Annotated in this window: 45 protein-coding genes (1 of these 45 running past the window's edge); 17 read left to right on the forward strand and 28 right to left on the reverse strand. The window is 68.3% G+C overall.

The genetic code is table 11. The features are described from left to right. Window positions 1-389: 389 nt before the first annotated feature. The 12 genes from cuyA to FHS79_RS14400 all read right to left on the reverse strand — a co-directional run bounded on the left by cuyA (window position 390) and on the right by FHS79_RS14400 (window position 20789). Window positions 390-1385: a D-cysteate sulfo-lyase gene (gene cuyA, locus FHS79_RS14345; protein WP_184201553.1), complete on the reverse strand. Its 996-nt coding sequence runs from the start codon at window positions 1383-1385 to the stop codon at window positions 390-392. 100 nt (window positions 1386-1485) lie between these two features. After that, entirely contained in the window at window positions 1486-4248 is a 2763-nt protein-coding gene (locus FHS79_RS14350) for a M14 family metallopeptidase (RefSeq protein WP_243452913.1), read from the reverse strand. Window positions 4249-4288: 40 nt separating this feature from the next. Beyond that, window positions 4289-6016 (reverse strand): gamma-glutamyltransferase, encoded by a 1728-nt coding sequence (gene ggt / locus FHS79_RS14355; RefSeq protein WP_184201556.1) that lies wholly within the window; start codon window positions 6014-6016, stop codon window positions 4289-4291. Window positions 6017-6044: 28 nt separating this feature from the next. Then, on the reverse strand, window positions 6045-7826 hold the full coding sequence (locus tag FHS79_RS14360; protein WP_184201559.1) for a CIA30 family protein: 1782 nt from the start codon (window positions 7824-7826) through the stop codon (window positions 6045-6047). Between the two features lie 25 nt (window positions 7827-7851). After that, a complete protein-coding gene (locus FHS79_RS14365) occupies window positions 7852-10935 on the reverse strand; it encodes a TonB-dependent receptor domain-containing protein (protein WP_243452914.1) in 3084 nt (1027 codons plus the stop codon). A 242-nt stretch (window positions 10936-11177) separates the two neighbouring features. Next, a complete protein-coding gene (locus tag FHS79_RS14370; protein WP_184201562.1) occupies window positions 11178-12074 on the reverse strand; it encodes a LysR family transcriptional regulator in 897 nt (298 codons plus the stop codon). Window positions 12075-12329: 255 nt separating this feature from the next. Further along, a complete protein-coding gene (locus FHS79_RS14375; protein ID WP_184201565.1) occupies window positions 12330-14486 on the reverse strand; it encodes a penicillin acylase family protein in 2157 nt (718 codons plus the stop codon). An 8-nt stretch (window positions 14487-14494) separates the two neighbouring features. Then, window positions 14495-15748, reverse strand: a complete 1254-nt coding sequence (locus FHS79_RS14380) for an MFS transporter (RefSeq protein ID WP_184201567.1) — start codon at window positions 15746-15748, stop codon at window positions 14495-14497. 57 nt (window positions 15749-15805) lie between these two features. Beyond that, window positions 15806-16474, reverse strand: coding sequence for a ligase-associated DNA damage response endonuclease PdeM (gene pdeM, locus FHS79_RS14385; RefSeq protein WP_184201570.1), 669 nt, complete (start codon window positions 16472-16474; stop codon window positions 15806-15808). 36 nt (window positions 16475-16510) lie between these two features. Further along, complete coding sequence (locus FHS79_RS14390; protein ID WP_184201573.1) at window positions 16511-17830, reverse strand: peptide MFS transporter; 1320 nt, start codon at window positions 17828-17830, stop codon at window positions 16511-16513. Window positions 17831-17883: 53 nt separating this feature from the next. Next, complete coding sequence (locus FHS79_RS14395; protein WP_424022270.1) at window positions 17884-20328, reverse strand: ligase-associated DNA damage response DEXH box helicase; 2445 nt, start codon at window positions 20326-20328, stop codon at window positions 17884-17886. Between the two features lie 17 nt (window positions 20329-20345). Then, window positions 20346-20789, reverse strand: a complete 444-nt coding sequence (locus tag FHS79_RS14400; protein WP_184201576.1) for a DUF3617 domain-containing protein — start codon at window positions 20787-20789, stop codon at window positions 20346-20348. A gap of 91 nt (window positions 20790-20880) precedes the next feature. Here FHS79_RS14400 and FHS79_RS14405 point away from each other — a divergent pair, with 91 nt between their 5' ends. The 5 genes from FHS79_RS14405 to FHS79_RS14425 are packed head-to-tail and all read left to right on the forward strand — an operon-like array spanning window position 20881 to window position 27698. Further along, window positions 20881-21942, forward strand: a complete 1062-nt coding sequence (locus FHS79_RS14405) for a sensor domain-containing diguanylate cyclase (protein ID WP_184201579.1) — start codon at window positions 20881-20883, stop codon at window positions 21940-21942. Between the two features lie 45 nt (window positions 21943-21987). Beyond that, complete coding sequence (locus FHS79_RS14410) at window positions 21988-23004, forward strand: ligase-associated DNA damage response exonuclease (RefSeq protein WP_184201582.1); 1017 nt, start codon at window positions 21988-21990, stop codon at window positions 23002-23004. Next, window positions 23001-24032: a quinone-dependent dihydroorotate dehydrogenase gene (locus FHS79_RS14415; RefSeq protein WP_184201585.1), complete on the forward strand. Its 1032-nt coding sequence runs from the start codon at window positions 23001-23003 to the stop codon at window positions 24030-24032. The genes FHS79_RS14410 and FHS79_RS14415 overlap by 4 nt, the downstream gene beginning before the upstream one ends. A 43-nt stretch (window positions 24033-24075) precedes the next feature. Next, entirely contained in the window at window positions 24076-25806 is a 1731-nt protein-coding gene (ggt, locus tag FHS79_RS14420) for a gamma-glutamyltransferase (RefSeq protein ID WP_184201589.1), read from the forward strand. Window positions 25807-25847: 41 nt separating this feature from the next. Further along, window positions 25848-27698, forward strand: coding sequence for an AMP-dependent synthetase/ligase (locus FHS79_RS14425; protein WP_184201591.1), 1851 nt, complete (start codon window positions 25848-25850; stop codon window positions 27696-27698). Between the two features lie 17 nt (window positions 27699-27715). On the opposite strand, the gene FHS79_RS14430 is transcribed toward FHS79_RS14425, so the two are convergent. Next, window positions 27716-29173 (reverse strand): S41 family peptidase, encoded by a 1458-nt coding sequence (locus tag FHS79_RS14430; RefSeq protein WP_184201594.1) that lies wholly within the window; start codon window positions 29171-29173, stop codon window positions 27716-27718. Between the two features lie 117 nt (window positions 29174-29290). Here FHS79_RS14430 and FHS79_RS14435 point away from each other — a divergent pair, with 117 nt between their 5' ends. Next, complete coding sequence (locus FHS79_RS14435; RefSeq protein ID WP_184201597.1) at window positions 29291-30313, forward strand: NAD-dependent epimerase/dehydratase family protein; 1023 nt, start codon at window positions 29291-29293, stop codon at window positions 30311-30313. A 142-nt stretch (window positions 30314-30455) separates the two neighbouring features. Here FHS79_RS14435 and pgl read toward each other — a convergent pair whose 3' ends face one another. The 9 genes from pgl to rplU form a co-directional block, all read right to left on the reverse strand. After that, window positions 30456-31157: a 6-phosphogluconolactonase gene (pgl, locus tag FHS79_RS14440; protein ID WP_184201599.1), complete on the reverse strand. Its 702-nt coding sequence runs from the start codon at window positions 31155-31157 to the stop codon at window positions 30456-30458. Between the two features lie 39 nt (window positions 31158-31196). Continuing rightward, window positions 31197-31613: a 23S rRNA (pseudouridine(1915)-N(3))-methyltransferase RlmH gene (locus tag FHS79_RS14445; protein WP_184201602.1), complete on the reverse strand. Its 417-nt coding sequence runs from the start codon at window positions 31611-31613 to the stop codon at window positions 31197-31199. Then, window positions 31610-31966: a ribosome silencing factor gene (gene rsfS / locus FHS79_RS14450; RefSeq protein ID WP_184201682.1), complete on the reverse strand. Its 357-nt coding sequence runs from the start codon at window positions 31964-31966 to the stop codon at window positions 31610-31612. The genes FHS79_RS14445 and rsfS overlap by 4 nt, the downstream gene beginning before the upstream one ends. An 80-nt stretch (window positions 31967-32046) precedes the next feature. Further along, window positions 32047-32658, reverse strand: a complete 612-nt coding sequence (locus tag FHS79_RS14455) for a nicotinate-nucleotide adenylyltransferase (protein ID WP_184201688.1) — start codon at window positions 32656-32658, stop codon at window positions 32047-32049. Further along, window positions 32655-33908, reverse strand: a complete 1254-nt coding sequence (locus tag FHS79_RS14460) for a glutamate-5-semialdehyde dehydrogenase (RefSeq protein WP_274603698.1) — start codon at window positions 33906-33908, stop codon at window positions 32655-32657. The genes FHS79_RS14455 and FHS79_RS14460 overlap by 4 nt, the downstream gene beginning before the upstream one ends. Further along, on the reverse strand, window positions 33905-35041 hold the full coding sequence (proB, locus tag FHS79_RS14465) for a glutamate 5-kinase (RefSeq protein WP_184201605.1): 1137 nt from the start codon (window positions 35039-35041) through the stop codon (window positions 33905-33907). Before proB ends, FHS79_RS14460 begins: the two co-directional genes overlap by 4 nt. Then, complete coding sequence (gene obgE / locus FHS79_RS14470) at window positions 35041-36078, reverse strand: GTPase ObgE (protein WP_184201608.1); 1038 nt, start codon at window positions 36076-36078, stop codon at window positions 35041-35043. Before obgE ends, proB begins: the two co-directional genes overlap by 1 nt. An 88-nt stretch (window positions 36079-36166) precedes the next feature. Further along, window positions 36167-36442: a 50S ribosomal protein L27 gene (gene rpmA / locus FHS79_RS14475; RefSeq protein ID WP_184201611.1), complete on the reverse strand. Its 276-nt coding sequence runs from the start codon at window positions 36440-36442 to the stop codon at window positions 36167-36169. A 12-nt stretch (window positions 36443-36454) separates the two neighbouring features. Continuing rightward, complete coding sequence (rplU, locus tag FHS79_RS14480) at window positions 36455-36739, reverse strand: 50S ribosomal protein L21 (RefSeq protein ID WP_184201614.1); 285 nt, start codon at window positions 36737-36739, stop codon at window positions 36455-36457. A 172-nt stretch (window positions 36740-36911) separates the two neighbouring features. Between rplU and FHS79_RS14485 the strand changes: the two genes are divergently transcribed. Both FHS79_RS14485 and FHS79_RS14490 read left to right on the forward strand, forming a co-directional pair. Beyond that, window positions 36912-38333, forward strand: coding sequence for an aldehyde dehydrogenase family protein (locus FHS79_RS14485; protein WP_341534466.1), 1422 nt, complete (start codon window positions 36912-36914; stop codon window positions 38331-38333). A gap of 14 nt (window positions 38334-38347) precedes the next feature. Then, the gene (locus tag FHS79_RS14490; protein WP_184201620.1) at window positions 38348-38692 is read left to right on the forward strand and encodes a hypothetical protein; all 345 of its coding nucleotides are present in this window, start codon (window positions 38348-38350) and stop codon (window positions 38690-38692) included. Window positions 38693-38729: 37 nt separating this feature from the next. Here FHS79_RS14490 and FHS79_RS14495 read toward each other — a convergent pair whose 3' ends face one another. The 4 genes from FHS79_RS14495 to typA form a co-directional block, all read right to left on the reverse strand. Next, the gene (locus tag FHS79_RS14495; protein WP_184201622.1) at window positions 38730-39377 is read right to left on the reverse strand and encodes a 2-dehydro-3-deoxy-6-phosphogalactonate aldolase; all 648 of its coding nucleotides are present in this window, start codon (window positions 39375-39377) and stop codon (window positions 38730-38732) included. Then, window positions 39377-39958, reverse strand: coding sequence for a urate hydroxylase PuuD (locus FHS79_RS14500; RefSeq protein WP_184201625.1), 582 nt, complete (start codon window positions 39956-39958; stop codon window positions 39377-39379). The genes FHS79_RS14495 and FHS79_RS14500 overlap by 1 nt, the downstream gene beginning before the upstream one ends. A gap of 70 nt (window positions 39959-40028) precedes the next feature. Beyond that, window positions 40029-40646, reverse strand: coding sequence for a GTP cyclohydrolase I FolE (gene folE, locus FHS79_RS14505; RefSeq protein ID WP_184201628.1), 618 nt, complete (start codon window positions 40644-40646; stop codon window positions 40029-40031). 147 nt (window positions 40647-40793) lie between these two features. Then, window positions 40794-42632 carry a translational GTPase TypA gene (gene typA / locus FHS79_RS14510; RefSeq protein WP_184201631.1) on the reverse strand — a complete coding sequence of 613 codons (1839 nt, stop codon included), beginning with the start codon at window positions 42630-42632 and terminating at the stop codon, window positions 40794-40796. A gap of 262 nt (window positions 42633-42894) precedes the next feature. Between typA and FHS79_RS14515 the strand changes: the two genes are divergently transcribed. From FHS79_RS14515 to ftsH, 4 genes are all read left to right on the forward strand, one after another. Continuing rightward, window positions 42895-43818 (forward strand): helix-turn-helix domain-containing protein, encoded by a 924-nt coding sequence (locus tag FHS79_RS14515; protein ID WP_184201634.1) that lies wholly within the window; start codon window positions 42895-42897, stop codon window positions 43816-43818. Continuing rightward, a complete protein-coding gene (locus tag FHS79_RS14520) occupies window positions 43815-44867 on the forward strand; it encodes a tetratricopeptide repeat protein (protein WP_184201637.1) in 1053 nt (350 codons plus the stop codon). The genes FHS79_RS14515 and FHS79_RS14520 overlap by 4 nt, the downstream gene beginning before the upstream one ends. A gap of 98 nt (window positions 44868-44965) precedes the next feature. Further along, on the forward strand, window positions 44966-45841 hold the full coding sequence (gene tilS, locus FHS79_RS14525) for a tRNA lysidine(34) synthetase TilS (protein ID WP_184201640.1): 876 nt from the start codon (window positions 44966-44968) through the stop codon (window positions 45839-45841). A 104-nt stretch (window positions 45842-45945) separates the two neighbouring features. Next, window positions 45946-47898, forward strand: coding sequence for an ATP-dependent zinc metalloprotease FtsH (gene ftsH / locus FHS79_RS14530; RefSeq protein WP_184201643.1), 1953 nt, complete (start codon window positions 45946-45948; stop codon window positions 47896-47898). Between the two features lie 260 nt (window positions 47899-48158). On the opposite strand, the gene FHS79_RS14535 is transcribed toward ftsH, so the two are convergent. Continuing rightward, on the reverse strand, window positions 48159-49481 hold the full coding sequence (locus tag FHS79_RS14535) for an MFS transporter (protein ID WP_184201646.1): 1323 nt from the start codon (window positions 49479-49481) through the stop codon (window positions 48159-48161). 67 nt (window positions 49482-49548) lie between these two features. Then, entirely contained in the window at window positions 49549-50040 is a 492-nt protein-coding gene (locus FHS79_RS14540; RefSeq protein WP_184201649.1) for a MarR family winged helix-turn-helix transcriptional regulator, read from the reverse strand. A 185-nt stretch (window positions 50041-50225) separates the two neighbouring features. Between FHS79_RS14540 and FHS79_RS14545 the strand changes: the two genes are divergently transcribed. From FHS79_RS14545 to FHS79_RS14565, 5 genes are all read left to right on the forward strand, one after another. Next, entirely contained in the window at window positions 50226-51458 is a 1233-nt protein-coding gene (locus tag FHS79_RS14545; RefSeq protein ID WP_243452916.1) for an efflux RND transporter periplasmic adaptor subunit, read from the forward strand. Window position 51459: 1 nt separating this feature from the next. Beyond that, window positions 51460-54645: an efflux RND transporter permease subunit gene (locus FHS79_RS14550; RefSeq protein ID WP_184201652.1), complete on the forward strand. Its 3186-nt coding sequence runs from the start codon at window positions 51460-51462 to the stop codon at window positions 54643-54645. Next, window positions 54642-56045, forward strand: coding sequence for an efflux transporter outer membrane subunit (locus FHS79_RS14555; protein WP_184201655.1), 1404 nt, complete (start codon window positions 54642-54644; stop codon window positions 56043-56045). Before FHS79_RS14550 ends, FHS79_RS14555 begins: the two co-directional genes overlap by 4 nt. Before the next feature lie 70 nt (window positions 56046-56115). Then, window positions 56116-56862 carry a hypothetical protein gene (locus tag FHS79_RS14560; RefSeq protein ID WP_184201658.1) on the forward strand — a complete coding sequence of 249 codons (747 nt, stop codon included), beginning with the start codon at window positions 56116-56118 and terminating at the stop codon, window positions 56860-56862. Then, window positions 56765-57671, forward strand: the 5' portion of a protein-coding gene (locus FHS79_RS14565; protein WP_184201661.1) for a Y-family DNA polymerase. It continues 701 nt past the right edge of the window; the window shows 907 of its 1608 coding nt (coding positions 1-907); the start codon lies at window positions 56765-56767; its stop codon lies beyond the right edge, outside the window. Before FHS79_RS14560 ends, FHS79_RS14565 begins: the two co-directional genes overlap by 98 nt.

A 57671-nucleotide genomic window follows, 5' to 3' on the forward strand; every position in this document is an offset into this window, starting at 1 on the left:
AAAGGGACAAGCCTAACCAATGGCCGGGTTTTACACCGCCCTCATCGACACGCCGCCGACGATCCAATGGCCTGGTTTGTCACCGCCGTGCACACGCTTCCGAAACCTGCCGGTCGGCTTGAGGCCCAGATCTTGTCACTCCGCTGTTTATACGTTGAAAATCGATTCCCTTGTTGGGAGGCTGGCGTAGATTTCCCAACAATTTGAGTGCCCAGTTTTGTCACGTCCGGGGCACCATTATTCAGTTGTAATTTGTACACCTTGGCCTCCGCGCCTTAAAGGCGCGGAGAACGGTGTTTGCTTGAGCGGGTTTCGAGCGCCAAGGTCGCGCGAACTCTTTGTCTCCAGCGGTTTTGCAATCCTGGCGTGCGACGGCGCTGCAGCGCGGCTCAGTGGCGCAGGATCTCTGCGAACGCCGGCAGGCTGGGCGCGCCGCCGGTGTGCAGGAAGAGGACGCGCTCCTTCCGGTCGATGCGGCCGTCGCGGACCGCCGCAATCAGCCCCGCCATTGCCTTGCCGGAATACACGGCATCGAGGAGCACCCCCTCGCAGCGCGCCAGCAGCTGCACCGCCTCGATCATCGCGTCGGTGGGAAGCGAATAGCCCGGGCCGACCTGGGCGTCATCGACCTGCACAGCTTCTGCGTCGGGGGCCGGGGTGCCGAGCAGGGCCGCCGTGGCCACCGCGAGCGTATGGACATTGCCCTCCTGCGTCGTCCGGTCCCGTCGCACACTCACGCCGTGCACCGGCAGCCGCGAATTGAGCGCGGTCAGCCCCGCCAGGATGCCGGCATGGGTGCCGGCGCTGCCGCTCGCCACCACGAACCGATCGAAGCTCATCCCCATCTCGAAGCTCTGCGCCACCACCTCGGCGGCACAGGCTGCATAGCCGAGCGCGCCCAGCGGGTTGGAGCCGCCGCCGGGGATGGAATGGGGCACGCCGCCCGCCGCACGAACGGCCGCCGCTTCGGTGGACATTTCGGCTGCAAGATCGGTGCCGAGCGGCACCACGCGCAGGCTTTCCGCCCCCATCAGCTGGAACAGGAAATTGTTGCCCACGGCCTCGGGCGAATAGCTTCCGGGCACGCGCTCCTCGATGATGAGCCGGCACTTCAGCCCCTCCCTGGCGGCGGCGGCGAGGGTGAGGCGGCAATGGTTGCTCTGCGGGGCACCGACAGTGATGAGCGTGTCCGCCCCTTCGGCAAGCGCTGCGGCGACCAGGAATTCGAGCTTGCGGGTCTTGTTGCCGCCGCCTGCCAGCCCGAGCAGATCATCGCGCTTGATCCAGATGTCGGCGCCCCCCAACGCCTTCGAAAGCCGCGGAAGCGGCTCGATCGGCGTGAAGCCCTGTGTGTAGCGGCGACGGGGAAAGCGGGCGAGGTCCATGGCAATCAATTCCTGAAAATGGGGATGCAGGGGTTTACGAGCATGCGGGATGCGCCGCCAGCGCTGCCGGCGGCGGTTCGGGTCGGGCAGGTGCGGTGTCCTAGCGCTCGGCGCCACCATATTGCAGCGCGTTGAACAGGAACTTAAAGGTGCCATAGGATTGTGCGCGCTGCACGACCTCGGGCCCCATCACGAACAGCTTGCCGCGGCCGACATCGATGTCGGCCACCGCGATCGTGCCCGCCAGCTGCTCCTGGCCCACCGCCCAGCCGCTGCGCAGCAGATCGCGGCCCTGGAACCATGAGACCGGCGTTGCGGTTCCCTGGCCGGCTGTCGGGGTGAAGCTGGGGGAGCGGTTGAAGAAGATGTCGATCTCCGCCGGCAGGCCATAGGCAAGCGGCTGGCGATTATCGACCTGCGCGCGCAGGATCGAGCCGGGGATGAAGAAGGCCTTTGTGTCCAGCCCTCGCGTCTCGCCATTCTCGGTGCGGCTGAGTGCATGCGTCAGGGGAGCATGGAACAGCTCGGCCAGGCGGGCGGAACCGCCGATCGCCACCACTGAACCGCCATTGCGCAGGAAGTCGGTGAGCGCTGGCAGCGTCTTTGCGTCCGAAAGATTGCCGGTGGTCGCCTTGAGGTCCGCGGGCGTGTCCTCGGGGCTCGGCTGGCGCGCCGGGCGGTCGTTGCCCCAGGCGCCCTTGCCGGGCATCGCGCCATCGGAAAACAGCAGCACATCGAAGTTGCGCTGCAGTCCGCCGGCCTCGACGCGCTGGGGATAGACGACCTCGAACGGGAATTCGAACTGCTCGAGCACCCAGCGGGTCCAGCCCGCGGTCATCAGCCCGCCATAGCGGTCGACGAGCCCGACCCGCACCGGCTTGAGCTTCACGACCTCGCCGGCGGGAGCGGTTGCGGCGGCATGGGCGACGAGCCCGAGCTCGCGCACCGCGGTGGTGATGATGGCCTGTGCCGCAGGCGACGCCGGCACCCAGATGGCGCCGGGCGCCAGGCTGGTGCTGCCCGCCATGGTGGCGGCCTTGAGCCACGCCGGCTTCAACCCTGCCTTGAGCAGCCGGTTGGTGAGGATGAAGCTGTTGTTGGTCTCATGGCCGATCAGCCAGCCGGCATTGCCGCTGCCTTCGATCCGTCCGGCGGGTGGGGTCATCAAGTCAGCCACGGGGGTGAAACTGCCGTCGAAGCCGTCGAGCACCCGGTCGAAGCCCACGCCCATCTGATAGGCGAGGGTGTAGCCGGCCACGTCATAGGGCGGGGTGGGCGCGCCGCCGGGGAAAGGAATGTCGTTGGGGTGATCCTGCGGTTCGAACATGTCGAGCACATGCGGGCGATAGGCCTGGGCGGTGCGCACGATGTAGCTGCCCGCCGGATAGGATTTGCCGCCCGCCGTGAAGCCCGCGGTGGCGCGCTCGACCTCGACCCCGGCCTTGATGAGCGCGTTGAGGAAGGTGATCGCGGTGGGCATGTCGCGCTGGTCGGCGGAGATCACATAGGCGCGGGCGTCGCGGTCCTCGGGCGCTTGCAGCACGCTGGCATACAGTGCCGGATCAACCTTCTTCGGCCCGCCGGCGCGGGGCCGCTCATATTCGTCGCTGCCGTCCACCTTGAGCGGTGCTGCATTGGCGAGGCGCTCGACCTTGGACGGGGTGATCGTCCAGCTGTCCTTGCTGCCCTTGGCGATGCTGTTGGCACCCATGCGGTAGATGTTGAACAGCAGCCGCTCGCGGTTGCGCGAGGCATAGTCGAGCACCGCGCGGTTGAGCGTCCATTGATAGTCGAGCGTGTCCTGCAGCTTCCATTCGCGCGGGCCGATCGGCATCAGCTCGTCGCCGCGCGGCAGCTGGGTGGCCGGCACCAGCGGGATGGTGGTTGGCGTGGGGCCGCCGATGATCTCGGTGAGCAGCCCGATGCTGTTGTGGAAATAGGCGACCGAGCGTTCCATGCCGTTGTGCCAGGTCGAGTAGCGCGCCGCACTGCGCATCCCCGAGCCGGCCTTGCCCTCGGCAATGAGGCGCGAGTGCATCGACGAGCCGATTTCGTTGAGCTGCGTCATCACAATCGGATCATAGTTGAAGTTGAACGGATCGCGGAACGGCGGCACGAACACCACCATGCCTTCCGGCCCGGTCTGGTGCTGGTTGTAGACGATCTGCGGATACCATTGGCGGAACAGCACCCGGTTGACGTTCTCGGTCTCGGGCATCTGCGCCATGTAGCTGTCGCGGTTGTTATCGTGGCCGACATACTTCTGGTAGAGGCGTGGCAGCGTCGAGAACTCGCGCTTTTTCGGGTCGGCGTGGCGCATGTACCAGTTGCTCACCAGCTCCATGCCATCGGGATTGTCGTGGCCGAACAGGATGATGCAATCCTCGAGCATCCGCATCGTCTCGGGGTCGGTCTGGGTGAGCATCCGGTGCAGCACCTGGATCTGGCCCTGCGAGGTGACCGTCTCGGTGGCGTGCATGCCGGCATCGATCCAGACGATTGCCTTGCCTTCGGCGGCCAGGCGCTGCGCAGCGACATCGTCGAGGCCGCGGGCGCGCGCCAGCTTTTCGGCGATGGCGCGATACTCTTCCAGTCGCGCCAGATTGGCCGGCGTCGAGACGATGGCCACCCATTGCGTGCGGCCCTCGGCGGTCTTGCCGATGTCGACCAGCTTCATCCGGTCGGATTCGCCGGCCAGCTTCTTCAGATAGGCCTCATACTCGGTGTAGTTGGCGAGGTAATAGTCGGTGCCGGGCGGCTGCTTGAAGAATTGCGCGGGCGCCGTCTGCGCGCTCGCCGCAAGCGGCATGGCCAGCATTGCGGCCGACAGGAAAAGCCATTGCGGGCTCAGGGGCATCTTCATGGGCGAAGCACTCCGAAAAACAGGAAAGCAGATGGAACGGTCATCGCACCCCGAGCGCCAGCGCATCGGGGCGGCGGGTGTCGGCAGCGCCCATGAAGCGACCGCCCTCGATCATGATCGATTGCGTGCTGCCCATGGTGTTGGAGGGGCGAACCTTGTGGCCGCGCGCCTGCAGCAGCCCGACAAGATCGGGCGAAAAGCCTTCCTCGAGCTCGAGCGGCGCATTGCCGGCCCCCTGGTTGAGACGGGGGCGCTGGGCGGCCTCGGCAATGTTGAGCTTGTAGTCGATCGCATTGACCAGCAGCTGCGCCATGGTGCCGATGATATAGCCGCCGCCGGGCGTGCCGGTGACAAGCCAGGGCTTGTCGTGTTTGAACACGATGAGCGGCGTGATCGTCGATCCCAGCCGCTTGCGCGGCGCCGGCCAGGTGGCTTCGCGGCGCGGGTCCGTGCTCCCCCAGGCGAAGTTGCCGAGCGAGTTGTTGAGGAGGAAGCCGGTGCCGGGGGCCACCACATGCGCGCCATAGGAGGCGGTGAGGGTGTAGGTGTTGGCCACCGCATTGCCGTGGCTGTCCGCCACCGAGAAATGCGTCGTGTCGGCACTTTCGTGCGGATAGGGGTTGCCATCGGGAAGCGTGTCGGCGCCCAGCGAGGCCTGCATGGTGATGAGCTTGGCGCGCTCGGCGGCATAGGCCTTGCTGGCCAGGCCCTTGGCCGGCGTCTGCCACTGCGGGCCGCCGCCCACCAGCCGCCGGTCCGACGCAGCGATTTTCAGCGCCTCGGCGATCACGTGCAGGCTGTCGGTGCTGCCCCAGCCATAGCTGGCGAGCGGAAAATGCTCGAGGATGTTCATCGCCTGCGCGAGCGTCACCCCGGCCGACGTCGGCGGCATGAAGGCGATCGGCAGGTCGCGGTAGCTCGACCAGACCGGCTCCAGCACATCGGCCTGATAGTCGGCGAGGTCAGCCGCCGTCATCACGCCGCCGCCGGCCTGCACGCCCTTGACCAGCCTCTCGGCGACCTTGCCCTTGTAAAAGGCATCGCGGCCACCATTGGCGATCTGGGTCAGGGTCCAGGCGAGGTCGGGCTGCTTGAAGAGGTCGCCCGGCGCATAGGGATTGCCGTCCTTCTTCATGAAGGCCGCGCGGGCACCGGGGTCGTTGCCCAGCATCGTCTTGCGCCCGGCGGTGGCCTCGGCCTCGCCATCGGTCAACACAACGCCGTCGCGCGCCAGCTTGATGGCGGGGGCGAGCAGCGCCTTCCAGGTCATGCTGCCGAAGCGGCGGTGCGCCTCCCACATGCCCGCGACCGTGCCCGGCACCGAGACGCCCTTGAACGACATCACCTTGTCGCGGTCCTGCTTGCCCTTGGCGTCGAGCAGCAGATCGGGCGTGGTGGCGATGGGGGCAAGGCCATAATAGTTGATCGCGATGGTGGTCGCCGGCCGCTCCTTCCTCGCGGCCATGTGCGCCACCATATAGCCGCCGCCGCCGATGTTGCCGGCGCGCGGCAGCGTCACCGCCTCGGCAAAGGCCATGGCGATGGCGGCGTCCACGGCGTTGCCGCCCTTGCGCAAGATGGCCACGCCGACGTCGCTCGCCGGCGCGCTCTGGCTCACCACCATGCCGCCGCGGCCGATGGTGGCGCCGTTGATGGTGCTGTAGCTGACGATGTCGCCACCGCTGACGCGCGGTTCGCCTTCGGCGTCCTGTGCCATCGCGGGCCCGCACAGCAGCAGTCCCATTGCGGCGCCGAATATCGTCTTCATGCCATTTCCTTCCCCGGCTGGCGCGGCATCAATAGAAGCTGATATTGTCCACCTGCAGCCACATGCGCTGGCCCCCCGGCCGCGTGCCGCCGAGCTCCACCTGCGTCACATCCTGGCCGGTCCAGCTTGCGCCCCCCTGGCGCCCGCGCGCCACCGGCTTGAATGCCGAGAAGGGTATCTCCTTCGACGCCCATTGCTCCGCCCCCGTCACCGCAGCTTCCCAAGCGCCGTCGAGGCCATTGATCCGGATCCGGTAATCGCCATCGCCCTTCAAGTCGAAGCGCACGCCCTTGAACGACGACACATCGACCGGCACCACCGAGCCGCGTGTGAGCGGCACTGCGAAGCCGGCATAAGGCGCTTCCTTCACCGCCATGCGGGCGGACAGCGCCAGCGCCTTGCCGCCGCCATCGCGCGGCACGACCTGGGTGATCTCCACCGTCCGGTCATGGCCGCCATCGGGGGTTTCCAGTCGCAGCGTGTCGAGCGCCGAGCGCCGGTCGGTCCGCTCGAAGTCGTCGATCAGCGCCGTCACGGTCACGGCCGGCAGCCGGTTGGCGCTGTTGGCGGCGGGCATCGGCGCAGCACCGGCACCGCTCACCAGCCGGCCATCGATGAAGACATGGCTGATCTTGTGGACATCGGCGATCTGGTCCCAGGGCTTCCCGTCGATCAGCACGATGTCGGCGCGCTTGCCGGGGCTGATGGTGCCGCGGTCTCCGTCCAGCCGCATCACCCGGGCGCTGGTCGCGGTGCCGGCGACGAGCGCCTGGGCGGGGCTGAGCCCGGCCTTCACCAGCAGCTCCATCTCCTGCAATGTGGAGACGCCGTGCGGCGTCCCCGGCATCCCGGCGTCGGTGCCGAGCGCGATCGGCACTCCGGCATCGAACAGTGCCTTCACATTCTGCAGTGCGTAACCGAACTTGCGCACCGACTGGACGTAGCGCGGATCGGCCGGGTCCACCGGCGTCGCCCGCGGCTTGTCGGGGTTGTAGACTGCCAGCGTCGGCGCCATCGCCATGCCGCTGGCCTTGATCGCGGCGACCTCGGCAGCGCTGATCGGCCGGTCCTGCAGCCCGTGCGCGAGCGAATCGACCTCGCCGCGCGCGGCCACCAACCCGCGTTCCACAGTCACCGTGTGGGTCAGCACCGGCCAGCCGCGCTTGTGCGCCTCCTGCGAGAGCGCCTGCAGCGTCCATTCGTCCATGCTCGTGTTGTCGGGCGAGGTGCCGTAGCGCCAGCCATCGGCAAAGGCCTTGATGAGATCGGGCTTGTAGGCATCGAGCGACTGCACGGCCGCGCGTGCCGCCTCGGGCGTGCTCACCCAGATGGTGGTCGACTGGTCCCCCCAGTCCGCGCCGTGCCCGCCCGGCGTGCTCACCCGTGCTGCAAAATGCACATGCGGCGTTGCCAGCTGCTTGAGCCACTCTCGCCGCGGCGCATAGGATTCGGGCTGCTGGTGGAAGTCGTTCACCGTCGTCACGCCGGCCTTCACATAGGCGGTGGCGATCTGCGGCGTGGTGTTGGGGGCACCACCCGGCGTCCAGTGGGTGTGCACATCCAGGAATCCTGGCAACAGCGCCTTGCCGCGCGCATCGATGCGCGTCGCCCCGCGCGGCACCTTCACATCCGGGCCGAGCGCCTTGATCCGCCCATCCTCGATCCACACGGTTGCCGCCGTGGGTGCGGCACCCGTACCATCGAACACCATGGCTCCGGTGATCGCGGTCACCGGCCCGGCGGCGAGTGCCGCCGATGCCATGAGGGGGAAAAGCGCCGTCGCCAGCAGTGCGGTCTTGCTCGGCATCATCAGCCTTGTCCCCCTGATTGACTGCTCAGAACCTGTAGCCGAGGTTCACATACCAGTAGCGGCGCTGTGGCCCGTAAACATCGGGCAGAAAGCCGCCGGACGCGATCGGCGGTGCGGCATTGGTGAGGTTGCGTACGCCGATGCGGACCGAGGCACCATCGAGCGTGCCTTCGCTGAACCGGTACTGGCCATAGAGATTGGCCGTGGTGCGTGGGCCCACTGCCCATGGCACGCCATTGGCATCGGTAAGCGCCAGATTGTCCACCACGCCCACATATTGCGCAAAGGCGCCCACGGTCACGCCGCCGAGGTTCCAGGTGAGCGATGCCGAGCCGCGCCATTGGGGCGTGCGGTTCTGGCGGAGCAGCGAGCCGCCGCCGGGGATGGTGACACCGGCGTTGATGGCGCCGGCCTCGCGCGCATCGATCAGCTCCTGGATTCCCGGTGACGGGTTGAGGAACAGCGTTGTCAGATGCGCCGCATTCACCGACACCGAGAACCGGCCAATGCTGGTTTCGGGTGTGTTGTAGAGCAGTGCAAGGTCGATGCCCTTCACCAGCTGCGGCTGCAGATTGACATATTGATCGCGCACGAAGAGCACCTGGCCCGCCGGGGTAAGCCCGGTGCCGGCAAAATCGGCGATGTCGTCGGCTGTCACGGGCGCGCGCTCGACATTGGGATTGGTCTGGCCGTTGAGGCGCAGCAGATAATCGAGCGTCAGTGCGTTGCCTTCCCCGAAGATGCCGACCAGCCCGGTCTGCTTCACCTGCCACCAATCAGCGGTGAAGGTCAGGCTGCCCATGCCATCGGGCAGCGGCGGCTCGAGCACGGCACCGAACGACAGCGTGTTGGCGCGCTCGGCATCGAGATCGGGGTTGCCGGCGCGCCGCGCCTGTGTCGATTGCGATCGCGCGCAGCCGGCAAAGCTGGTGATCCGCCCGGCACGCAGATCGGCCTCGCAGAAGATGAAGTCCTGCCGGGCATTAGCGCGGGTGACCACGGTGGCGTTTGTCTGCTCGAGGTTGGGGGCGCGGAAGGATTTGGACCAGGAGCCGCGCAGCCGGACGCCTTCCACGATGTCCCAGGCGCCTGCCACCTTGGGCACTGCCACATTGCCGAAATCGCTGTAGCGTTCGGCGCGGCCGGCGAGCTGGATGTCGAGCCGGTGGATGAGCGGGATGTTCATCTCCGGCGACACCAGCGGGACCTGCAGCTCGGCATAGACCGAGGCGACATTGCGCGCGCCCGACGTGTCCGGATTGAGCGCCGAATTGACCAGATCGCCAAAGGCCTCACCGGTGACCGGATCGATGAAGCCGATCGTGCCATCGATGCGCGCGTCGCGATCATCGAGTTGCGTCTCGCGCCGCCACTCGAAGCCGCTTGCAAAGCCGACGCTGCCCCCCGGCAGCTCGATCAGATCGGGCCGGGAGATGCGCAGATCATAGGTGAGCAGCGTCGATTTGGTGAAGCGCACCAGATCCTGCCGCGCTGAATCGATGGTGGCGGCGTTGTTGCCGGTCATGTTGCCGGTCTGCGGTGCGCTGAGCGAACCGCCAGCAAAAGGATTGTAGGCATCGGGCGTCGAGAGCGCCAGGGCTGCCGTCAGCGCCGTGCGGCTGATGTTGCTGCTGGTGTCGGTGGCGGTCGCCTCCGAATAGCTGACCGCTGTTTCCCAATCGAAGCCGCTGATCTGGCCGCGAAGGCCTGCCAGGGTGCGGAACTGCTCGACGACAACGCGCACCTGCTGCTGGCCGAAATCGGTGAAGCTGTAGCCGCGGATGGTGACCGGAAGCCCTGCCGCCGGCACGTTCGTTCCGCTCAACCGGTTCGGGTTGACCTGGCCATTGGCAAAGACGGCCTGGCCGAACGGGTTCCAGTAGTTGCTTGCCGGAATGGTGATGGGAAGTGCGGCCAGCGTGCCGATCGGCGCCTGCTGGGCGTTGGATACGCTGTTGAAATAACCGGCTTCACCGAAAAGCGTCACATCTTCGGTCAGTTCGAAATTGGCGGTGGTGAACAGGTTGATGCGATCGACGGTGGGCAGGATCGAGGTGCCTTGCGCATCGGTGTCGAGCCGCAGGTTGCGGTCGGCACCGGCCGTCGTCAGCAAGCCATCATCGATGCAGATGCCATTGGCGAGGCCGACGCGGCAGCCATCCTGGCTTGCTGGCTGGATATGGAATTGGCCCGAGGCGCTGGTGAGTGCCGCGCCATTGCGGCGGACCGTGCCAAAGGTCGCCGGCGTCTGCAGCGAGGCCCAGGGGGTCACGGTGGAGGTGCCATCGAGCGAGGCCTGGCCTTCGAAACGCGTGCCGACGAAAAGCGGTCGCTTGTCCGACGAGGCGGTGAAATCCTGATCGGTGGAGAGAAGCCCGGTGCCGCGATCATAGCTGCCGAAGAAGGTGATGTTGCCGCGGCCCTGTGCGAAGTTGGTGCCCACGGTGCCGTTGAAGTTGAACTCGCGGAAGCCGGTGCCCTCCGCCCCACCATATTGCACCGAGAATTCGGCACCCTCGTAATTGGTCTTGAGCACGGCGTTGACGACGCCGGCCACGGCATCGGCGCCGTAGATGGCGGCGGCACCATCGCGCAGCACTTCCATCCGCGAAATGCCGTTCACCGGGATCGTGTTGCTGTTGAACGTCAGCACAGGCACCAGCTGCAGATTCGCCTGGCTGGTGGGATGGTTGACGCCGCGGCGACCATTGATGAGAACCAGCGTGTTGCCCACGCCAAGGCTGCGCAGATCGAGCGAGCCGACATCGCCGCGCGCCGCGTTCGAGCTGCCCGGAAGCTGCTGGCTGTTGAAGCGCACATCGCCGAACTGCGGGATCGAGCGGAACAGCTCGTCGCCGGACACGGCACCGGTGGTGCGGATCTCATCGACGCCGATCACCGTGACCGGCAGCGCGGTGTTGATCTTGGCACCCCTGATCTGCGAGCCGACCACGAGGATTTCGTCTGCGGCGGGCTCTTCGGCATCGGCGGTGGTCGCGGGTGCCGCGGCTTGCGCCTGGGCGATCGCGGCGCTTGTCATCATGGCAGCGCACAGCGCCATACGGCTTGCAGTCCGCAGTGCTGTCGGACGATCGGATTGCTTGCGCATTTTACCCCCTGTGAATTCGACCCTGGATTGCCGATGTCCTCCCCGACGTCCGGCAAACCTCTGCTGCAGCTCGAGAGCTCTCCGGCCCTTCATCCAGCTGTCATGATTGGTATCTGATGTCGCAGGGCACGCAGGGTCAAGCCAATTTGTCCCATCAATGCTGCGTCGCGGTATAGCTTCAGGCTATGGGTTAAAACCATTTTCTGAGCTCAAGCGCCTGCGCGAGGCTCTGAAGAGGCCATTCAATGGCTGATTTCGGCAATCATCGTTCGTTTGAGATCGAGAAACCGATGAGCGATGCGCGAGAGTGGCTGTGCCGCCAGATGCAGCGCCACAAGCTCGAATTGCACATCGGGTACAAGCGGACGGAACAGGAGTCGGCCATCGGCATAGCCCATGGCGGTGAACTCATCGACAATGGCGATGGCCCCGCTGTGGCGCGCAAGCGCTGCGGCGATGAAGACCGACCGCGCAACCAGCGACGGTGCAGGGCGGCCCGAAAAAATCTCCGCCGGCGTGATGGCGCCAATGGCAACACCATCCGCAAGGCCGACAATCTCCTTGCCGCAAAGCGCATCCACCGACACGGCCGGCCCATTATCGCGCATCGTCTCCTGCAACGCGCCGGGTTGGAAGAGCGCGCCGACCCGTCCCTGGCCGAGCGCCACCGCCTCGACATCGGCGCTGAAGATCAGCTGATGCCCAATCACGAAATCGCACTCTCGCGATTCGAGAACATGCAGGAAGCTGTCATGCTGGATCGCCGAAATCTCGAAGCTGACTCCCGGATGCAGGGTGCGAAACCGCGCGACCACCTTGGGCGTGAACGCCAGCGCCAGCGATGGGAGTACGCCGATCCGCATATGCCCCGCCACGGCAGTCCGCAGGTTGCGGGCGCCCTGGTTGAAGACATCGATCCGCGCATGGAGGTCGGCCACATCGCGGAACAGCAGGTGCGCCTCCTCGGTGGGGCTGAGCCGACCCTTGGCCAGAGTGAAAAGCTTGAAGCCCAGCCCGGCTTCGGCATGCTTGATGACCTTGCTGACCGAGGGCTGCGAGACGTTGAGGCGCCGTGACGCGCCGCTGATGGACCCGGCCATGTAGACCGCGTGAAAGACCTCGATCTGTCGCAGATTCATGCCGCGACCTCCTCTTTCGCGCCAGCGGAACGCCCATGCTTGCGATAACATACTGACAAATACCAGCAAGCTTGCGCTGCTCTCGGCAGGGGCTTTTTCGTAGCACACGCGGCAACGCACCCGGTGGCGGTGATTTCGACGCGCAAATTCTCCTTTGCAATCAGGTCGTCAGGATTTGATCCAGCAACATTGCCGGCCCGAGCCGGCTCCGGAAATGTCCAAAGCGTGTCCCGCGGCTCGGAAGCGGTGACGAAATCAGCTGCCCGGCGCGTAGCTGCGGACAACATGCCCCTTGAGGTCTGCCGGGGTGAGATAGACGGGCCGGAAATCATGCGTGCGGTAGCGCTCGGCCTGGTCGTTGTAGTGCGGCGAGGCAGGATCGCTCGACTGGCCGCCGGCCATGATCGCGCGCGCCTTGACGGTGGGGCCGAACTCGACGACCGCGACGAAGCTGTTGCCATAGCGGCCGTAGCTGCGCTTCATGCCCGTTGGGCGCACCGTGCCATAGCTGGCGAGGCTGCCCCAGTTTGCCGAGGCGAAGGGGATGGGGATGCTGGGGGCGGCATCGGTGAACGCCTGCTCGATGGCGGGCGACACGCGCTGGTAGCGGTTGACCTCCCCCCACGGCACATCCCACTTGCCCCATTCGCGGGTGAGGCCGCCGCTGGTGTCGGCGAGCGCCACAAGCTTGTCGGTGTTCGAGACACGGACCTTCAGGAAGTCGATCATCGGCATGCGCTCGGCGCGCGCCTGTTCGCCGAAGCGCGCCCACAGCGTCTCGCCCCAGCGCGTGGCAAGCGTGGTGGGCACGCTGGCTTCCGAGGTCTTGTAGTCCCAGGTGCGCAGCGCCCCGATCGGGCCCTGCAGCGTGGCTCGCATCGGGTCGGCGGTCGGCAGCCCATCATAGGCTTCGACGAGGGTCGGGATAAGGGCGGCGAACCCCGACAGCCAGGGATCATAGGCCGTTTCGAGCAGCGTGTCGGGGGTATGGTCTGCCTTGGCGGAGAGCAGGCGGGTGGCGTTGACGCCGCGCGGATTCTCGGTCTGGCTGTCGATGTATTTCGGATAATCGGCCTGCTTCGGGCTGCTGGCGCCGGCGGCGGACCAGGGCCAGTTGTTGGTGTTCATCGCCCAGCCCGACTTTGGGTTGATGGCATTGGGAAGGTCCTCCACCGCATGCTCGCCCTGCCAGTTGGTGGCGGGGTCGTTGCCGTCCACCGGCCGGGTGTAATCGAAGCGGTTGTCGCGCTTGGGCATGAATTGCGGGTGGAGGTAGGCGATGTCTCCCTGCCGGCTGGCGAACAGCGTGGCGTTGGACGAATTGGCGCGAAGATCGGCGATGCGCATGTAATCCTTCAGGTCCTTGGCGGTGGTGCGCAGCCAGCTCTGCTGCAGCGCCGCCGAGGGCTTGTGCATGAGGCTGACGGCCACCCACTTCTCGCCCTCGGCACGGACGATCGGGCCATGCACCGACGCCCAGGTCGTGATGGTGCGTGGCGCTGCGTCCTTGATGGCCAGCGTGATGTCGCGGCGTTCGAGCGGCTTCCACTCATTGCCATAGCGATAGCCCGGCTTGCCGTCGCGAGTCTCGATTGTCAGCGCGAATTCGTCGATCACGTCCGCACCCGACGAGGTGTGCATCCAGCCGAGGTTCGGGTTCCAGCCCTGGTAGATGAAGAACTGCCCCCAGGTGGTGGCGCCATAGGCATCGATGCCCTCGTCCGATTGCAGCTGGCTTTCGGAGCGGAAGAAGAAGCTGGTGTGGGGGTTGATGAGCAGCAGCGCGCGCTTGGCCGCGGTGTTGGAGGGGGCGATGGCGAAGCCGTTCGAGCCGGCGGGTTCGGTCGCAACGGCGCCACGATCGGCGGCGCTCAGCGCGATATTGCGGTTCTCGTGGAAATTCTGGAGGCGGGTGGTGTTGACGCTTTCGATATCGCCGCCGATCGAGCCTTCGGAAAAGGCGAGCGCCATCCAGGGCTCGAAGCGGGTGAGCACGCGGGCGCGACCCGGATGCTTTTCCAGCCAATAGTTGAGGCCATCTGCCCAGCTCGTCATCAGCGCCTGCAGCCAGGCGGGGGACTTGGCATATTCGGCCTTGAGCTCGGTGTCGTCGATCCACAGTCGCTGGCGCAGATCGGTCCAGATCGCCTTTTCGCCCTCGGCCTCGGCCATGCGGCCCAGCGCGTTGAGATAATTGACCTCGATGCGGTTGAAGTCGTCCTCGGCCTGCGCATAGATCATGCCGAACACGGCATCGGCGTTGGACTTGCCCTTGATGTGCGGGATGCCGAAATCGTCGCGCGTGATCGTCACGCGCTTCGCCTGTGCTTCCCAGCGCGCCAACTCGCCGGGCTCGGCGGCGTGCGCCGTGGTGGCAAGAAGCAGGGCGGAAAGGGCAAGGAGGGTGCGCATGCCCGACGCTATGCTGGCTTTTGCGCGCGGTGCAAGACCAGCGTGATGAGCGAGAGCCCGCACGCCCCCGCGAGCCACAGCCCCACCGGCACGAGGCCGTAGCTGGTGGCAAGCGACTGGGCGATGACCGGGGTGAGCCCGCCGCCGATGATGCCGCCGGCGTTGAAGGCGAGGCTGGCGCCGGTGTAGCGCACGCGCGCCGGAAAAAGCCCCGGCAGCCAGGCGCCGAGCGGGCCATAGACGAAGCCCATGGTGAACAGAGCAAGGGCCAGGAACACCGCCAGCCCCGGCAGCCCGAGCGCCAGCAGCGGCGCCATTGCCAGCCCGGCAAGGATGCCGCCGATGCTGCCGCCGATGAGCACGGTGCGCGGACTGAACCGGTCCGACAGCCAGCCGGAAAGGGCGATGCCCAGCGCGAGGAACAGGATGGTGACGAGTTGCACCTGCAGCACCGTCTCGCGGGCGAAACCCATGGCAGTGGTGGCATGACCCAGCGCGAAGGCGGTGGCGATGTAGAAGAGCGCGAAACAGGCGATGACGCCGAAAATGCCCGTCAAGGTCAGTCGCCAATGATGTTTCAGCAGCTCGACGAGCGGCACTTTCGCTGGTGGCGCTTGCGCCAGGGCGGCGGTGAAGGCCGGGGTTTCGGTCAGTTTCAGCCGCACCCACAGCCCGATGGCGACGAGCAGGATCGAGGCCAGGAATGGCAGCCGCCAGCCCCAGCTGATGAAATCGGCTTCGGAAAGGGTCAGGCCGAGCAGCAAGAACAAGCCGTTGGCGGCGATGAAGCCGATGGGAGCGCCGAACTGCGGGAACATGCCGAAGCGGCCGCGCCAGCCGGGCGGGGCGTTTTCGACCGCGAGGAGAGCAGCGCCGCCCCATTCGCCGCCAAGCCCGAAACCCTGGCCGAAGCGCAGGATGCACAAGAGCAGTGGGGCGGCCCAGCCGATGCTGGCGTATCCCGGCAGGAAGGCGATGAGGAAGGTGCTGAGCCCCATGATGAGCAACGAGGCGACCAGCGTCGACTTGCGGCCGATTCGATCGCCGAAATGGCCGAAGGCGAGGGCGCCGATGGGGCGGGCGATGAAGGCCACGGCGAAGCTGGCATAGGCGGCGAGAAGCTGCGCGCCGGGGTCTTCGGCGGGGAAGAACAAGGGACCGAACACCAGGGCGGCGGCGGTGGCGTAGATGTAGAAATCGTAGAATTCGACGGCGGTGCCGGCCAGCGAAGCGCTGAGGACGCGTGCGTGCTTCTTTATCAAGGGGTTGTGCCTCCGCCGGGCAGGGAGCCCGTCCCCTGCACCCCCTACATGAACGGTTTATGCGGCTTGCGCCACCACGGGAAAACGCAGCAGCTGGCCTGCTTCGGGAACGAGCGCAATGAGGCCGCCGGGGGCGGCGGCGGCGAGGGCGGGGTCGGTGATGTCGAGGCCACCGGCGAGGCTGCCATAGGCGGGCAGGATGAGTTTCGTAGGGCTCAGCGCGAAGCAGCGGCGGCTGATGGCGCGGCCGCGGTGGCGGATGATCACCTTGGGGTGGAAGTGTCCCGAGAGCTCGGGTGCGGGGTCGGCAGGGTCGGCTTCGTGGCGCAGCGTGAGGGGGCCGAGGACGAGTTCGGGGTGCGCGGTGCCGTGGAGCGTCGCTGCAGCGGCATCGTCGTGGTTGCCGGTGATCCAGAGGATTTTTGCCCGCGACGCGATCTGCGCGAGGAGATTCCGGGCTGCCGACGGGAGGCGCGCGGGTCCTTGAGGGTCGTGGAAGGTATCTCCAAGGGCAATCAGCGTCGTCGCACCGGTGTGTGCGAGGGCGGCGGCGAGGCGTGTGAGAGTGACTTCCGAATCATAGGGCGGCAGCGGCCAGCCGCGCCGGGCAAAATGGCTGGCCTTTTCGAGATGCAGGTCGGCCACCAGCAATGCCCCGCGCGCCGGCCAGTGCAGCGCGCCGCAGGGCAACGGGATGAGATGTTCGGATGAGAACAAAAGGGGCATGCGCGGGATGTGCCACGTGCCGTGCCGAGCCGCAAGTCAGGGCTTGAGCAGGCGCGTCACAACCGGCTGCAGCACGGCAGCGAGGAGTGCGCCGCCGACGCCGATTGCGGCGAGCAGCGCGAAGAAACCGGTGGCGCCGAGCGGCTCGTAGAAGCGCCCCAGCCAGCCCGAGCCGATGTTGCCGAGGCCGAACGCCATCACTGCGACACTGACCATGGTGGTGACGGTGCCGAGTGGTGCTGTGCTCGAGGCGAAGGCGTGGATGCTGGGCAGCATCCAGCCATAGCCGATGCCGAGCAGGAGATAGAGCAGCAGCACCGGCAGCAGTGGCGAGGCTTGCGGCGTGGCGGTGAGCGCCATCAGGCCCCAGGCGCTTGCCACCGACAGGCTGCCGACGGCGAGCTTGGCCATGATGCCGGGCTCGCGGCCGCGGGCGGCGAGGCGGCTCCAGATGGGGATGGTGAGGGCCACGCCGATGATCGTCGCCAGCCCGTCGAAGGTGAGCAGCCAGGTGACCGGGGCCTCGAAGCCGAAGACAGTGCGGTCCATGGTGGCTTCGGCCCAGATGATGACGATGTTGTAGGCCTGCATCGCGCTGGCGATGGCGACGATATAGGGCAGGGTGGCGATGAGGATGGCGAGGATGCGGCGGCGGGCGTGCGGGTCCCGGGGGGTGGGCGCTGCCGTGGCGAGGCTGATGTCGGGGGGCAGGGTGGCACGGCCGAACCAGTAGGTCGCCACGCCGATGAGCATGCCGATGCCAGCGGCGGTGAAGCCCCAGTGGAAGCCGAAGCGCTCACCCAGCGTGCCGCAGACCAGTGGGGCGGCGAAAGCGCCGATGTTGAGGGCGATGAGGTGAACGCTGTAGCCGCGGTCCCGCCGCGGATCGCCGGCGCCATAGAGGTTGCCGACTTGCGCATAGAGATTGCCGACGAGCAGCCCGCCGCCGCTCACCAGCAGCGCCAGCGCCAGCAGGAACAGTGCCTCCGACGCCATGGCGAGGTGCCCGGCCGCCATCAGCAGCAGCCCCGCCATCACCGCGCGCCGCTGGCCGATGTAACGGTCCGCCAGCCAGCCGCCGACCACCGGCATGATGTTGAACAGCCCGCCGTAGAGGCCGAAGATCAGCGCTGCCAGCGCAAGCTCGGTCATCGGCCCGAACAGCGCTTCGAGCACGCTGCGAAAAGCGCGGAAGCCGAGCACCGTCTCGACATGGCCGGCTTTTAGCAATTGCCCGACCATGTAGAGGCCGAGCAGCGCGTTCATGCCGAAATAGCTGAAGCGCTCCCAGACCTGGGTGGCGGAAAGCACCGCCAGCCCGCGCGGATGGCCGAACCAGGCGGTGTCTTCATCCATGTCTGCAGGTGGGGCGAGGCTGGCCATGGCGTTTTCTGGCAGCATGGTTCCCGCTAGTCGAGCGCCATTGCTTCGCGCGCCAGCGCATCGGCCTCGAGCAGGATCGCAGTGTCGGCCGAGGCGCCCGGCACGCTCTCGCGGCCGGCTTCGAGCAGCACCGGGACCGCCAGCGGGCTGACGCGGGGCAGGCGGCGGTGGGTGAGCTTGTGCTGCGCCGTCTCCAGCATTGTGGCGAGGCGATCGAGGTCGGTCAGCTTGTGCCGTGCGTCGTTCCACGCGGCGGTGAGCAGCAGATGGTCGGGCTGGTGGCGGCGCAGCACCTCGTAGATCAGGTCCGAACTCACGCTGAGCTGCTTGCCGGTCTTGTGCTGGCCGGGCTGGGCGCGCTCGATCAGCCCGCCGATGATCGCGGTCTCGCGGAAGGCACGGCGCAGGAAGGGCGAGGCGGCGACCCACTCTGCCAACTCGTCCTCGAGGATTTCCGGATCGAACAGCGGCTTCAGGTCGGTCGGCTCGGCGAGGCTCCAGGTGGCGATCATGTAATCGCTCGCCACGAAGCCGAGCGGCATCAGCCCGGCCCGCTCCATGCGGCTGGTGAGCAGCATGCCGAGCGTCTGGTGCGCCGGGCGGCCGGCGAAACCATAGGCGACCATGAACCAGCGGCCGTCCCTCGGAAATGTCTCGACGAGCAGGTCGTCGAGTCCCGGCAGCGTGCTGCGCAGCCGCTGGATTTCGAGCCATTCGGCCACGTCGGGCGGCATTTCGGGCCAGCGTTCGGGCGTATTGAGCAGGCCGCGCACGCGGTTGGCCAGGTTGGTGCTGAGCGGCATCCGGCCGCCGACATAGGTGGGCACCGAAGGCGTGCCGCGCCCCATCTTCACATGGATGTCGGGCCCGTCGAAGCCAGTGACTTCGAGCGTTTGGCCGGCGAACATGAAGGTGTCGGCGATGCGCAGCTGGCTGCCGAACCATTCCTCGACCTGGCCGAGCGCCCGGCCTCTTCGCCCGAAGCGGACGTTCATCGTCACCGCCTCGACGATCGTCCCGGCGTTGAGGCGGTGGAGGGCGGCGAGGCGGGGGTGGGTGAGGCGCAGGCTGCCGTCGGCTTGTGGCGTGAGGCGGCGGTAGCGCTCATAGGCGCGCAGCGCATAGCCGCCGGTGGCGATGACATCGAGGGCGGCATCGAATTGCCCGCGGGTGAGCCCGGCATAGGGGGCGGCAAGGCGCACCTCCTCGAACAGATCATCGGGCATGAACGCCCCGGCGCAGGCGCGCGCAAAGATGAACTGCGCCAGCGTGTCGAGGCTGCCGGGGCGGAAAGGTTCCTGGTCGAGGTCGTTGGCGGTCACCGCGTCCTGTGCGGCAAGGGCTTCCAGATATTCGAAGCGGTTGCCGGGCACGATGAGCGCATGGCTGGCTTCATCGAGCCGGTGGTTGGCGCGGCCGGTGCGCTGCAGCAGGCGGGCAGCACCCTTGGGCGCCCCCATCTGGATGACGAGATCGACATCCCCCCAATCGATGCCGAGATCGAGGCTGGCGGTGGCGACGATGGCGCGCAGCCGGCCTGCAGCCATCGCAGCCTCGGTCTTGCGCCGCGCTTCGGGGGCGAGGCTGCCGTGGTGGATGCCGATGGGGAGGGCGGAATCGTTCTCGGCCCAGAGATCGCGAAAGACGAGCTCGGCCACCGCGCGGGTGTTGACGAAGACGATGGTGAGCCGCGCCGCCTCGATCCGGCGCATCACCGCGGCGGCGGCCCACCTCCCATTGTGCCCGGCCCAGGGGATACGGTCCTCGGGCACAAGGATCTCGATTTTGGGCGGCGCCCCCTGCGGGCAGGTGACGAGGCGCACCGAATCGGGATCGGTGTCGGGCGCCAGCCACGACTGGAAGGGCATGGCATCGGCGATGGTGGCGCTGAGGCCGATGCGGCGCAGCCCCGGTGCCAGCCGCTGCAGCCGCGCCATGGCGAGCGCCAGCTGGTCCCCGCGCTTGGTGGTGGCGAAGGCGTGGATCTCGTCGATGATGAGCGATTCGAGGCCCTCGAACATCGTCTCGGCCTGGGGGTAGGAGAGCAGCAGCGCCAGGCTCTCGGGCGTGGTGAGCAGGATGTTGGGCGGCGACTGGCGCTGGCGGGCCTTCTTGTCCGAGCTGGTGTCCCCGGTGCGCGTCTCGACGCTGATCGGCAGTTTTGCTTGCGCGATGGGGGTGAGCAGATTGCGCTGCACATCGACGGCGAGTGCCTTCAAGGGGCTCACATAAAGCGTGTGCAGGCCTTCGCGCGGGCGTTCGGTGAGGGCGGCAAGGGTGGGCAGGAAACCGGCGAGGGTCTTGCCCGCACCCGTGGGGGCGATGAGCAGGCTGTGCTCGCCCCGGCCGGCGGCATCGAGCATGGCCAGCTGGTGCGGCCGGACCTCCCAGCCTCGTGATGCGAACCACCCGAGAAGGGCGGGCGGCAGCTCTTTGTTGTCGTGTGTTTTTATCGGAAAACCGGTGGCCACTTTTCCCGAAACACACTCTATTTGCAGGGGCCGAGCCGCCTTGCAGAGACCCGACTCGCCATCGTCATCGGGCCGGCCTTCATGGTGCTGTTCATCGCATAGCTGTCGGCGGTGTAGGTGCCGCTCATGGTGATGGTGGCGGGGCCTTGCGGCGTCTGGCAGGTCATTGCCGAATCGATCTTGCCGCCGGCCATGTTGAAGCGATCGACCTTGCAGCTCTTGTCGGCGGCGAGGATCTTCTTCGGGTCGGCCTCGGCCTCCTCGGGTGTCAGGCAATAGCTGGTGGTGATCGGCTTGCCCTTCATCGCGTCAAGCGCGCCGGGGGGCAGGCCGGGCATGGTCATGCTGTCCATCGTCATCGTGCTCGTCCACTCGCCGGGGGTGACGACGGGAGCGGCAAGGGCAGGTGCTGCAAGGGCAGCAGCGCCGAGCAGCACGGCGGAAAGGGGAAGAGTGCGCATGCGAGCATTGTAGCAACCCTCGCGAAGCGAGCCTAGGGGCAGCCGTAAACGAGTCGGCATTTCTGCCGTTAGATGCGTTCGGGAGAACAGGATGCGCGGTTTCAGGGATGCCGGTTCTTTTGGCGCGCAGGCCGCTGGCGTGCCAGCGGCAGACCCGGCGCGCGACGCTGCCGATCCGCTGGAAGCGCTTGCTCCCGATCTGCGCGATGCGGTGAACCGCGCCATCGAGCGCCAGGTGCAAATTCGTCTCGACCAGGAGGTTGCCCATTATCGCCGGCTTTTCGAGCTTGCCCAGGAGGGCGGCCGTGTCGGCGTTTTCGAGATCGACATGCGCCGTGGCACCTCGACCGGATCGGCGATGTGGGCGCGGCTGCTCGGCCAGCCCGAAGGCACGAGCAGCGTTGATCGGCAGACCTGGATCGCCATGATGCATCCCGACGACCGGGAACGAATTCTGGGCGCGGTCGCCAAGGCCGTGTCCTCCGGCTGCGATACGGCGCTCGATTACCGGATCCATTTGCCCGATGGCAGCACGCGCTGGCTTCACTCGCGCAACCTTGTCGAGAGAGACGGGGAGGGGCAATCATATCGCGCCTATGGCACGCTGCAGGACATCACCGACCGCAAGCTGCTGGAAACGGCGATGCTGCACACGGCCAACCACGACACGCTGACGGATCTGCCGAACCGGCGTCGGTTCATGGAGGAACTTCGGCAGGCGTTCGAAGAGCGCGAGCTGACCGGGCAGCACATCGCGGTCGCTTTGTTCGATCTGGATGAATTGAAGCCGGCCAACGACCGCTACGGCCATGAGGCGGGGGACGCGCTCATCCAGGCCACGGCAAAACGCCTGAGCAAGGTTGTATCCAGTGTCGGCATGGCGGCGCGGCTGGGCGGCGACGAGTTTGCGCTGCTGCTCAAAGGGCCCGGCGCGCTGAAGCTGAAGGGCATGGCAGAGCGATCGTTGCGGGTGATCAACATGCCGGTCATCTTCAGCGACATTCTGCTTCGGTCCAGCGCCAGCGCCGGTGGTGCGGTCGATTCGCGCACGCATGTCGGCTCGCCGGAGCTGCTGCTGCGTCGTGCGGACATGGCGCTCTATGCCGCCAAGCGGAACGCCCGCGGCACCTATCGGGAAGCACCGCGCGACTAGGCCGTATCGCTTGTGTCGGGCGCTGCGCCGGGCGCATAGGGGGGCATGGTCGATTGGATCGTTCCGCACCCGCATGGCATCCATGTCGTGCCCGCCGATGTGTGGGTCGATCCCGGGCGGCCGGTCGACCGCGCCCTGGTGACGCACGGCCATGCCGACCATGCGCGCGGCGGCCATGCCCATGTGCTCGCCACGCCGGAAACGCTGGCGATCATGGATGCCCGCTATGGCGCGCAGGCCGGTGGCCAGCCGGTGGGACCGGGCGAGGTGGTGCGGATGGGTGATGTAGATGTGCGCTTCGTGCCCGCCGGCCATGTGCTCGGATCCGCACAGGTGGTGCTCGAGCACAAGGGCGAGCGCGTGGTGGTGAGCGGCGACTACAAGCGGGCACCCGACCCGACGTGCCTGCCGTTCGAGCCGGTGCCGTGCGACATCTTCGTGAGCGAGGCGACCTTCGGGCTGCCGGTGTTCCTGCATCCGCCGGTGCGCGGCGAGATCGACAAGCTGCTGGCGGCGCTGCGTGCCAACCCCGATCGCTGTGTGCTGGTGGGGGCCTATGCGCTGGGCAAGGCGCAGCGCGTGGTGGCGGAACTGCGCGCCGCGGGGTTCGACGAGCCGGTGTATCTGCATGGGGCGATGCTCAAGCTGTTCGCGCTTTACGAAACGCTGGGGGTGCGGCTGGGCGATGTGCGACCGGTGGGCACATTCAAGGGCGATGAGCTGAAGGGCAGGATCGTCGTGGCGCCGCCGAGTGCCTTGGGGGACCGGTGGAGCCGGCGGCTGCCCGACCCGATCACCGCCATGGCCTCGGGCTGGATGCGGGTGCGGCAGCGCGCGAAGGCGAGCGGCATCGAGCTGCCGCTGATCATTTCGGACCATGCCGACTGGGCGGAGCTGACCGCGACGGTGGCCGAGGTTCGCCCCGGCGAGCTGTGGGTGACGCATGGCCGCGACGACGCGCTGGTGCATTGGTGCGAGATGCGCCAGCAGAAGGCGCGCGCGCTGGCGATGGTCGGGCGCGAGGATGAGGATGACGAGATGGCGGCGGCTGGCGCAGCATGAGCGGGCTTTACGGGCTGGTGCGGCCGCTGGTGTTCGGGCTCGATCCGGAAGTGGCGCATGGGCTGACGCTCAAGGCGCTGCCGCTGTGGCCGGTGCCGCGCGGCGAGGACGACCCGATCCTGCGCACGACGCTGGCGGGGATGGACCTGCCCAACCCGATCGGGCTGGCGGCGGGGTTCGACAAGGATGTGTCGGTGCCCGATGCGATGCTGCGGCTGGGGTTCGGCTTTGTGGAATGCGGCTCGGTGACGCCGCGGCCCCAGGCGGGCAATCCGAAACCGCGGCTGTTCCGGCTGGTGGAGGACCAGGCGGTCATCAACCGCATGGGGTTCAACAACGCCGGGATGGACGTGGCGGTGACGCGGCTGCGGGCGCGTATGGGCAAACCGGGGGTGGTGGGGATCAACCTTGGCGCCAACAAGGATTCGCAAGATCGGACGGGCGACTATGTGGCCGGCATCGCGGCGGCCGGCGGGATGGCGAGCTATGTGACGGTGAACATCTCCTCGCCCAACACGCCGGGGTTGCGGGCGCTGCAGGACGGGGCGGCGCTTGCCGACCTGATCGCGCGGGTGATGGCGGCGCGGCCCAGGGGCTGCGGGCCGGTGTTCGTCAAGGTGGCGCCCGATCTGGAGCGCCAGGATTTCGGCACGATTGCGCGTGCTGCTATCGATGGCGGGGTGGCGGGGCTGATCGTGTCGAACACCACGCTGTCGCGCGACGGGCTGCGCTCGGGGCAGGCGGGCGAGGCCGGCGGGATGTCGGGAGCACCCCTGGCGGGGCTTGCGATGGCGGCGCTCGAAAGCTTTCGCAGCGCCACCGGCGGCGCGCTGCCGCTGGTGGCGGCGGGCGGCATCGGCTCGGGGGCGGAGGCGCTGGCGCGGATCAGGGCCGGGGCGAGTGCGGTGCAGCTCTATTCGGCGCTGGTGTATGAGGGGCCGGGGCTGGTGGTGCGGATCAAGGCCGAGCTGGCGCATGCGCTGCGGGCAGCGGGGTTTGCTTCGGTGACCGATGCTGTCGGTCGCTAAAGCGGGACTGGCAAGCCGCAAAACCCGCGTCTATGCTGCGAGGATGAACAAAGCCCTGCGCCTTCTGCCCCTGCTGCTTGCAGCCGCCTGCACCACCGGAAATCCAGTGCCGCCCGCCATGGCGGCGGCACCTGCAGCAGACGGAGCGACGTTCGGGGCGATGACGACGGCGGCCGATCCACGCGGGGCCGAGGCCGGGCTGGCGATGCTGCGGCAGGGCGGCAACGCGATAGATGCCGCGGCGGCGATGATGCTGGCGATGACGGTGGTGGAGCCGCAATCGTCGGGCATCGGCGGCGGCGGCTTTCTGATGTACCAGGCGGCCGGGGCGCGCAATCCGGATAGCTTCGATGGCCGCGAGAAGGCGCCGATGGCGGCAACCGACCGGCTTTTCATGGGTGCTGACGGCAAGCCGATGTCGGGCCGCGAGGCAGTGCCCGGTGGCAAGAGCGTCGGCGTGCCGGGCAATGTGGCGATGGTGGCGATGGCGCATGCCAGGCACGGCAAGCTGCCCTGGGCGGCGCTGTTCAAGCCGGCGATCGAGCTGGCGCGCGGCGGCTATGAGATCACGCCGCGCATGGCGCGTTCGATCGCGTCCAGCGCGCCGAGGCTCGCGCTCACGCCCGAAGCGACGGCGATCTACCTGAACGCCGATGGCACGCCCAAGCCGGCGGGCACGCGGATCGTCAACGAGGCGCTGGCGCAGACGCTCGAAGCGATCGCCAGCCAGGGCCCCAAGGCGTTTTATACTGGCCGGGTGGCGCAGAGCATCGTCACGCGGGTGACGACGGCGCCGATGAACCCCGCAACGATGACGCTGGCCGATCTCGCGGGCTATGAGGCCAAGGCGCGGATCCCGGTGTGCGGCCAGTATCGCAGCTACAAGGTGTGCAGCATGGGCCCGCCCTCGGCCGGGGGCACAGCGGTGATCGCGATCCTGAAGCAGCTCGAAGGCTTTGACCTGGGCAAGCTCGGGGCGGCGAGCCCGGTATCGTGGCACCTCTTTGCCGAGAGCTCGCGACTGGCGTTTGCCGACCGGGCGACCTATGGCGGCGATGCCGATTTCGTGGAGGTTCCGACCGCCGGGCTGGTCTCCGACGAATATTTGCGCGCGCGGGGCGGGCTCATCAAGGCCGAGGCGCGGATGGCGGTGGCGGAGGCAGGCAAGCCGCGCGGTGCGCTGGCGTTCACCCCCGGTCCCGGCGGCGAGGTGCCCTCGACAACGCATTTCGCTGCCGCCGATGGCAGCGGCAATGTGGCGAGCTGGACCTCCACCGTGGAGGGCGGCTTCGGCAGCCAGATGGTGGCGAGCGGCATGGTGCTCAACAACGAATTGACCGATTTCAGCTTCGAGCCCGAAAAGAACGGCGCGCCGGTGGCGAATCGCGTGCAGGGCGGCAAGCGGCCGCGCTCGTCGATGGCGCCGGCGATCGTCTATGATGCGCGCGGGCAGGTGGTTCTGGCGGTGGGAGCAGCCGGCGGCATGACCATCCCGGCGCAGGTGGCCAAGGCGATCATCGGCGTGCTCGACTGGAAACTGTCGGTTTCCGATGCGATTGCGTTGCCGCTGGTCTATGTGAACGGCGACACGCTTTATGCCGAAGGCGGCGAGCAGGGCGACATGCTGAAGCCCATCGTGCCCGCGCTCGAAGCGATGGGCCACAAGGTCGTGGTGACCCCGCTGGGGTTGAAGGCGAATGGTCTCGAGCGCACGGCCAAAGGCTGGCGCGGCGGGGCGGACCCGCGGAGCGAGGGAACATCGCTCGGGTTCTGAAGACCGGTTTTGAAGTGTTGCGTGCCTGGGGAGGGCGCTGAATGGAATTGAAAGTGCCACCGCTCAAGCCGGCCGTGCTCGCCGCGCGCGTCGATGCAACCCCCAATCTGGTGCGGCTGTTCCTCGATTGGGCCGATGAACAGCCGCAAGCGCCGATGCTCGGGTCCAAGGCCGATGGCGCCTGGACGACGCAGAGCTGGGGCGAGGTGCGCGCCAAGGTCGCGGCCATGTCTGCGGCGCTGCTCGGCATGGGCGTCAAGGCCGGGGACCGGGTGGTGCTGGTATCGGAAAATCGCCCCGAATGGTGCATTGCCGACCTGGCGATCATGGGGGCGGGCGCCATCACCGTGCCGGCCTACACCACCAATACCGTGGCCGATCACACCCATATCATCAACAATTCGGGCGCCCGGGCGGTCATCGTCTCGGGGCCCAAGCTTGCCGCCAATGTGCTGCCGGCGGCGGCGGCGAGTGCCGCGTGCCGGATGGTGATCGGCATCGATCCCTTGAAGCCCGCACAGGGCGGCGAGCTGGTGTTGCACCAATGGACAGCGTTGCTGGACGCGCGGGCGGCACATGCGGCGGCGGACCTGGCGGCGATCAAGGCGCGAGCCTTGATGGCGCGCGATGATCTGGCCTGCATCATCTACACCAGCGGCACCGGCGGGGCGCCGCGCGGCGTGCGCCAGCATCATGGTGCGATCATGCGCAACATCGCCGGCGCCATCACCGTGATCGAGCAGGATTTCGAGCCCACACCCTATCGCGAGCGCTTCCTCTCGTTCCTGCCACTGAGCCATGCCTATGAGCACACCGCCGGCCAGTACATGCCGATCGGGATGGGCGGCGAGATCTGGTATGCCGAGGGGCTGGAGAAGCTCGCCGCCAACATCGAGGAGGCGCAGCCGACCTTCATGGTGGTGGTGCCGCGGCTGTTCGAGGTGTTGCGCATGCGCATCGCCAAGCAGATCGAGAAGCAGGGCGGGGCGGCGGTGATCATGCTCAACCACGCCTTGAAGCTCGGTCGCAAGGCGGCGCGCGGGCAGGATCTGACGCTCGTGGAGCGGCTGCTCGACCCGGTGCTCGAGCGCACCATCCGCAAGAAGATCCAGGACAAGTTCGGCGGGCGGTTGAAGGGGCTTGTGGCCGGCGGCGCGCCGCTCAACCCCGAGGTCGGCGTGTTCTTCGCCTCGATCGGCATCACCATCCTGCAAGGCTATGGGCAGACCGAGGCCGGGCCGGTGATCAGCTGCAACCGCCCGCGCGCGCGCATCAAGATGCACACGGTGGGGCCGCCGCTGACCGGCGTGGAGGTGAGGATCGCGTCCGATGGCGAGATCTGCGTGCGTGGCGAGCTGGTGATGGACGGCTATTGGATGAACGATGCCGAGAGCCACCGCGTGCTGCAGGACGGCTGGCTGCTGACCGGCGACATCGGCCATTTCGACAAGGACGGCCACCTCGTCATCACCGACCGCAAGAAGGACATCATCGTCAACGACAAGGGGGACAATGTCGCCCCGCAGCGGGTCGAGGGCATGCTGACGCTGCAGGACGAGATCGCGCAGGCGATGGTCTATGGCGACCAGCGGCCCTATCTGGTCGGACTGGTGGTGCCCGAGCTCGAATGGGCGATGGGCTGGGCGCGCGACATGGGAATGCCCGCCGACCTTGCCAAGCTGCAGCACGAGCCGGAATTCCACCGCGCGATCATGGCGGCTGTCGACCGGGTGAATGCCAAGCTGAGCGTGACCGAAAAGGTGCGCCGCGTGATCATCGCCGACGAAGCGTTCACCACCGAGAACGAGCAGATGACACCGAGCCTGAAGATCCGGCGGCATGTGCTGCGCAAGGTCTATGGCGCGCGGCTGGACAAGCTCTACGCCGGCTGACGCCGGCTGGACAAGCTCTACGCCGGCTGACGCAGCGACATGATCCAGCGTTCGAGCGCGGCATCGTCGCCCATGTCGCCATCGAAGCGGTGGGCCGGCTCGACGGGCACATTGCTGCCGCGCGGCCGGCCGCGATAGACCTTTATCGGCACCGAGAAGCTGCCGAGCCCGCTCGGCAGGTCGATGTCGCGCACCTCCATGTAATCGCTGTCGGCGCTGGTCGTGCGGCCGACCGGCACCGCGCCGAGCGCTGTCCAGAGATCGACGGTGTCGAGGCATGCCGAGCCGCAGGCGCTGTCGGTGAGCACATATGTGGGTTTGGTGCGCGGCGCGAACGTTTGTGGCGCGACTGTTGCCGCTGCCGAGGGGCCGTCCGGCTCGCGCCACAGCGGATCGCCGCGCGCGATGGCGCCGGCGAGGCCGCTCGTGGAGGCGCGGCACCAGTCCAGGGCCTCCGGGCTGGCGCCTGAATTGCCGGCGAGAGCGGGGCCGCAGAACGCATCGATTGCCGCAAGATTGGCGGGGGTGGCGCGCCAATCGACATGGATGGCCTTGTCGCGGTCCGCGGCGATGCGCGCGATGGCGGCAGGGCTCCAGAGCAGTCGTGCGAGCTGAGCGCCCCAGTCCGAACTGCCGCCGGTGTTGCCGCGCACGTCGAGCACGAGCAACGGGGCTTCACGCAGCGATTGCTGGCGAGCGCGGACGGCGTCGACAAGTACCGGCAGCGCGATTTCTGCAGCGGTGCCCTCCGCTGCGGAAAAGCTGCCGGCGGAAATCCAGCTGCCACCGGCGAAATCGCGGAGCGCAATCGGCGCGCGCCTGCCGGTGGCGGTGCGCGCCACGAGATCGGTGAACTTGTCGGGCTCCGGTCGCCATTCGAGGGTGATGTCGCGTTCTGCGCTGGCATTGCCGACGCGGCAGCGCGCCGGCCGCTTGACCCAGGGGTTGCCGTAATCGTGGAACACGCGCCAGCCGTGCCGTTCCCGCTCGGCGACGAGGTCCCAGCCGCCGCGCCAGGGGGCCACCAGCTCGGCGAGCAGGGCTTCGGGGTTTCGGCCATCGCAGCCGAGGATGCGGTCCCCGATCGCCATGCCGGTTCCGGCTTCGGCATGGCGGACGACGAGCGCGCCGTCGCGATAGGCGGCGATGAAGCCGGGCCATTGGCCCTGCACGTCGAGGGTATCGTTGAAGCCGATGTACATATGGCCATCGTTGAAGCGCGCCACCATCTCGCGCATCGCGAACATGTAGCCGCCCGGCGTGCGCACGCTGCCGGCGCGTTGCAGCGCACCGGCGAGTGCCGCATCGAGGCGCGCCGGGAAGCCGGGATCGAGCTGGTTGTGCGGGCCCGGATGGTTGGCAGCCTGCTCGGCATGCCAGGCACGGGAATCGGTTTCGAGGGTCTGCCGCCAATCGCGCTCGGTTGCCACGGCCGGCATGGCGAGGACAGCGACAAGAGCGAGCAGACGCAACATCGGAGCCGGTTTATCGTCTCCAGAGCTGTGGTGCAATGGTAATACAGCAGCCAAAGAGCTGCCAGGCAGTTGCGCGCGCGACATGCTATGCTCGCGGCGGAACTCGGGGGAAATGACATGGGCAAGGGACGGGTGCTGGTCACGGGGGCTTCGGGGTATATCGCCGGCTTCGCCATTCGCCAGCTGCTGGCCGAGGGCTGGACGGTGCGCGGCACGCTGCGCGACCTGAAGCGGGCGGCCGAAGTGCGCGCGGCGGTGGGGTCGGACGACATTGAACTGGTGGCGGCAAACCTGATGGCCGATGCCGGCTGGGCCGAAGCGATGGCCGGGATCGACCATGTGCTGCACATGGCGTCGCCGCTCCCCGATGGCGAGCCGAAGAACCCCGATGATCTGATCGTGCCGGCGCGCGACGGCGCGCTGCGGGCGCTGAGGGCGGCGCGTGACGCCGGGGTGAAGCGGCTGGTGATGACGAGTTCCACCGCCGCGATCTGCTATGGCGGGCCGCCGAAAAACGGTGTGGCCTTCACCGAAGCCGACTGGACCGATGTGTCCGGGCGCGATGCCTATGCCTATATCAAGTCGAAGACCATCGCCGAGCGCGCGGCGCGCGACTGGGTAGCAGAGGACGGGGTTGCGGCGGAAGGCGGCGCGCTCGAGTTCGTGACGGTCAACCCGTCGTTGGTGCTGGGGCCATTGCTCGGCAAGGACTATTCGCCATCCCTCCAGGTGGTGAAGAAGCTGCTGGACGGGGACCTGCCAGGCCTCCCGCGGCTGGGATTTGCCGTGGTCGATGTGCGCGACCTGGCCGATCTGCATATCCGCGCGATGGTGACGCCGGGGCTGCACGGTGAGCGCTTCATGGGCTCGGGCGAGTGGATGTGGCTGGAGGATGTGGCGGCAGTGCTGAAAAGCCGGCTGGGGGCAGACGCCGCGAAAGTGCCGACGCGGCGGCTGCCGGCGCTGCTCGTCAAGCTGTCGGCGTTGTTCGACCCGACGGTGCGGATGGTGGTGCCCGAACTCGGCCGCGAGCGCCCGTGCGATGCGACCCATGCGCGCGAAATGCTGGGCTGGACGTCGAGGCCGGCGGCGGATTCGATCGAGGATTGTGCGCGGAGCCTGGTGGCGATGCGTAAATAAGGGCCTCCGGCGGCTGGGGCCGCAGGCCCCAGACCCCAATAGTCAGCTTTCGCTCAGTCAGTTGCGCCAGTGAATGCGAAAACCGATTGATGGGGTCTGGGGCCTGCGGCCCCAGCCGCCGGAGGCTATCTGCCCCCGGCCATCACGCGCACCAGTGGATATCGATGTCCATTTCGAGGTCGGCGAGCAGCCGGCCGATCGGCATCGGGCTCGACGCGCCGTCCTTGAGCGCCTTTTCCACGAGCTTGCGCTTGGTCTTGCCCGTGATCATCAGCGTGACGACGCGCGCCGAGACGAGCGCCGGCTTGGTGAGGGTGACGCGCGCATGCGGCATGTCTTCGGGCATGGGTTCGGGGCGCACGCCGAGCGCGCGGCGGACTTTAGGGCCGTTGAGGGCGGCGTCGTAATCGGGGCCGGGGAAGATGCTCGCGACATGGCCATCGGCGCCCACACCGAGCCAGGCGAGATCGAGCGGCCAGGCGAGTGCCGCCAGCCGTTCATCGGCGGCGAGGCCGGCGGCGCGCGGGTCCTTCTCGCCGGTGGCGAGGGGCACGACGCGTGCCTTCCTGGGCAGGAACAGTTTTGCGAGCATCCCGACGTTGGAGGCCGGATCGGTGGGGGGTACCAGCCGCTCGTCGGTGGGGACGATGGTGACATCGGCCCATTCGATCTTCTTTTCCGACAGCAATTTCAGCGCCTTCAAGGGCGTGTTGCCGCCGGGGAAGGCCACGAAGGCGCGGCCACGCGCTTCGAGCGCCTGCTCGATGAGGAACGCGACATCGCCGGCGACAGCCTCCGCCAGCTCGTCTTCGTCCTCGTAATCCCACCATTCTGCATCGATCATGCGAGGCGTTTGGCACAGGGGGCTTCGAGAGGAAACCCCCTACTCGCGGTGATAGGGGTGACCATCGAGGATGGTGGTGGCGCGGTAGAGCTGCTCGGCGAGCATGGCGCGGGCGAGCATGTGCGGCCAGGTGGCGCGGCCGAGGCCGAGCAGCAGGTCGGCGCTGCCGCGGGTGGCCTCGTCATGGCCATCGGCGGCGCCGAGCAGGAAACGCACTTCGCGGGTGCCCGAATCGCGCCAGCGGCCGAGCAGGGCAGCCAGCTCGGTGGAGGACAGGTCCTTGCCGCGCTCATCGAGCACGACGGTGCGCGCCGCGGGGGGTGCGGCGGGAAAGGGTGCTGATTCGGAGAGTTCGGTGACAGCGAGAAGCCCGCGCATCCGGCTGGCGTAGCGGGTGACGAGCTCGGCCTCGGCGCAGCGGCCGATGCGGCCGCGCGCGAGGATGTGGAGCTTCACTGTTGCTCTTCGGGCACCAGCGCGCGGGGGATGGGATGGGCGGGAGTCGATTCGGGCTCCATCGACCACATCTTTTCAAGGGCATAGAACTGCCGGACATCGGGCTTGAACAGGTGGACGATGATGTCCCCCAGGTCGATCAGCACCCAGTCGGCGGTCTGCAGGCCCTGCACGCGGGCGGGGCGGCCGAACTCCTGCTTGGCCTTGTCGGCGATCTTGTTCGCCATCGAGGCCACTTGCCGGCCCGAGCGTCCGGACGCGATGACCATGTAATCGGCGATGGTCGACTTGCCTGCAAGCGGCAGGGTGACGATCTCCTCGGCCTGGTCGTCATCGAGCGACTTGAGCACCATGGCGTGCATTTCGTCGACGCGGTCGGGGGCGAGCGGCTTGTTCTTGGGGCGGCGGGCGGGCTTTTTGGGGGTGTCGGGGGTCAAGGTCGGGCTTTCTCGAGGGTGTTTATATGCCTCCTATACCACGCCGGGTCGGATTTGCGCAGGCTTGTCGCAGAGAGTGGCGATGTGCGGATGTTGAAGACGAGGATGGCGGGCGCGCCGAACGCTGTCCAGCGGCCGGCCTGGGAGGCAGGGCGGCGCCAGCGGCGGAGCCAGGCCATGGCGGGGGCGGTGAGGGCGGCGCCCAGATAGCCGGGGCGGGCGAACACGGCGATGGGGATCTGCGACGCGAACGCCCGCCAGCGATGCCAGCGGTGCAGCTCGGTGAGGATGTCGGCCCCGGCCAGCCAGATGAAGCGGGTGCCCGGATGGCTGCGCTGCAGGGCGGCGACGGTATCGACGGCGAAGCGGGTGCCGAGCTCGACTTCGATGGCGGTGGGGAGGATGCGCGGGTGGCGCGCGGCGGCTTGGGCGGAGGCAAGCCGGGCTTCGAGGCTGGCCATGCCGGCCTGCGGCTTTAAGGGGTTTTGCGGGCTGACCAGCCACCAGACTTCGTCGAGGCCGAGCAGGCGCATCGCCTCCAGGCTGATGTGGCGGTGGGCGGCGTGAGCCGGGTTGAAGGAGCCACCCAGGAGGCCGATTCGTTTCAGGCGCGCACCTGTCCGCTGCCCATGACCAGCGTCTTGTAGGTGGTGAGGCCCTCGAGCGCCACCGGACCGCGCGCGTGGAGGCGGCCGGTGGCGATGCCGATCTCGGCGCCGAAGCCGAACTCGCCGCCATCGGCGAACTGGGTGCTGGCATTGTGCATGACGATGGCGCTGTCGATGGCGGTGAGGAAGGCCCTGGCGGTCGCCTCGTTCTCGGTGACGATGGCGTCGGTATGGCCGCTGCTGTGCGCCTGCACATGGGCGATGGCGCCCGCCACGCCATCGACGGTGGCGACCGATGCCACCTTGTCGAGCCATTCGGTGTCATAGTCTTCCGCCGTGGCGGCGGTGGCGCGGGGTTCCAGCGACCGGGCAGCAGCGTCGGCGCGGAGGTCGCAGCCGGCATCGGCGAGGGCCGCCAGCACGGCGCGGGCGGTGGCGGGCGACAGCGCGGCATCGAGCAGGATCGTCTCGGTGGCACCGCAGACGCCGGGGCGGCGTAGCTTGGAATTGACCGCCAGTGCCACTGCCTTGGCGGGGTCGGCGGCGGCGTCGATGTAGAGATGGTTGATGCCGTCGAGGTGGGCGAGCACCGGCACGCGGGCATCGGCCTGCACCCGGGCGACAAGCCCCTTGCCGCCGCGCGGGATGATGACATCGATGAGGCCGTGGGCGGCGAGCATGGCGCCGACGAGCGCGCGGTCCCCGGCAGGCACCATCTGGATGGCGGCCGCTGGCAGCCCGGCTTCGACGAGCCCCTGCGCCATGCAATCGAGCAGCACTTCGTTGGAATGGGCGGCCTCGGAGCCGCCGCGCAGCAGGCAGGCGTTGCCCGACATCAGGCAGAGGGCGGCGGCATCGGCGGTGACGCCGGGGCGGCTTTCGTAGATGATGCCGATGACACCCAGCGGCACGCGCACGCGGGTGAAGGCGAGGCCGTTGGGGGTGGTCCAGTGGCGGAAGGCCTCGCCGACCGGATCGGGAAGGGCGGCGACGGTTTCGAGTCCCGCGGCAAGCGCTTCGATGCGTGATCCGTCGAGCGCCAGCCGGTCGAGCAGGGCGGCGTTCAAGCCCCTGGCAGCGCCGGCGGCCATGTCCTGCGCGTTGGCGGCGGCGAGCTCGGACGCGCGTTCCCGGAGGCGCTTCGCAGCGTGGCGGATGGCCGAGGCCTTTTGCGCGGTGGCGGCGGCCAGTGCTGGAAGTGCGGCGCGCGCGGCGCGGGCCATGGCGGTGATGGTCGATTCGGGCGTCACAGCAGCACCAGGTGATCGGCGTGGACGAGGGCGGCGCGGGCGGCATGGCCGAGGATGGCGGCGTGGGCCTCGTTGCGGGCCCCCATGATCGCGCGGGCATCGGCAGCGTCATAGCCTGCCAGCCCGCGCCCGACCGGGCCTTGCGAGCCGACGAGCGCCACCACATCGCCGCGCGCGAAATCGCCCTCGATGGCGATGACACCCGCCGCGAGCAGGCTGGCGCCGCGCTCGAGGGCGGCGACGGCACCTTCATCGAGGTGCAGGCTGCCGTGCAGCCGCTGGCGGCCGGCGAGCCAGGCCTTGCGGCCGCGCGCCGACCGTGCGGGCGAGAACAGCGTGAACGGCTCGCCGGCCTGGTGGCGCGCCAGCGGGTGCAGCCCGCGACCATCGGCGATGGCGAGCGCCACCCCGGCGGCGGTCGCCATGCGCGCCGCGGCGAGCTTGGCGACCATGCCGCCGGTGCCCATGCTGCCGCTGCCGCTCGCCATCGCTTCGATCGCGGGGGTGATGCTTGCGACGTGGGGGATGAGTGTCGCCGAGGCGTCGGTGGCGGGGTTGGCGGTGTGCAGGCCGGCGACATCGGAGAGCAGCAGCACGCCGTCCGCGCAGGCGGCATGGCCGGTGCGCGCGGCGAGCCGGTCATTGTCTCCGAAGCGGATTTCGCCGGTGGCGACGCTGTCGTTCTCGTTGAGGACGGGCACCACGCCGAGCGCCAGCAGCCGTTCGAGCGTGGCCGAGACGTTGAGGAAGCGGCGGCGGTTTTCCAGATCGTCGAGGGTGAGCAGTATCTGTGCTGCGGTCAGGCCCCTGGCTTCGAGCGCCTGGGTCCAGGCGGCGGCGAGCGCCACCTGGCCGACCGCGGCGGCAGCCTGGGCATCCTCGAGGCTGGCGCGGCCGCCCTTCTTGAGCCCCAGCCGCCGCGCGCCGAGTGCGATGGCGCCCGAGGAGACGAGGATGATCTGCTGGCCGGCGGCGCGCGCCGCCGCCACATCGGCGGCGACCGAGGCGAGCCAGTCGGCGCGCAGCGAACCATCGGGCGCCACGAGCAGCGAAGAGCCGATCTTGACGACCAGGCGGGGGGTGGTGGCCGGCGTCAGCGCCCGTTCCCGGGGATCATGCTGGCGCGCGGACACTAGAGCGGCGACCAGCTTTTGGCGGCTGCCTGCACGTGCCCGGCGGGCTTGCGCCCGGCGAGTTCGATGAGCGAATCGAGCGCCGCCTCCATGCCCGCCGAGGTGGCGGCGGAAATGGTGAGCACCGGTTTGCCGGTGGCGGCTTCGAGGGCGCGCTTCTTGGCGGCAAGGCCCTGCGGCGAGACGAGATCGGTCTTGGTCAGTGCGATGATCTCGGGCTTTTCCGACAGGCCGCCGCCATAGGCTTCGAGCTCCTCGCGCACGGTCTCATAGACCTTGGTCGGCGAGGGCGAACTGGCATCGACGAGGTGGAGCAGCACGCGGCAGCGTTCGATATGGCCGAGGAAGCGATCGCCGATGCCCACCCCTTCGGCCGCACCCGCGATGAGGCCCGGAATATCCGCCACCACGATCTCGACACCCTTGTGGCTGACGACGCCGAGCTGCGGCTTCAAGGTCGTGAAGGGATAGTTGCCGACCTTGGCGGCGGCGTTGGAGCAGGCGTTGAGGAAGGTGGACTTGCCGGCGTTGGGCTGGCCGAGCAGCCCGGCATCGGCGAGCAGCTTGAGCCGCAGCCACACCCAAAGCTCCTTGCCGGGGAAGCCCGGCTGGAACTGGCGGGGTGCGCGGTTGGTGCTCGACTTGTAATGGTCGTTGCCCTTGCCGCCATCGCCGCCCTTGAGCAGGATGGCGCGCTGGCCGGGGCGGACCATGTCGACGATCAGCGTGCGCTCGTCATCGTCAGCCAGGATCTGCGTGCCCACCGGGACCTTGACGACAAGATCGTTGCCGCCGGCACCCGTGCGGTTGCGGCCCGAGCCATGGATGCCGCGCGGCGCCTTGAAGTGCTGCGAATAGCGAAAGTCGATCAGCGTGTTGAGGCCCTCGATGCATTCGAAGATGATGTCCCCGCCCTTGCCGCCATCGCCGCCATCGGGGCCACCGAACTCGACATATTTCTCGCGGCGGAACGACACCGCGCCATCGCCGCCGGTGCCCGACGCGAGGTAGATTTTTGCTTGATCGAGAAACTGCATGGGGAAGGATTAAGCCTTGGGGCCAAAAACGAAAAGGGGGAGCCGGTTTGCCGACTCCCCCTCAGAACAGCGGATGAGGAAAACCCGGTTATTCGGCGGCGATGGCCTGCGGGGCTTCCACGATCGAGACATATTTGCGGCCGAGCTGGCCCTCGTGGAAGCTCACCACGCCATGCACGGTCGCATAGATGGTGTGATCCTTGCCGAGGCCGACATTGGTGCCGGGGTGCACTCGCGTGCCGCGCTGGCGGATGATGATGGTGCCGGCAAGGACTTCCTGCCCGCCGAAGCGCTTGACGCCGAGACGGCGCCCTGCGGAATCGCGGCCGTTGCGTGAAGAGCCGCCTGCTTTCTTGTGAGCCATGAGGAGGTCTCCTTAGCCGAGGCTGGTGATGCGCAGCACGGTCAACGACTGGCGATGACCATTGCGGCGGCGATAATTGTGGCGGCGGCGCTTCTTGAAGATGATGATCTTCTCGCCGCGCTTCTGTTCGACGATCTCGGCCGTCACGGTGCCGGTGCCCAGGGTCTCGCCTTCGCCGGTCATCAGCGTCTCGAGGGTGACGGAGGTGCCGGCTTCGCCTTCGAGCTTTTCGACAACGATCTGGTCGTTGGCGGAAACCCGATACTGCTTGCCGCCGGTGCGGACGACTGCGAACATGAGAATTGCTTCCTGGGTGGATAGATGATTGCGCGCCGGACCCCTGAGGGACGGCGTGCGTGAGGGGCGGGCTTTATGGGTCACACCCGCCGCTGTCAAGACAAACTGCCTCAGGCTGCTTCGCGTGATGGGCCTGTTTTTATGCTTCTGCCGCCTCTAGACAGGGGTGATGGTGACGATCGACGTGAAGAACCCGCGCACCGGCCTAGTGGACCACCGGTTGCCGGGACTCGATTCGGCCGGCGTGATGGCCGTGGCGGCGCGGTTGCGCGTGGCCCAGCCCGGTTGGGCGGCACGGCCGCTGGCCACGCGGCTGGCGGCGCTCGGGCGACTGGCGGACGCGCTCGATTCGCATGCCGATGCCATCGTTGCGGCGCTCGAGGCCGATACCGGCCGGCGACACATATCGCGCGTCGAGGTGATGGGGGTGAAGGGCATGATCGCGCGCTGGCAGCGCGACGCCGGTCCGCTGATCGCCGGCGTGGAGGAGACGCTGACGCCGACCGCGCTTCCCGGGGTGATGGCAGCGACTCGGCTGCACCCCTATCCGCTGGTCGGCATCATCAGCCCCTGGAATTTTCCGCTTACGCTGGCGATGATCGATGCCGTTCCGGCGCTGGCCGCCGGTTGTGCGGTGATGATCAAGCCGAGCGAGATCGCCCCGCGCTTCATCGCGCCGCTGCGTGCCGCCATCGCCGATGTGCCCGAGCTCGCCGATGTGCTGGCGCTGATCGAGGGCGATGGCGGCACCGGGGCAGCGCTGGTGGGAGCGGTCGATTATGTGGCCTTCACCGGCTCGGTCGCGACCGGGCGCAGGGTGGCGGCGGCAGCAGCGGCGGCGTTCATCCCGGCGAGCCTCGAACTCGGCGGCAAGGACCCGATGATCGTGCTGGCAAGCGCCGATCCGGACTGGGCAGCGGGGGTGGCGCTGCGGGCCAGCGTGCTCGCCACCGGCCAGGCGTGCCAGTCGATCGAGCGGGTGTATGTGGACCGGGCCATCGCCGGGCCTTTTCTGGAAGCGCTGGTGGCGGCGGCCGAGGCGGTGACGCTCAACTGGCCCGATGTGGGGACCGGCGACCTGGGGCCGTTCATCGATGGCCGGCAGGCAACGGTGGTGCAGGCGCAGATCGACGATGCGGTGGCACAGGGCGCGCGGGTGCTGGCAGGCGGCCGGGTGGAGGACCATGGCGGCCTGTGGCTGCGGCCGACGGTGCTGGTGGATGTGACGCCGGAGATGAAGGTGATGGCGGACGAGACCTTCGGGCCGGTGATTCCGGTGACGCTGTTCGATTCGGTCGACGAGGCGGTGGCGCTGGCGAATGGCGGCGACTTCGGGCTTTCGGCGGCGGTGCTGGCAGGGTCGATCGCCGAGGCCGAGGCGGTGGGGGTGCGGCTGCGCGCAGGGGCAGTGAGCCTCAACGACGGGTCGCTGACGTCGATGATCGGCGAGGCGGAGAAATCGAGCTTCGGGCTTTCGGGGCTGGGGCCTTCGCGGATGGGGGCTTCGGGGCTGCTGCGCTTCTTCCGGCGCCAGGCGCTGCTCCGCCAGTCGGGCACCGCGATGCCGCTTGGCGCCTGGGCAGAGCGCGGATGACGGGTCGCAAGCCCATGACAAGGCGCCGCGCCCTGTTGCTCACCGGGGTGGCGCTGTCGGCGGCCGGGGCGCTGTCGGTTGTGATGCCGCGCCGCATCGAGGCGCCCGAGGCGACGCGGATGGCCAAGGCGATGCAGGCGCAGTTCCTGCAGCGCGCCGGCGAGCCGTCCGCGCGCTTTGCGCCGGCCGAGCGCGCGATCTGGGCGGATGGCTGGGAGTTTCGCTGGCGATACCTGCCGTGTGCGGACGTCGCCAGCCTGCGCGTGTGGATCAGCCATGATGGCCGCCAGGCGCGCTATGTCGAGTTGCCGGACTGCCTGCCGGGGCCGGGGCGGGGCACGCCGGGGGTAACGGCGTAGCGGCCCCTGCCTGCCCCGCCCCGGCGACCGGCTGTTCTCAGCGCTTCAGCGCCGCCACATAGCGGGCGGCCTGTTCGGCGACGGCTTGCGTGGTGGTGCCCGGGCGGTAGAGGTTGCTGCCGAGGCCATAGCCATCCGCGCCGGCATCGCCCCAGGCGCCCATGGTGTCGGGCGTCATGCCGCCGACCGCGATGAGGGGCACGCCGCGCGGCAGCACTGCCTTCATCGCCTTGATGACGGCGGGGGTGGCGGCTTCGGCGGGGAAGAACTTGAGGCCATGGGCGCCGGCGTGGATGGCGGCGAACGCCTCGGTGGGGGTGAAGACGCCGGGCAGGCAGACCATGTCGGCATCGACGCTGGCGGCGATGACCGCGGGGTCGCAGTGCGGGGAGACAATGAGATGGCCGCCGGCGGCGGCGACGCGGCCGACCTCCTCGACCTTGGTGACGGTGCCGGCGCCGATGAGCAGGTTTTCGCCGGCCATGGCGCTGAGCCGGGTGATCGATTCATAGGGCTCGGGGGAGTTCAAGGGCACTTCGAGGATGGTGAAGCCGGCGTCGATGAGCGCGCCGCCGACCGCTTCGATCTCGTCGGGGCGAATGCCGCGCAGCACCGCGACGAGCGGGCAGGCGGCGAAGGCGGCTTCGAAACGGGCGGACGCTGAAATACTCTCTGCGGCGGTCATCAGGCGAGGGCTCCTTGCTGGGTTACCATGCAATAGAACATCGGGAAGCTGAGGACAAAGTTGATGCGGCTGCCGATCATCGCGGTTTTTGCAGCCTTGGCCTTGGTGTCGGCATCGGCATCGACGATGCCGAGCGCGCGCTTCTGGTTCGGCCAGATCACGCCCCAGACGTTGAGCATCATGATGATGCCGAGCCACATGCCGGTGCCGATGACGGCATAGCCGGGCTGGAAGGTGAGGGCGGCGCCGAGCGGATAGCCCGACAGGCCGGGGATGCCGAGGCCGAGCAGCACGGTGAAGAGCGCGGCCCAGCGGAACCAGAACAGCGCCTCGGGGGCGATGTACTTCGAGACGGCAGGCTTCAGTTCGGCGGGCACCTTGGGCATAGTCGGGATCTGCACGAAGTTGAAATAATAGAGGAGGCCGATCCACAACAGCCCGACCCACGCATGGGTTGCACGCAGCATCCAGTTGCCCCAGGCGGAGCCGAGCGACTGGCCGTGGAAGCCGAAGATGACCAGCGCCAGCAGCACCAGGCCGATGATGATGGCGCGATTGAGATTGCCGAGGATGTTGGCCATGTGATTTTGCCCCCTGAATTGCTGTCCGCTCGCCATAGCGGATTGAATCGGTCGTGTTAAGGCTTGGCGCTCAGTTGCGGCCCATCAGCGTCAGGCATTCGCGGCGCGAGCGCTCGTCGTCGCGGAACACGCCCATCATGCGGCTGGTGGTCATGGTCACGCCGGCGGTCATCACGCCGCGCGCACTCATGCAGGCGTGGCTCGCCTCGATGACGACGGCGACGCCGACCGGATCGAGATGCTCCTGGATGCAATCCGCGACTTCGGCGGTGAGCCGCTCCTGCACCTGCAGGCGCTTGGCGAAGCCCTGCAGCACGCGGGCGAGCTTGGAGATGCCGACGACGCGGTTGCGCGGCAGATAGGCGATGTGCGCCTTGCCGATGATCGGCGCCATGTGATGCTCGCAGTGCGACTGGAAGGGGATGTCGCGCAGGATGACGATCTCGTCATAGCCGCCCACTTCGGCGAAGGTGCGGCTGAGGTGGAGGCCGGGATCCTCCTCATAGCCCTTGAAATATTCGCGGTAGGCGCGTGCCACGCGGCCGGGCGTATCGTGCAGGCCTTCGCGATCGGGATCGTCTCCGGCCCAGCGGATTAGGGTGCGCACGGCATCCTCGGCTGCTGCCATCGGAATGGGCTGGAAGTCGGGCGCCGGCTTGCCGGCGTGATCGTCGTCGTCGAACACCATGGTCAGTCTCTTGCTGGCCGGATGGTCCGGCGGTCAAGGTTCCCCATTCGGTTCCCGACCGCCGGTTGGCAATGCCGATGGTGTCGCAGGCGGGTCAGCCGACCGACTTGGCCCCGCCGGCTCAGCCGGCAGATTTTGCCCGCCGGCTCAGCCGGCAGACTTGGCACGCGACGCGCGCTTGCGTTCGTTGGGATCGAGGTGGATCTTGCGCAGGCGGATGAAGTTGGGAGTGACCTCCACAAGCTCGTCCTCGTCGATATAGGCGATGGCCTGTTCGAGCGTCAGCCGCTTGGGCGGGCTGAGCTGGATGGCATCGTCCTTGCCGCTGGCGCGGAAGTTGGTGAGCGCCTTGGACTTCAGGGGATTGACCTCGAGATCGTCGTCACGAGCGTTCTCGCCGATGACCATGCCCTGGTAGACGGCTTCGCCCGGCTCGATCATCAGCACGCCGCGCGGCTGGAGATAGCCGAGTGCATAGGCCACCGCCTCGCCGCTCTCGGTGGAGATGAGCACGCCGTTGGCTCGGCCCGAGATGGGGCCCTTGTGGGGGCCGTATTTCTCGAAGAGGCGGTTCATGATGCCGGTGCCGCGCGTGTCCGAAAGGAATTCGCCATGGTAGCCGATGAGGCCGCGGGCCGGAGCCGAGAAGGTGAGGCGGGTCTTGCCGCCGCCCGAGGGGCGCATGTCGGTCATCTCGGCCTTGCGGCCGGCCATCTTCTCGACGACCGTGCCCGAATACTGCTCGTCGACGTCGATCATGACGATCTCGTACGGCTCGGTGCGCTTGCCATGGTCGTCGGTGCCGAAGATGACGCGGGGGCGGCTGATCGACAGCTCGAAGCCCTCGCGGCGCATCGTCTCGATGAGCACGCCGAGCTGCAACTCGCCGCGACCGGCGACTTCGAACGCATCCTTGGAGGCGCTTTCCGTCACCTTGATCGCGACATTGCCCTCGGCTTCACGCGCCAGACGATCACCGATCATGCGGCTCGTCACCTTGCTGCCATCACGGCCGGCATAGGGGCTGTCGTTGACGGCGAAGGTCATGGCGAGCGTGGGCGGGTCGATCGGCTGGGCGGCGAGCGGCTCGGTGACCGAAGGGTCGGCGATGGTGTCGGCGACCGTGGTCTTGGTGAGCCCGGCGATGGCGACGATATCCCCGGCGCGGGCTTCGTTGACGGGCACGCGCTCGAGGCCCTGGAAGGCCATGATCTTGGCGGCCCGGCCTTCCTCGGCGAGGCTGCCATCGGGGCTGAGCGCCTTGATCGGCATGTTGAGCTTGAGGGTGCCCGAGATGATGCGGCCGGTGAGGATGCGGCCGAGGAAATTGTCGCGATCGAGCAACGACACCAGCATGCGGAACGGCCCGTCCACATCGGCGGATGGCGGCGGCACATGCGCCACGATCGTCTCGAACAGCGGGACGAGGGTGCCGTCGCGGACATCCGACGAGCGTCCGGCATAGCCGTTGCGGCCGCTCGCGAAGATCACCGGAAAATCGAGCTGCTCGTCATTGGCTTCCAGCGTCACGAACAGGTCGAACACCTCGTCGAGGACTTCCTGGGCACGGGCATCGGGGCGATCGATCTTGTTGACGACGACGATCGGCCGGAGGCCGAGGGCCAGCGCCTTGCCGGTGACGAACTTGGTCTGCGGCATCGGGCCTTCGGCGGCATCGACGAGCAGCACCACGCCATCGACCATCGAGAGGATGCGCTCCACCTCGCCGCCGAAATCGGCGTGGCCCGGGGTGTCGACGATGTTGATGTGGGTCGTCTCGTCCTTGGCCTTGTCGGTCCATTCGATCGAGGTGCACTTGGCAAGGATGGTGATGCCGCGCTCTTTCTCGAGATCGTTCGAATCCATCGCGCGCTCGGCAACACGCTGGTTGTCGCGGAAGGTGCCGGACTGGCGGAAAAGCTGGTCGACGAGAGTGGTCTTGCCGTGATCGACGTGTGCGATGATGGCGATATTGCGCAGGGCCATGGAAGCTCCGGGGGCAGTCGTGAAAAGGATGTGCGGAATGTGAAAGCAGGCCGGAAGGCCAGCGGACGCGAGCGGCCCATAGCCTTTTTGTGGCAGCGCAACAATAGGACGCCCTTAAACAGGGTCGAACGGCACAATGACAAGCCGTGCCAGCGGCTTTCCGAATCCCTCATCCGTGCTAGAGCGGACAGCGACGCCGGGTCAGCACCGGTTAATCGAGTGATTGCGTAGATCCGATGGCTCGCAGATGAAAGGTGGCGGAATGACGCCGGCCGAAGACATGCCCTCCCCAGCCGACTTGCGGGACACCGTGGGCGGGGTGCTGGCCAATGCGCGCGTCGCCAGCGGCCGCAGCCTTGTCGACATCGCCTCCGAAACCCGGGTGCCGCTGCGGCACCTGCGGGCGCTCGAGGCCGATGAGCACGACATGCTGCCCGCTCTCCCCTACGCACAAGGGTTCGTGCGCAGCTTCGCCCGCGCGGTGAAGCTCGATCCCGAGGTGCTGGCGGCGCGTTTCCGGGCGGAAACCAGCAAGCAGCCGCATGTGCCGTCGGTCTCGACGCTCGAGCCGCTCGACGAGCGGCGGCTGCCGTCCTCCGTCCTGGTGATGGGCACGCTGGCGGCCCTGGTCGTGCTGGTGGCCGCCCTTTCGGCCTGGGGGGCCGGCGCGTTCGATGCGGCGCTCCCCGACGGCGGGGCCCCAGACAGCGGACCGGTGGTGGCGACGGTGGAGACGGAGACGGCCCCCGTCTCTTCTCCGCCTGTCCTTCAGCCCGCCACCGGCGCCGGTTACGAGCCCGGCGCGGCGGTGGCGACTGCAGCGCCGGCACCGGCGAGCGGGCAGGTGGTGATCGAGGCGACCGAGGAGGTGTGGGTGCGAATCTATGACCCGCAAACCAAGACCGTGGCGATGAGCGGCGTGATGGCGCCGGGCGAGCGCTTTCCCGTGCCCGCCGAGCCGGCGGGGTTGATGCTGTGGACCGGCAAGGCCGGGGCGCTGCGGGTGACCATCGGCGGTGCCGCGATTCCGCCGCTGGGCGGGCCGGTGCAGACGCTGCGCGCGGTGAGCCTTGCGGCGGCCGATCTGCAGGCAAGGGGTGGGGGTGTGGCTGCCGGTGCCGCGCCCGCCGCCGTTCCAGCAACCGGGTCCGCAGTGGCACCCGGCAGTGTTTCAGGAGTTGAATGATGCGTTTTGTTGCGAGTGTTCTGGTCGTTGCGGCATTGGCGGGGTCGGTGTCGGCGCCGGTGGCTGCCCAGCGGAACGATGCGCCGGCCGTGCTGACGGCTGGCGATCTGGCGCGGACCGACCGGCGGCTGAACAAGCTCGAGGGCGAGATGCGTGCGGTGCAGCGCAAGGTGTTCCCTGGGGGTGCGGCAGGGGCGATCGAGCCCGAGATCACGGCTCCGGTGGCGCCGGCGATGGGCCCTGGCGGCACGCCGGCGTCCAATCCGCTCACCGATCTCGCCCAGCGGGTCGGCGAGATGGAGCGCCAGCTCCGCACGCTCACCGGCCAGGTCGAAGCCAATGAATTCAAGGTGCGCCAGCTTGAAACCGCGATGACGCGGCTGCAGGGCGACCTGGAATTCCGCCTCGGGCGCCTCGAAGGCGGGCAGGTGGACGGGACCGGCGCGCCGCCGGCTGACCCGGGCTTCGGCCTGCAGGCCGCTGCGCCGCCGCCCGCCAGCATCGCAGGCACGCGCCCCGGCCAGATGCTGCCGCCGGTCGGCACGGCGCGCGTGCCGACTGCGCCGCCACCAGCAGCGCCGACCCCCACTGGGCCTGCCGCGACTGGGCCGACTCCCACTGGGCCTGCCGCGATCGAGGAGGCTGTTCCCAGGGGCGCCACTGCCGTGGCGGCTTGGCAGGCGGCTTATGGCAAGGCGCTGAACAAGGACTGGCCGGGCACCGAGGCGCACATGGCGGCGTTTCTTGCCAACTGGCCGCAATCGACGCGGATCCCGCAGGCGCAATATTGGCTTGGGCGCAGCTACGCCGAGCGCGCGCTGCATGCCCAGGCGGCCGATGCCTATCTCAAGGTCTACAACAAGCATCCGCGCAGCGAGCGGGCGCCCGATGCGCTGCTCGGGCTCGCCGGGGCGCTTGTCGGGATCAAGAACCCGCAGCAGGGTTGCCGGGTGCTGGGCGAGCTCGACAGCGTCTATGCCAAGACCCTGACGCCGGCGCAGCAGGCCGAGGCCAAGACGCTGCGGACGCGGGCCCGCTGCGCCGCCTGAGCCCCGACCGGCATCCGGGGAGCGCCGTCGATCTGCCGGCGGCGATCGCGGCAGCGCGCGGCTGCCCGGTAGCACCCGGCGAGACGCTGGCGGTGGCGGTGAGCGGCGGGCTGGACAGCACCGGCCTGTTGGCGCTGGCGGCAGCGGCCTTTCCCGGCCGGGTGACGGCGCTGACGGTCGATCATGGGCTGCGCGCCGATTCCGCTGCCGAGGCGGACGCCGTGGCAGCGCAATGCGCGGCGCGCGGCATTGCACATTTTACTCTACGCTGGGTGGGCACCAGGCCACGATCCGACGTGCAGGCCGCAGCACGTGTGGCGCGCTATGCGCTGATGGCCGACTGGTGCGGCGCGCACGGCGCCGCGATGCTGCTGACCGCGCACACGATGGAGGACCAGGCCGAGACGCTGCTGATGCGGCTGGCGCGCGGCAGCGGGCTTGCCGGGCTGGCGGGGGTGCGCGCCTGCCGGCCGCTGGCGCCGGGTGTGGAACTGGTGCGGCCGGTGCTCGGGGTGCGCCATGCCGACCTTCGTGCCGCGGCGGCGGGCTGGGATGTGGTGGCGGACCCCTCGAACACCGATCCGCGCTTCGACCGCACGCGGATGCGGGCGCTGCTGGCGCGCGAGGGCGAGGCGCTGCCGGCGGCAGCGCTGGCCGCCAGCGCCGCGCATCTGGCGGCAGCGGAGGCGGCACTTGCCTGGGTCGTCGACACGGCCTGGGAGGGCCGGGCGACAGTGGCGGGCGGGCGGCTGATGCTCGATGCCGCCGGGCTTCCCGAGGAGCTTCGGCGGCGGTTGCTGGTGCGCGCGCTGGCGCTGCTGGTGCCCGATGCGAGCGTGCGCGGTGCGGCGGTGATGCGGGCGATTTCGCGGCTCGACTCGGGGGTGGCGACCACGCTCGGCGGCGTCCGGATGCAGCCCGGAGCCGTATGGATTCTGCAAGGATCGGCGCCGCGACGACAAAAGCGGGGCTGATTGTGCCGTTATGACGCCAGAGGCGAGGCAGAACCGCGCAGCCGGATTGCACTGGCGCGGTTCTTCCCTATCTTGTGTTGCAGTTCCTGTGGAAAGACTCGTCGATGTCCGAAAACAACAAGCGTCCCCCCAATCCCTGGATGAAGAACCTTGGTTTGTGGTTCGTCATCCTGCTCGGGCTGGTTGTGGTGGTCAATGTCATGCAGGGGCCGTCTTCGGGCGGTGCCGGCGGTGCAAACCTTGCCTATTCGGATTTTCTGACCAAGGTCGATGATGGTTCGATCCGCTCGGCGGAAATCCGCGGCGAGGAGATTGTCGGCAAGACCTCGAACGACGAGGAATATCGCACCTATAATCCCGGCGATGCCCAGCTGATCCAGCGGCTGCGCGAAAAGAATGTGCGTTTCGACGCCAAGCCCGAGGAGAGCCGCTCGCTGCTGGCGCAGCTGTTCTTCAACATGCTGCCGTTCGTGCTGATGATCGGCATCTGGATCTTCCTGATGCGCCAGATGCAGAATGGTGCCGGTCGCGGTGCCATGGGCTTCGGCAAGAGCCGCGCCAAGCTGCTCGTGCAGAAGGAAGGCCGCGTGACCTTCGATGACGTCGCCGGCATCGACGAGGCGCGCGAGGAGCTGCAGGAGATCGTCGACTTCCTGAAGGATCCGGGCCGTTTCCATCGCCTTGGCGGCAAGATCCCCAAGGGCGCGCTGCTCGTTGGTCCTCCGGGCACCGGCAAGACCTTGCTCGCCCGCGCCATCGCTGGTGAAGCCAATGTGCCCTTCTTCTCGATTTCGGGTTCGGATTTCGTCGAGATGTTCGTCGGCGTCGGTGCGAGCCGCGTGCGCGACATGTTCGAGCAGGGCAAGAAGTCGGCGCCGTGCATCATTTTCATCGACGAAATCGACGCGGTGGGCCGCTCGCGCGGTGCCGGTCTCGGTGGCGGCAATGACGAGCGCGAGCAGACGCTGAACCAGCTGCTCGTGGAGATGGACGGCTTCGACGCCAATGAGGGCATCATCATCGTGGCGGCGACCAACCGTCCCGATGTGCTCGATCCCGCCCTGCTGCGGCCGGGCCGGTTCGATCGCCAGGTGGTGGTCGGTCGTCCCGACATCGAGGGCCGCGAGAAGATTCTCGGCGTCCACATGAAGAAGGTGCCGCTGGCGCCGGACGTGAACGCACGCACGATCGCGCGCGGCACGCCGGGCTTTTCCGGCGCCGATCTCGCCAACCTTGTCAACGAGGCGGCCCTGCTCGCTGCACGTCGCTCCAAGCGGCTGGTGTCGATGAAGGACTTCGAAGACGCCAAGGACAAGGTGCTGATGGGCGTCGAGCGCAAGACCATGGTGATGACCGACGACGAGAAGAAGATGACGGCTTATCATGAGGCCGGCCATGCCATCGTCAGCGTGCACGAGGAGGCATCGGACCCGATCCACAAGGCGACGATCATTCCGCGTGGCCGGGCGCTGGGCATGGTGATGCGCCTGCCCGAGCGGGACCAGTACAGCTATCATCGCGACAAGATGTACGCCAACCTCGCGGTGTCGATGGGTGGCCGCGTGGCCGAGGAGATCATCTTCGGGCACAACAAGGTGTCCTCGGGTGCCTCGTCGGACATCAGCTATGCCACCGATCTGGCACGCTCGATGGTCACGCAATGGGGCATGAGCGACAAGCTCGGGCCGCTGAAGTACGCCGACAACCAGGAGGAAGTCTTCCTCGGCCATTCGGTGACGCGGACGCAGAATGTGTCCGAACAGACCGCACAGATGATCGATGGCGAAGTGCGGGCGATCGTGACGCAGGGTTATGACCGCGCCAAGCAGCTGCTCTCGGACCATATCGACCAGCTGCATGCACTGGCCGGGGCGCTGCTCGAATATGAGACGCTGTCAGGTGACGAGATCAAGAAGGTCGTCGCCGGCGAGCCGATCGACCGGACGACCGGGACCGGCACCACCACCGTGCGGCCAGCATCGGGGGTGACCGCCATTCCCAAGGCCGGGCGCCGCTCGGGCGACTTCGGTGGCGAGCCGGCGGCACCGCCGGCCTGAGCCCAGGCCCGATTGCGCATGAAGGGCCGTCCGGGTGACCGGGCGGCCTTTCGCTGTTCAGGGCGGGTGGCGCATCGCCGCGTTGGCGCTGCCACAGGTGCCGCCGAAGCGGGCCATGATGTCGGCATCATGCTGCCAGCCGAGCTTCTCGTAGAGATGGATGGCGGCGGCCGACCTTGTGTTCGTGGGCGCTCAGAAGGCGCGGTTGATACGATCGGAATGCGGGGCGTGATCGTCCGGAAAATCGAGGATTTCGAGGGTTATGATGGCTCGTCGGGCCGTTGGAGGCTTTGCCGCAGGATGGGGGTTGCCAGCGTGTAGCCGAGCAGCAGCAGCAGCGCGACGGCGCCGAGCCAATAGGGCAGCTCGGGGATGAAGGTGTAGAGGCCGATGCCGATGGCCGGGCCGGCGATGTAGCAGGCACCGTTGACCGCGGTGATGACGCCGGCGGCACCGCCCTGCTCGGCGCGGCCCACGGCAAGGCTGGCGCCGGCGGTGAAGCCGGGCCTTGCGAGCCCATAGCCCAGCGTGGCGAACGCGAAGGCGACCACCAGCGCGTGGAAGCTCGGCGCCATGGCGATACCGGCGGTGCCGATGGCGGCGATGATCGTGCCCCAGCGCATGAGTGCGGGGGGCTGCAGCTGCAGGCGGGGGATGATGCCCCATTGCGCGAGCAGCGTGGCGCCGGCACCCGCCATGAAGGCAATGGCGATATTGCCCTGCGCTTCGAGGGCGTTGCCGCCGAGGCGATCGATGATGAGGAAGCCCATTGCCTGGCCGGTGGCGGCCTGCACCGACCCCGAGGCGAAGCCGAAGACCATGAAGGGCAGGATGCGGGCATCGCGCCAGGCCAGCCTTGTGCCGCGCCCGGCGGTGGCGGCGGCGAGGCTCGCACCGCTGGCGCCGCCGCTGACCAGCGGCTCGGAGGACGGAGTGCCGGCGGCGGGGTTTGCGATGAATTGCGTCGGGTCATCGTCGGGAAGCACCCGTGCGACCGCGACGAGCACGACGATCGCCATGGCCGCAAAGGCGAACATGGGGCCGGCGAGCCCGAGCGTGCCGAACACGAACAACGGCGCGATGGCGGGGCCGATGATGGTGCCGAGCCCGAAGGCCGAGGCGAGGATGGAGAGCGCGCTGGTGCGATCGGCCTCCGAGGTGCGCCCCGCGACATAGGCCTGGGAGGCGGGGTTGGAGGCCGAGCCGAAGATGCCGAAGAGCGCGCGCATGCCGGCAAACAGCCCGAAGGTGACGAGCGGGGCGATGAGGCCGATGAGCCCGGCATGGATGATGATGGCGCAGCCGAGCATCGACACGCCGAAGCCGATGACGCCGACCATGATCAGCTTGCGGCGGCCGCGAATGTCCGATTGCCGCGCCCAATAGGGGGCGCTGAAGGTCCAGAGCAGTGCCGACAGGCTGAAGATGAGCGCCACCGCCAGATCGGGGATGCCGATGACGCGGGCGATTCCGGGCAGCACCGTCTGCATCGCGGTGTTGCCGGCCGCCACCAGCAGCAGGGCTGCGAACAGCACGGCGAATTCGCGGGACGGAATCGCGTTGCGGGTGGGGGCTGCGGGCATGGAGGCTCCAGGCATGGGGGCTGCATGGGGGAGTGCCGGGCGCTTGCCAAGGCGCAAATACGAGCGGTCAGGTCGCGCGGGGACTCATCTCGTCGGCAATGCTGCTGATGATCGCGGCATAGGGTGTGAGCGCTTCGGCAAGGCGCGCCAGCGCGGCATCGTCGAGCGAGGCGAAATGATCGAGAATCGTCGAGAGCTTGCGCTCCATGACGCCGGTGACCATGACGCGCTGCTCGGGCACGAGCGAGATGGCGACCGAACGCCGGTCGGTGCAGCGCCGGATGCGGACGACAAGCCCCTGGCATTCGAGCCGATCGAGCATCGCCGTGACCGAGCCGCTGGTGAGGCCCACCGCGGCAGCGATCTCGCCCGGCGTTGAGGCTTCGTTCTCTATAAGGTGGTAAAGGCAGCGCAGGTCGGAACGGTTGATTCCGAGCGTTTCGGCCATTGCAGTGTCCACCCGGTCCATGGCGCCATGGATCAGGCGGCCGGCATCCATCACCTGCTGCAGGTGCAGCAGCTTGGCATCCTCCCCACACGTCTTGGCTTCCCCGCCCATGTCCCATCCCTCTGCGGTCAGAATTATCTTGACCGTCAAGTTTCTTTAGCGATAAGAGACCATAGCCTTGCTGCCGCCACGGGTCCAGCGCGCATCGGGGCGGTGGTCGTCAGCATGGCGATCTTGTGTGTCGTGGCGATGATCGTTCCTCGCCGGGACAAAGTTTTACGGGTGGCAGAATGAACATGATCAAGGTTCGGCGCGTGATGCGGGCGAATGTCGCGCTCGTTGCCGCAACAGTTGCGCTTGCCGCGTGCAGCGAAGCGCCGCCGCCGGCCGGACCTCCGGGCGGCGCTGCGCCGCCGGTCACGGTGGCTACCCCGCTGGTCAAGCCGATCGTCGACTGGGATGATTATGTCGGTCGCTTCGAGGCGCGGCAGAGCGTCGAGGTGCGGCCGCGCGTGTCGGGCTATGTGGCGCGCATCGCCTTTCGCGATGGCGATTTCGTCCGCGCCGGGCAGCTGCTCTATGTGATCGACCCGCGCCCGTTCGAGGCCGCCGCAGCCCAGGCACGTGCCGAAGTGGCGCGGGCCGAGGCAGGGGCGGTGCTGGCGCGCGCCAATTTCGCGCGCAGCGAGTCCTTGTTCAAGGACGAGGCAGTGAGCCGCGAGGAGAATGAGACGCTGAAGGCGCGCACCGGCGAAGCCGAGGCGGGACTGGCCGCAGCGCGCGCCACCGCCCGCGCCCGCGCACTCGACCTCGAGTTCACCCGCGTGACGGCGCCGATCTCGGGCCGGCTCTCCGATCGCCGCGTCGATGTCGGCGGTTTCGTGCAGGCCGGCGAGACGGTGCTGACCAGCGTGGTGACGCTTGATCCGATCCACTTCATCTTCACCGGCTCGGAAGCCGTCTATCTCAAATATCAGCGCGCCAACCAGGCCGGCACGCGGCCGAGCTCGCGGGTGGCGCCCAACCCGGTCGATATCCGTCTCGCCGACGAGACCGATTATCGCTGGAAGGGCCGGATGGACTTCGTCGACAATGCCATCGACCAGGGCTCGGGCACGATCCGCGGACGTGCTGTGGTGCGCAACCCCGATGGCTTCCTCACGCCGGGCATGTTCGGCCATATGCGGTTGATCGGCTCGGGCGCCTATGAGGGGATGCTGATTCCGGAAAGTGCCGTCGTGACCGACCAGACGCGCAAGCTGGCGCTGGTGGTGGACGGAAAGGGCGTGGTGTCCCCGCGCGTGCTGCAGCTGGGGCCGCTCGTCGAAGGCCTGCGCGTGGTGCGCTCGGGCCTGACGAAAACCGATCGCGTTATCATCGAGGGCGTGCAGCGCGTCCGTCCCGGCATGCAGGCGACGCCCAAGGCCGGCAGGATCGTGCCGCCGGCACCCGGCACCGGGCCGACCGCCCCCCCCGTGATCGAGCTGCCGGCCGCCGAAGGCACCACCACTTCGGCGTCGGCGAACTGACATGCGGCTCTCGCGCTTCTTCATCGACCGGCCGATCTTCGCCGCGGTCATCTCGGTCCTCATCGTGCTGGTGGGCATCGTCGCCTATCCCACCCTGCCGGTGGCGCAATATCCCGAGATCGCCCCGCCGACGATCAGCGTGACCGCAACCTACCCCGGCGCGTCCGCCGAAGTGCTCGCCGACACGGTGGCGGCGCCGCTCGAGCAGGAAATCAACGGCGTCGAGGACATGATCTACATGACCTCCTCGTCCACCGGCGATGGCCGGATGCTGCTCAACATCGTCTTCAAGCTCGGCACCGATCTCGATAATGCCCAGGTGCTGGTGCAGAACCGCGTCGCTTCGGCCGAGCCGCGGCTCCCCGACACGGTGCGCTCGCTCGGCGTGACGACGCGCAAGAACTCGCCCGATATCCTGCTCGTGGTGTTCCTCGAATCGACCGATGACAGCCTGCCGCTCGACTATGTGTCCAACTATGCCACGCTGTATCTGCAGGACCGGCTGGCGCGAATCGACGGCGTGGGCGGCATCAATGCGTTCGGCGTGCGCGACTATGCGATGCGCATCTGGATCGACCCCGAAAAGGCCGCGTCGCGCGGGCTCAACGCCCAGGATGTGGTGGCGGCGCTCCGCGCCCAGAACGTCCAGGTGGCGGCAGGCACGATCGGCGCCCCGCCGTTCGATGCCGGCGGCTCGGGCTATCAGCTCAACGTCGAGACCAAGGGCCGGCTGACGACCACGCAGGAATTCGGGGACATCGTCATCAAGGCCGATGGTCCGCGCATCACCCGCGTGGCCGATGTGGCGCGGATCGAGATCGGCGCGCAGGATTATGGCACCAACGCCTATGTGAACGGCAAGCAGGGGGTGGGCTTCGGCATCACCCAGCGGCCGGGCTCGAACGCGCTCGCCACGGCAGACGCGATCATCGCCGAGATGGAAGCCGCCAAGGCGGATTTTCCGCAGGGGCTGACCTACCGCATCCCCTACAACCCCACCGAATATGTGCGCGCCTCGATCGAGAGCGTCGAGGACACGCTGATCGAGGCAGTGATCCTCGTGGTGCTGGTGGTGCTGGTGTTCCTGCAGAGCTGGCGCGCGGCGCTGATACCGGTGCTGGCGATCCCGGTCAGCCTGATCGGCACCTTCGCGGTGATGGCGGCGTTCGGCTATTCGTTGAACAACCTTTCGCTGTTCGGGCTGGTGCTCGCCATCGGCATCGTCGTCGACGATGCTATCGTGGTCGTGGAGAATGTCGAGCGCGAACTGAAGCTCGGGCTCACCCCGCGCGAGGCATCGTACCGGACGATGAACGAGGTGGGCGGGGCGCTGGTGGCGATCGCGCTCACGCTGTGCGCGGTGTTCGTGCCGACCGCCTTCATCAGCGGCATCTCGGGGCAGTTCTACAAGCAGTTCGCGCTCACCATCTCGGCCGCCACGCTCATTTCCTGCGTGGTGTCGCTCACCCTGTCCCCGGCACTTGCAGCCCTGCTGCTCAAGCCGCACGACGAGCATGCGGCGGCGCCGCAAGGCTGGCGCCGCGTGCCGGCCAAGGCAGCTGACCGTTTCAACGCCGGCTTCGACTGGCTTTCGGAGCGTTACGGCCGGATCACGGCGCGGGCCGTGCGCAGCATCGCCATCATCCTCGTCGTCTATGCCGGGCTGCTGGTGCTGGCGGGCTGGCGGCTGGTCGCCACGCCGCAGGGCTTCATCCCCGCACAGGACCAGGGCTATCTGATCGCGGTGGTGCAGATGCCGCCGGGCACCTCGCTCGAACGCACCGACAAGGTGGTGCTCGATGCCGTGCGCACGGCGCGCGCCACCAATGGCGTGGAGCGGGTGGTGGCCTTTGCCGGGCTCGATGGCGCCAGCTTCACCAACGCCCCCAACGCCGGCACGCTGTTCATCCAGATGGACGATTATCCGGTGCGCGCCGACAAGGGGCTGACCGGCGATTCGATCCTCGGCAGCCTGCGCCAGGCGATGGGCGGCATCGGCGCCGGCAACATCCTCGTCATCCCGCCGCCGCCGGTGCGCGGCATCGGCACCGGGGGCGGCTTCAAGATGATGGTGCAGGACCGCTCGGGCCAGGGCTATCCGGCGCTGGAGCAAGCGACCTTCGGGATGATGATGGAGGCCAACCAGCAGCCGGGGCTGACGAGCGTGTTCACGCTGTTCAACACCGGCACGCCGCGGATGTTCGCCGATGTCGATCGCGAAAAGGCGCAGCTTCTCGGCGTGGCGCCGGCGGATGTGTTCGGCACGCTGCAGGTCTATCTGGGTTCGAGCTATGTTAACGATTTCAACCTGTTCGGCCGCACCTACCGGGTGACGGCCCAGGCCGATGCGCCGTTCCGCAACGACCCGACCGACATCACCAACCTGCGGGTGCGGGCGGCCTCGGGGCAGATGGTGCCGCTGGGATCGATGGTGCGCCTGTCGGACACCAGCGGGCCGTACCGCGTGGTGCGCCACAATCTGTTCCCGGCGGCCGAGCTGCAGGGGGACCGGCTGCCCGGATTCTCGAGCGGCGAGGCGCTGGGGGCCATGGAGGGGCTGGCGGGCCGGCTGCTGCCCGAGGGCTTCAGCTATGAATGGACCGAGCTGGCGTATCAGGAGAAGACGCAGGGCAATACCGCAGCGGTGGTGTTCGTGCTTGCGGTGGTGTTCGTGTTCCTGCTGCTGGCGGCGCAATATGAATCGCTGGTGCTGCCGCTCGCGGTCATCCTCATCGTGCCGATGTGCCTGCTGGCGGCGATTCTGGGGGTGAACATCCGCGGGTTCGACAACAATATCCTGACGCAGATCGGGCTGGTGGTGCTGGTGGGGCTGGCAGCGAAGAACGCCATCCTGATCGTCGAGTTCGCCAAGCAGGCCGAGGAAGCGGGCAAGGACCGCTGGGCTGCGGCCGAAGCGGCGGCACGCACCCGGTTGCGCCCCATCCTGATGACGAGCTTCGCCTTCATCCTCGGTGTGGTGCCGCTGGTCATCGCCTCGGGTCCCGGTGCGGAGATGCGGCAGGCGCTGGGCACGGCGGTGTTCGCGGGCATGATCGGCGTCACGGTGTTCGGGCTGCTTTTCACGCCGGTGTTCTATGTGATCGCCAGCTGGGCGGCAGCCAGGCTGGGGCGGCCGATCGGCAGCACGCGGCCGGAGATGATCTCGGGTGTGGAGCAGCCGGCATGAAGACGCGGCTTTTGATGGCGGCGCTGCTGCTTTCCGGCTGTGCGCTGGGGCCGGACTATGTGCCCGCACCGCTGCCGCCGGTGGAAGGCGGCGCGCTGGTGGCGGGTGCCGAGGGGGCGACGGTGGGCGTGGAAGCACCGGTGACGTGGTGGCGGCTCTATGACGATCCGCTTCTCGACGAGCTTGTCGGCCAGGCACTGGCGGCGAACACCGATCTGCGGGCAGCCACGGCGCGGCTGCGGCAGGTGCGCGCCGTGCTGAGCGAGACGCGCAGCCAGCGGCTGCCGAGCACCAGCATCACCGGCAGTGCCGTGGAAGCGCGGCAGGCGGTGCCGACGCCGACGGGGCCGGTGGCGTTCGAGAGCGAATTCTACCGGCTGGGGCTCGATGCCAGCTACGAGATCGACCTTTATGGCCGGGTCACGCGGTCGGTGCAGGCGGCGCGGGCCGATTTCGAGGCGGAGGAAGCGGCGCGGGACACGGTGCGGATCACTGTCGCGGCCGAGACGGCGCGTGCCTATGCCGATGCCTGTTCGGCGGCGGCACAGCTGGCGGTGGCGGAGCGCAGCCTGAAGTTGCAGGCGGACAGCTTCGGCATTGCGGAGAAGCGGGTGGCGGCGGGGCGTGATTCGCCGCTCGATGTGGCGCGCGCCCGCGCACAGCTCGAATCGACGCGGGCGACGCTGCCGGCGTTCACCGCGCAGCGCGCGGCGGCGCTCAACCGGCTGGCGGTGCTCACCGGGCGGCAGCCGGCGCAGGTGGATGCGCGGGTGAAGGCGTGCACGGCGCCACCGCTGCTCAAGACGGCGATTCCGGTCGGCGATGGCGCGGCGCTGCTCAGGCGGCGGCCCGATGTGCGCCAGGCCGAGCGGCGGCTGGCGGCGGCGACGGCGCGGATCGGTGTGGCGATGGCGGATTTCTTCCCGCAGATTTCGCTCGGCGGCAGTGTCTCGGGGCAGGGCGTCACGCCGGGGGCGGCGCTGAGCAACCGCGGCTTCGCCTTCAGCATCGGCCCGGCGATCAGCTGGACCTTCCCCAATTTCGCCGCTGCGCGCGCCCGCACGCGGCAGGCGCGCGCCGGCAGCGACGAAGCGGTGGCGAATTTCGAAGGCAGCATGCTCGCCGCCCTCGAGGAGACCGAGACGGCGCTCGCCAATTATGCTGCGGGGCTTGCCACCAACGAGGCGCTCCGCGCGGCGCGTGACGAGAGCGCGCGGGCGGCGCGGATCGTGCGGCTGCGCTATGGGGCGGGGTCGGAAGGGTTTCTGGCGGTGCTCGATGCCGAGCGCACGCTGGCGACGGCGGATGCGCAGCTGGCGGCGAACGATGCCGATCTCACCACGCGCCAGATCGCCGTGTTCAAGGCGCTGGGCGGCGGCTGGGAGCCTGTGGAAGGCTGAGGCTTTCATTCTGCCTGCTTGACTGTGACTGCTTGACTCTGGCCGGCTGCGCATAGAACATAAGTAGAACATGCGTCCCGGATTCGCCTTGTCGCCGGCCCTTGGGGCACGGCCTGCCCAGCCCTCGCTCCGGCCGCTCGGCTTTGGCGAGCCCGGGCTCGATGCGCGGCTGGACGGCGGGCTGCAGGCGGCGGCGCTGCACGAATTCTACCCCGCGCGGCCCGATGACGGCGTGGCGGCGATGGTGGTGGCGCTGCTGTTGGCGGCGCGGAATGGCCGGACGGGTCCGCTGCTCTGGCTCGTGGAAGCGCGGGCGATGCGCGGCGTGCGGCCCTATGCGCCCGGGCTAGCGGCGCTGGGGATCGATCCGGCGCGGCTGCTGCTGGTGCGCGCCCCCGATGCGCTGGCGCTGCTGCGCGCTGCGGCCGATGCCGTGGCCTGCCCGGCGCTGTCGGCCGTGGTGCTGCGCTGTGGACGCTCGCCGGCCTTCGGTCTCACCGCCTCGCGGCGGCTGGCGCTGGCGGCGGCGCGCAGCGGCGTGAGTGTGCTGGCAGTGCGCGAGGGCGAGCCCGCCCCGAGTGCCGCGAGCACGCGCTGGGGGGTGATGGCGCAGCCCTCGCGCGCGCTGGCCGCCGATGCGCCGGGGCTGCCGGTGTTCGGCGTCGAGCTGCTGCGCTGCCGCGCCGGCCGGCCGGGATTTTCGATGCAATTGGAGTGGAATGGTGAGGAACACAGCTTCCGGACGGCGAATCCTGGCAGTGCTGCTGCCCGGGTTGCCGGCGGAGCGGGTTCGCCAGGCAGCGCCATCGCTGCCTGACACGCCGCTCGCGCTCACGGTTACGTCCGGCAATGCCGTGCGGCTGGCAGCACTCGATTCCCATGCCGCCGCCGCCGGGCTGGCGGTGGGGATGACGCTCGCCGATGCGCGGGCACTGCTGCCCGAGCTGCAGGTGCAGGCGCATGATCCGGCGGCCGATCTTGCCCTGCTCGAAGCGCTGGCCGATGGCTGCGGGCGCTACACGCCGATGGTGGCGGTCGCACCCCCCGCCGGGCTGCTGCTCGATATCACAGGGGCAGCGCATCTGGCCGGCGGCGAAGCGGCGCTGGCGGGCGATCTCCTCAAGCGGCTGGCGCGGATGGGGCTTTCGGGCCGTGCTGCGCTGGCGGACAATCCCGCGGCTGCGCTGGCACTGGCAGGCTTTGCCGACTCGGATGGGACCGAATGGGATGGCGATGGGCTGGTGGCGCAGGCAGACGGCCCTTCCGCCGTTCTGGCGCTCCCCATCGCAGCGCTGCTCGGCCCGCTGGTGGCGGTGCCGGGGCTCGAGCTGGACAACCCGGATGCGCTCGCTCTCGCCCTCCGCCGCGCCGGGCTGCGCAGCGTCGCGCTGGTCGCGGGCCAGCCGCGCGCCGCCCTGGCCGCCCGGCTCGGCGATGCGCTCGTCCACCGCCTCGATGTGCTGCTGGGTGCTGCCGCCTTTCCGCTGCAGCCGCGCTGGCCCGAGCCCGAAATCCTCGTCGAGGCGCGCTTCGCCCAGCCGCTGCTTACCGTGCCTGCAGCGCTCAAGGTGGTCGAGGGGCTGGTGGTGCGCGCCTGCCTCAACCTCTCGGAACGCGGTGCCGGCG

It is taken from the genome of Polymorphobacter multimanifer (assembly GCF_014205635.1).
Lineage (GTDB): Bacteria > Pseudomonadota > Alphaproteobacteria > Sphingomonadales > Sphingomonadaceae > Sandarakinorhabdus > Sandarakinorhabdus multimanifer.

Coding starts and splice junctions, on each gene's coding strand:
- cuyA (WP_184201553.1), bottom strand. CDS start 1,385: ATGGACCTCGCCCGCTTTCCCCGTCGCCGCTACACACAGGGCTTCACG.
- FHS79_RS14350 (WP_243452913.1), bottom strand. CDS start 4,248: ATGAAGATGCCCCTGAGCCCGCAATGGCTTTTCCTGTCGGCCGCAATG.
- ggt (WP_184201556.1), bottom strand. CDS start 6,016: ATGAAGACGATATTCGGCGCCGCAATGGGACTGCTGCTGTGCGGGCCC.
- FHS79_RS14360 (WP_184201559.1), bottom strand. CDS start 7,826: ATGATGCCGAGCAAGACCGCACTGCTGGCGACGGCGCTTTTCCCCCTC.
- FHS79_RS14365 (WP_243452914.1), bottom strand. CDS start 10,935: ATGCGCAAGCAATCCGATCGTCCGACAGCACTGCGGACTGCAAGCCGT.
- FHS79_RS14370 (WP_184201562.1), bottom strand. CDS start 12,074: ATGAATCTGCGACAGATCGAGGTCTTTCACGCGGTCTACATGGCCGGG.
- FHS79_RS14375 (WP_184201565.1), bottom strand. CDS start 14,486: ATGCGCACCCTCCTTGCCCTTTCCGCCCTGCTTCTTGCCACCACGGCG.
- pdeM (WP_184201570.1), bottom strand. CDS start 16,474: ATGCCCCTTTTGTTCTCATCCGAACATCTCATCCCGTTGCCCTGCGGC.
- FHS79_RS14390 (WP_184201573.1), bottom strand. CDS start 17,830: ATGGATGAAGACACCGCCTGGTTCGGCCATCCGCGCGGGCTGGCGGTG.
- FHS79_RS14400 (WP_184201576.1), bottom strand. CDS start 20,789: ATGCGCACTCTTCCCCTTTCCGCCGTGCTGCTCGGCGCTGCTGCCCTT.
- FHS79_RS14405 (WP_184201579.1), top strand. CDS start 20,881: ATGCGCGGTTTCAGGGATGCCGGTTCTTTTGGCGCGCAGGCCGCTGGC.
- FHS79_RS14410 (WP_184201582.1), top strand. CDS start 21,988: ATGGTCGATTGGATCGTTCCGCACCCGCATGGCATCCATGTCGTGCCC.
- FHS79_RS14415 (WP_184201585.1), top strand. CDS start 23,001: ATGAGCGGGCTTTACGGGCTGGTGCGGCCGCTGGTGTTCGGGCTCGAT.
- ggt (WP_184201589.1), top strand. CDS start 24,076: ATGAACAAAGCCCTGCGCCTTCTGCCCCTGCTGCTTGCAGCCGCCTGC.
- FHS79_RS14425 (WP_184201591.1), top strand. CDS start 25,848: ATGGAATTGAAAGTGCCACCGCTCAAGCCGGCCGTGCTCGCCGCGCGC.
- FHS79_RS14430 (WP_184201594.1), bottom strand. CDS start 29,173: ATGTTGCGTCTGCTCGCTCTTGTCGCTGTCCTCGCCATGCCGGCCGTG.
- FHS79_RS14435 (WP_184201597.1), top strand. CDS start 29,291: ATGGGCAAGGGACGGGTGCTGGTCACGGGGGCTTCGGGGTATATCGCC.
- pgl (WP_184201599.1), bottom strand. CDS start 31,157: ATGATCGATGCAGAATGGTGGGATTACGAGGACGAAGACGAGCTGGCG.
- rsfS (WP_184201682.1), bottom strand. CDS start 31,966: ATGGTGCTCAAGTCGCTCGATGACGACCAGGCCGAGGAGATCGTCACC.
- obgE (WP_184201608.1), bottom strand. CDS start 36,078: ATGCAGTTTCTCGATCAAGCAAAAATCTACCTCGCGTCGGGCACCGGC.
- rpmA (WP_184201611.1), bottom strand. CDS start 36,442: ATGGCTCACAAGAAAGCAGGCGGCTCTTCACGCAACGGCCGCGATTCC.
- rplU (WP_184201614.1), bottom strand. CDS start 36,739: ATGTTCGCAGTCGTCCGCACCGGCGGCAAGCAGTATCGGGTTTCCGCC.
- FHS79_RS14490 (WP_184201620.1), top strand. CDS start 38,348: ATGACAAGGCGCCGCGCCCTGTTGCTCACCGGGGTGGCGCTGTCGGCG.
- FHS79_RS14495 (WP_184201622.1), bottom strand. CDS start 39,377: ATGACCGCCGCAGAGAGTATTTCAGCGTCCGCCCGTTTCGAAGCCGCC.
- FHS79_RS14500 (WP_184201625.1), bottom strand. CDS start 39,958: ATGGCCAACATCCTCGGCAATCTCAATCGCGCCATCATCATCGGCCTG.
- folE (WP_184201628.1), bottom strand. CDS start 40,646: ATGGTGTTCGACGACGACGATCACGCCGGCAAGCCGGCGCCCGACTTC.
- typA (WP_184201631.1), bottom strand. CDS start 42,632: ATGGCCCTGCGCAATATCGCCATCATCGCACACGTCGATCACGGCAAG.
- FHS79_RS14515 (WP_184201634.1), top strand. CDS start 42,895: ATGACGCCGGCCGAAGACATGCCCTCCCCAGCCGACTTGCGGGACACC.
- FHS79_RS14520 (WP_184201637.1), top strand. CDS start 43,815: ATGATGCGTTTTGTTGCGAGTGTTCTGGTCGTTGCGGCATTGGCGGGG.
- ftsH (WP_184201643.1), top strand. CDS start 45,946: ATGTCCGAAAACAACAAGCGTCCCCCCAATCCCTGGATGAAGAACCTT.
- FHS79_RS14535 (WP_184201646.1), bottom strand. CDS start 49,481: ATGCCCGCAGCCCCCACCCGCAACGCGATTCCGTCCCGCGAATTCGCC.
- FHS79_RS14540 (WP_184201649.1), bottom strand. CDS start 50,040: ATGGGCGGGGAAGCCAAGACGTGTGGGGAGGATGCCAAGCTGCTGCAC.
- FHS79_RS14545 (WP_243452916.1), top strand. CDS start 50,226: ATGATCAAGGTTCGGCGCGTGATGCGGGCGAATGTCGCGCTCGTTGCC.
- FHS79_RS14550 (WP_184201652.1), top strand. CDS start 51,460: ATGCGGCTCTCGCGCTTCTTCATCGACCGGCCGATCTTCGCCGCGGTC.
- FHS79_RS14555 (WP_184201655.1), top strand. CDS start 54,642: ATGAAGACGCGGCTTTTGATGGCGGCGCTGCTGCTTTCCGGCTGTGCG.
- FHS79_RS14560 (WP_184201658.1), top strand. CDS start 56,116: ATGCGTCCCGGATTCGCCTTGTCGCCGGCCCTTGGGGCACGGCCTGCC.